This is a genomic window from Pseudomonas syringae, from assembly GCF_021605415.1.
GTDB classification, from domain to species: Bacteria; Pseudomonadota; Gammaproteobacteria; order Pseudomonadales; family Pseudomonadaceae; genus Aquipseudomonas; species Aquipseudomonas syringae_S.
The window spans coordinates 1-57,671 of record NZ_WKEQ01000027.1; the positions used below are offsets into that span (position 1 = coordinate 1).

The 57,671-nt window shown below is 59.2% G+C and carries 46 protein-coding genes, 2 tRNA genes and 2 pseudogenes (1 of these 50 running past the window's edge); 33 read left to right on the forward strand and 17 right to left on the reverse strand.

Annotated elements, in window-relative coordinates; translation table 11 throughout:
- Positions 1–104: 104 nt before the first annotated feature.
- The 3 genes from asd to GIW69_RS18395 are packed head-to-tail and all read right to left on the reverse strand — an operon-like array spanning position 105 to position 3,376.
- Positions 105–965, reverse strand: coding sequence for an archaetidylserine decarboxylase (gene asd, locus GIW69_RS18385; protein ID WP_236484216.1), 861 nt, complete (start codon positions 963–965; stop codon positions 105–107).
- Positions 966–982: 17 nt separating this feature from the next.
- Positions 983–1,798 (reverse strand): rhodanese-like domain-containing protein, encoded by an 816-nt coding sequence (locus tag GIW69_RS18390; protein ID WP_236484217.1) that lies wholly within the window; start codon positions 1,796–1,798, stop codon positions 983–985.
- A gap of 39 nt (positions 1,799–1,837) precedes the next feature.
- The gene (locus tag GIW69_RS18395; protein ID WP_236484218.1) at positions 1,838–3,376 is read right to left on the reverse strand and encodes an HDOD domain-containing protein; all 1,539 of its coding nucleotides are present in this window, start codon (positions 3,374–3,376) and stop codon (positions 1,838–1,840) included.
- Positions 3,377–3,542: 166 nt separating this feature from the next.
- Between GIW69_RS18395 and motA the strand changes: the two genes are divergently transcribed.
- Positions 3,543–4,394 carry a flagellar motor stator protein MotA gene (motA, locus tag GIW69_RS18400; RefSeq protein WP_236484219.1) on the forward strand — a complete coding sequence of 284 codons (852 nt, stop codon included), beginning with the start codon at positions 3,543–3,545 and terminating at the stop codon, positions 4,392–4,394.
- A 3-nt stretch (positions 4,395–4,397) separates the two neighbouring features.
- The gene (motB, locus tag GIW69_RS18405) at positions 4,398–5,444 is read left to right on the forward strand and encodes a flagellar motor protein MotB (protein ID WP_236484220.1); all 1,047 of its coding nucleotides are present in this window, start codon (positions 4,398–4,400) and stop codon (positions 5,442–5,444) included.
- Positions 5,445–5,634: 190 nt separating this feature from the next.
- On the opposite strand, the pseudogene GIW69_RS18410 reads toward motB, so the two are convergent.
- Positions 5,635–5,871, reverse strand: a pseudogene (locus tag GIW69_RS18410) (caspase family protein); the annotation flags it as partial.
- Between the two features lie 173 nt (positions 5,872–6,044).
- Complete coding sequence (gene rsgA, locus GIW69_RS18415) at positions 6,045–7,076, reverse strand: small ribosomal subunit biogenesis GTPase RsgA (RefSeq protein ID WP_236484221.1); 1,032 nt, start codon at positions 7,074–7,076, stop codon at positions 6,045–6,047.
- Positions 7,077–7,183: 107 nt separating this feature from the next.
- On the opposite strand from rsgA, the gene orn reads away from it, so the two are divergent.
- The 3 genes from orn (at position 7,184) to GIW69_RS18430 (ending at position 9,710) form a co-directional block, all read left to right on the forward strand.
- Positions 7,184–7,726 carry an oligoribonuclease gene (gene orn / locus GIW69_RS18420; protein WP_236484222.1) on the forward strand — a complete coding sequence of 181 codons (543 nt, stop codon included), beginning with the start codon at positions 7,184–7,186 and terminating at the stop codon, positions 7,724–7,726.
- A 168-nt stretch (positions 7,727–7,894) separates the two neighbouring features.
- The gene (locus GIW69_RS18425) at positions 7,895–8,506 is read left to right on the forward strand and encodes a trimeric intracellular cation channel family protein (RefSeq protein WP_236484223.1); all 612 of its coding nucleotides are present in this window, start codon (positions 7,895–7,897) and stop codon (positions 8,504–8,506) included.
- A 145-nt stretch (positions 8,507–8,651) separates the two neighbouring features.
- On the forward strand, positions 8,652–9,710 hold the full coding sequence (locus tag GIW69_RS18430; protein ID WP_236484224.1) for a Fic family protein: 1,059 nt from the start codon (positions 8,652–8,654) through the stop codon (positions 9,708–9,710).
- Between the two features lie 20 nt (positions 9,711–9,730).
- On the opposite strand, the gene queG is transcribed toward GIW69_RS18430, so the two are convergent.
- A complete protein-coding gene (queG, locus tag GIW69_RS18435; protein WP_236484225.1) occupies positions 9,731–10,795 on the reverse strand; it encodes a tRNA epoxyqueuosine(34) reductase QueG in 1,065 nt (354 codons plus the stop codon).
- A 63-nt stretch (positions 10,796–10,858) separates the two neighbouring features.
- On the opposite strand from queG, the gene GIW69_RS18440 reads away from it, so the two are divergent.
- The 12 genes from GIW69_RS18440 (at position 10,859) to GIW69_RS18495 (ending at position 25,843) form a co-directional block, all read left to right on the forward strand.
- Positions 10,859–12,358 (forward strand): NAD(P)H-hydrate dehydratase, encoded by a 1,500-nt coding sequence (locus tag GIW69_RS18440; protein WP_236484226.1) that lies wholly within the window; start codon positions 10,859–10,861, stop codon positions 12,356–12,358.
- The gene (gene tsaE, locus GIW69_RS18445; protein ID WP_236484227.1) at positions 12,346–12,816 is read left to right on the forward strand and encodes a tRNA (adenosine(37)-N6)-threonylcarbamoyltransferase complex ATPase subunit type 1 TsaE; all 471 of its coding nucleotides are present in this window, start codon (positions 12,346–12,348) and stop codon (positions 12,814–12,816) included. The genes GIW69_RS18440 and tsaE overlap by 13 nt, the downstream gene beginning before the upstream one ends.
- 30 nt (positions 12,817–12,846) lie before the next feature.
- Positions 12,847–14,247 carry an N-acetylmuramoyl-L-alanine amidase gene (locus tag GIW69_RS18450; protein ID WP_496570934.1) on the forward strand — a complete coding sequence of 467 codons (1,401 nt, stop codon included), beginning with the start codon at positions 12,847–12,849 and terminating at the stop codon, positions 14,245–14,247.
- Positions 14,244–16,151: a DNA mismatch repair endonuclease MutL gene (gene mutL / locus GIW69_RS18455; protein WP_236484228.1), complete on the forward strand. Its 1,908-nt coding sequence runs from the start codon at positions 14,244–14,246 to the stop codon at positions 16,149–16,151. The genes GIW69_RS18450 and mutL overlap by 4 nt, the downstream gene beginning before the upstream one ends.
- Positions 16,151–17,122, forward strand: coding sequence for a tRNA (adenosine(37)-N6)-dimethylallyltransferase MiaA (gene miaA / locus GIW69_RS18460; RefSeq protein WP_236484229.1), 972 nt, complete (start codon positions 16,151–16,153; stop codon positions 17,120–17,122). Before mutL ends, miaA begins: the two co-directional genes overlap by 1 nt.
- 95 nt (positions 17,123–17,217) lie before the next feature.
- Positions 17,218–17,478: an RNA chaperone Hfq gene (hfq, locus tag GIW69_RS18465; RefSeq protein WP_007902656.1), complete on the forward strand. Its 261-nt coding sequence runs from the start codon at positions 17,218–17,220 to the stop codon at positions 17,476–17,478.
- A gap of 12 nt (positions 17,479–17,490) precedes the next feature.
- Entirely contained in the window at positions 17,491–18,792 is a 1,302-nt protein-coding gene (gene hflX / locus GIW69_RS18470; protein WP_236484230.1) for a ribosome rescue GTPase HflX, read from the forward strand.
- A 96-nt stretch (positions 18,793–18,888) separates the two neighbouring features.
- Positions 18,889–20,067 carry an FtsH protease activity modulator HflK gene (hflK, locus tag GIW69_RS18475; protein ID WP_236484231.1) on the forward strand — a complete coding sequence of 393 codons (1,179 nt, stop codon included), beginning with the start codon at positions 18,889–18,891 and terminating at the stop codon, positions 20,065–20,067.
- Positions 20,067–20,936: a protease modulator HflC gene (hflC, locus tag GIW69_RS18480; protein ID WP_236484232.1), complete on the forward strand. Its 870-nt coding sequence runs from the start codon at positions 20,067–20,069 to the stop codon at positions 20,934–20,936. The genes hflK and hflC overlap by 1 nt, the downstream gene beginning before the upstream one ends.
- 300 nt (positions 20,937–21,236) lie before the next feature.
- A complete protein-coding gene (locus GIW69_RS18485; RefSeq protein WP_236484233.1) occupies positions 21,237–22,424 on the forward strand; it encodes an ATP phosphoribosyltransferase regulatory subunit in 1,188 nt (395 codons plus the stop codon).
- A gap of 54 nt (positions 22,425–22,478) precedes the next feature.
- A complete protein-coding gene (locus GIW69_RS18490) occupies positions 22,479–23,768 on the forward strand; it encodes an adenylosuccinate synthase (protein ID WP_236484234.1) in 1,290 nt (429 codons plus the stop codon).
- Positions 23,769–23,908: 140 nt separating this feature from the next.
- Complete coding sequence (locus tag GIW69_RS18495; protein ID WP_236484235.1) at positions 23,909–25,843, forward strand: methyl-accepting chemotaxis protein; 1,935 nt, start codon at positions 23,909–23,911, stop codon at positions 25,841–25,843.
- A gap of 90 nt (positions 25,844–25,933) precedes the next feature.
- On the opposite strand, the gene GIW69_RS18500 is transcribed toward GIW69_RS18495, so the two are convergent.
- The 4 genes from GIW69_RS18500 to GIW69_RS18515 form a co-directional block, all read right to left on the reverse strand.
- Positions 25,934–27,499, reverse strand: a complete 1,566-nt coding sequence (locus GIW69_RS18500) for an ABC transporter permease (protein WP_236484236.1) — start codon at positions 27,497–27,499, stop codon at positions 25,934–25,936.
- Positions 27,499–28,509: an extracellular solute-binding protein gene (locus GIW69_RS18505; RefSeq protein WP_236484237.1), complete on the reverse strand. Its 1,011-nt coding sequence runs from the start codon at positions 28,507–28,509 to the stop codon at positions 27,499–27,501. Before GIW69_RS18505 ends, GIW69_RS18500 begins: the two co-directional genes overlap by 1 nt.
- Positions 28,510–28,790: 281 nt before the next feature.
- A tRNA-Leu gene (locus tag GIW69_RS18510) sits at positions 28,791–28,877 on the reverse strand.
- Between the two features lie 180 nt (positions 28,878–29,057).
- Positions 29,058–29,144 (reverse strand) — tRNA-Leu (locus GIW69_RS18515).
- 226 nt (positions 29,145–29,370) lie between these two features.
- Between GIW69_RS18515 and rnr the strand changes: the two genes are divergently transcribed.
- The 7 genes from rnr (at position 29,371) to dnaB (ending at position 36,564) form a co-directional block, all read left to right on the forward strand.
- On the forward strand, positions 29,371–31,998 hold the full coding sequence (gene rnr / locus GIW69_RS18520) for a ribonuclease R (RefSeq protein WP_236484238.1): 2,628 nt from the start codon (positions 29,371–29,373) through the stop codon (positions 31,996–31,998).
- Positions 31,995–32,762 carry a 23S rRNA (guanosine(2251)-2'-O)-methyltransferase RlmB gene (rlmB, locus tag GIW69_RS18525; protein ID WP_236484239.1) on the forward strand — a complete coding sequence of 256 codons (768 nt, stop codon included), beginning with the start codon at positions 31,995–31,997 and terminating at the stop codon, positions 32,760–32,762. Before rnr ends, rlmB begins: the two co-directional genes overlap by 4 nt.
- Positions 32,763–32,960: 198 nt before the next feature.
- Positions 32,961–33,383 (forward strand): 30S ribosomal protein S6, encoded by a 423-nt coding sequence (gene rpsF / locus GIW69_RS18530; RefSeq protein WP_008048087.1) that lies wholly within the window; start codon positions 32,961–32,963, stop codon positions 33,381–33,383.
- A gap of 28 nt (positions 33,384–33,411) precedes the next feature.
- The gene (gene rpsR / locus GIW69_RS18535) at positions 33,412–33,642 is read left to right on the forward strand and encodes a 30S ribosomal protein S18 (protein ID WP_002551829.1); all 231 of its coding nucleotides are present in this window, start codon (positions 33,412–33,414) and stop codon (positions 33,640–33,642) included.
- A 36-nt stretch (positions 33,643–33,678) separates the two neighbouring features.
- Complete coding sequence (locus tag GIW69_RS18540) at positions 33,679–34,572, forward strand: hypothetical protein (protein ID WP_236484240.1); 894 nt, start codon at positions 33,679–33,681, stop codon at positions 34,570–34,572.
- Between the two features lie 18 nt (positions 34,573–34,590).
- The gene (gene rplI / locus GIW69_RS18545; RefSeq protein WP_003221136.1) at positions 34,591–35,037 is read left to right on the forward strand and encodes a 50S ribosomal protein L9; all 447 of its coding nucleotides are present in this window, start codon (positions 34,591–34,593) and stop codon (positions 35,035–35,037) included.
- Between the two features lie 129 nt (positions 35,038–35,166).
- On the forward strand, positions 35,167–36,564 hold the full coding sequence (gene dnaB, locus GIW69_RS18550) for a replicative DNA helicase (protein WP_236484241.1): 1,398 nt from the start codon (positions 35,167–35,169) through the stop codon (positions 36,562–36,564).
- A gap of 21 nt (positions 36,565–36,585) precedes the next feature.
- Here the strand turns inward: dnaB and GIW69_RS18555 are convergent, their stop codons facing one another.
- Positions 36,586–39,165 carry a hypothetical protein gene (locus GIW69_RS18555; protein ID WP_236484242.1) on the reverse strand — a complete coding sequence of 860 codons (2,580 nt, stop codon included), beginning with the start codon at positions 39,163–39,165 and terminating at the stop codon, positions 36,586–36,588.
- Between the two features lie 232 nt (positions 39,166–39,397).
- Here GIW69_RS18555 and GIW69_RS18560 point away from each other — a divergent pair, with 232 nt between their 5' ends.
- The 4 genes from GIW69_RS18560 to GIW69_RS18575 all read left to right on the forward strand — a co-directional run bounded on the left by GIW69_RS18560 (position 39,398) and on the right by GIW69_RS18575 (position 48,696).
- Entirely contained in the window at positions 39,398–41,701 is a 2,304-nt protein-coding gene (locus tag GIW69_RS18560) for a YgiQ family radical SAM protein (protein WP_236484243.1), read from the forward strand.
- A gap of 254 nt (positions 41,702–41,955) precedes the next feature.
- Complete coding sequence (locus GIW69_RS18565) at positions 41,956–45,231, forward strand: transglutaminase family protein (protein WP_236484244.1); 3,276 nt, start codon at positions 41,956–41,958, stop codon at positions 45,229–45,231.
- Between the two features lie 88 nt (positions 45,232–45,319).
- Positions 45,320–47,806 carry a circularly permuted type 2 ATP-grasp protein gene (locus GIW69_RS18570; protein WP_236484245.1) on the forward strand — a complete coding sequence of 829 codons (2,487 nt, stop codon included), beginning with the start codon at positions 45,320–45,322 and terminating at the stop codon, positions 47,804–47,806.
- Positions 47,806–48,696, forward strand: coding sequence for a transglutaminase-like domain-containing protein (locus tag GIW69_RS18575; RefSeq protein ID WP_236484246.1), 891 nt, complete (start codon positions 47,806–47,808; stop codon positions 48,694–48,696). Before GIW69_RS18570 ends, GIW69_RS18575 begins: the two co-directional genes overlap by 1 nt.
- Positions 48,697–48,808: 112 nt before the next feature.
- On the opposite strand, the gene GIW69_RS18580 is transcribed toward GIW69_RS18575, so the two are convergent.
- Complete coding sequence (locus GIW69_RS18580) at positions 48,809–48,988, reverse strand: hypothetical protein (protein ID WP_236484247.1); 180 nt, start codon at positions 48,986–48,988, stop codon at positions 48,809–48,811.
- Between the two features lie 68 nt (positions 48,989–49,056).
- Positions 49,057–49,644, reverse strand: coding sequence for a cytokinin riboside 5'-monophosphate phosphoribohydrolase (locus tag GIW69_RS18585; RefSeq protein ID WP_236484248.1), 588 nt, complete (start codon positions 49,642–49,644; stop codon positions 49,057–49,059).
- 354 nt (positions 49,645–49,998) lie between these two features.
- Between GIW69_RS18585 and azu the strand changes: the two genes are divergently transcribed.
- Positions 49,999–50,445, forward strand: coding sequence for an azurin (gene azu, locus GIW69_RS18590; protein ID WP_236484249.1), 447 nt, complete (start codon positions 49,999–50,001; stop codon positions 50,443–50,445).
- Positions 50,446–50,547: 102 nt separating this feature from the next.
- On the opposite strand, the gene nadE is transcribed toward azu, so the two are convergent.
- From nadE to GIW69_RS18610, 4 genes and pseudogenes are all read right to left on the reverse strand, one after another.
- On the reverse strand, positions 50,548–51,375 hold the full coding sequence (gene nadE, locus GIW69_RS18595) for an NAD(+) synthase (protein WP_236484250.1): 828 nt from the start codon (positions 51,373–51,375) through the stop codon (positions 50,548–50,550).
- Between the two features lie 4 nt (positions 51,376–51,379).
- On the reverse strand, positions 51,380–52,603 hold the full coding sequence (pncB, locus tag GIW69_RS18600) for a nicotinate phosphoribosyltransferase (protein ID WP_236484251.1): 1,224 nt from the start codon (positions 52,601–52,603) through the stop codon (positions 51,380–51,382).
- Positions 52,604–52,891: 288 nt separating this feature from the next.
- Positions 52,892–53,161 carry a hypothetical protein gene (locus GIW69_RS18605; RefSeq protein ID WP_236484252.1) on the reverse strand — a complete coding sequence of 90 codons (270 nt, stop codon included), beginning with the start codon at positions 53,159–53,161 and terminating at the stop codon, positions 52,892–52,894.
- Between the two features lie 107 nt (positions 53,162–53,268).
- Positions 53,269–53,935, reverse strand: a pseudogene (locus GIW69_RS18610) (alanine:cation symporter family protein); the annotation flags it as partial.
- Positions 53,936–54,431: 496 nt separating this feature from the next.
- On the opposite strand from GIW69_RS18610, the gene GIW69_RS18615 reads away from it, so the two are divergent.
- The 4 genes from GIW69_RS18615 to GIW69_RS18630 form a co-directional block, all read left to right on the forward strand.
- Positions 54,432–54,947, forward strand: a complete 516-nt coding sequence (locus GIW69_RS18615) for a MaoC family dehydratase (RefSeq protein WP_236484253.1) — start codon at positions 54,432–54,434, stop codon at positions 54,945–54,947.
- 109 nt (positions 54,948–55,056) lie between these two features.
- Positions 55,057–56,052 (forward strand): TRAP transporter substrate-binding protein DctP, encoded by a 996-nt coding sequence (gene dctP / locus GIW69_RS18620; RefSeq protein ID WP_236484254.1) that lies wholly within the window; start codon positions 55,057–55,059, stop codon positions 56,050–56,052.
- Positions 56,052–56,615: a TRAP transporter small permease gene (locus GIW69_RS18625; protein ID WP_236484255.1), complete on the forward strand. Its 564-nt coding sequence runs from the start codon at positions 56,052–56,054 to the stop codon at positions 56,613–56,615. Before dctP ends, GIW69_RS18625 begins: the two co-directional genes overlap by 1 nt.
- A 9-nt stretch (positions 56,616–56,624) precedes the next feature.
- Positions 56,625–57,671, forward strand: partial view of a TRAP transporter large permease gene (locus GIW69_RS18630; protein ID WP_236484256.1) — the 5' portion only. The gene runs 225 nt beyond the window's last position; 1,047 of the gene's 1,272 nt are visible here — the first part of the coding sequence; its start codon is at positions 56,625–56,627; its stop codon lies beyond the right edge, outside the window.

Sequence of the window (57,671 nt, forward strand, 5' to 3'; positions counted from 1 at the left end):
AGTCTGGGTCATGCCAAAAACCATAGCAGCAAATGCCACAAATCGCAGTCCCAAACAGACACCCCTGTAGAAGCTGCCTGCAGCACCTCCTACAGGGGATTTTGTCAGGCTTTGGGCAGGCCCAGCCCTTGGCCCATCTGTACTGGCGAACCGGCCACCAGTTCTTCAGCCCATTTCACCTGATCCGGCCCAAACAGAACAACGGCCGTGGAGCCCAGCTTGAAACGACCCAGTTCCGCACCTTTTTCCAGGTGAATCGGCGCACGGGCGGCTTCGTCGTAACGGAAAGTTTTCAGCTCGCGTTTCGGCGGCGTGACCAGGCCGGCCCACACGGTTTCAATCGACGCCACGATCATCGCGCCGACCAGCACGACGGCCATCGGCCCGCGCTCGGTGTCGAAAATGCACGCCACACGCTCGTTGCGCGCGAACAGCTCCGGAACGTTTTCGGCGGTGGTCTGGTTGACCGAGAAAATCCGGCCTGGAATGTAGACCATTTCGCGCAGGGTGCCGGCCAGCGGCATGTGCACGCGGTGGTAGTCCTTCGGCGACAGGTAAATGGTGGCGAAATCGCCGCCCATGAACGGCGCGGCATTCGCGGCGTCGCCACCGAGCAATTCCAGCACACTGAAACTGTGGCCCTTGGCCTGGAACACACGACCGTGTTCGATCGGGCCGAGCTGGCTGACGGCTCCGTCGGCCGGGCTGAGGATCGCGCCCGGGGTTTCGTCGAGCGGACGCGCGCCGTCTTTCAAGGCGCGGGTGAAGAAAGCGTTGAAGTGCTCGTAAGCCGTCACGTCTTCAACCAGCGCCTGGGACATGTCCACCTGATAACGCTTGGCGAACCAGGTGGTGAAGGCATTCTTGAACCAGCGCACGCGGCACTCGGCGACGCAACCGGCCAGGCGCGATAGCAGGTGGTGGGGTAGCAGGTATTGGCTGAGGATAAACAAACGTTCTTTCATGGACTGTCCTTAAAGACTCAAAGCTCGACGGGGGTGTCGGGGTGGTTGCCCCATTCGCCCCAGGAACCGGCGTAGCCTTTGACGCGCGGATAACCGAGCGCCTTGGCCACCAGATAAGTGAAACCGGACCGATGATGGGTCTGGCAGTGGGTAATGATTTCCTTGTCGGGCGTGATGCCCAGTTGCTCAAGGATTTGCGGCATGTCGGTGCGGATGCGCAACTGGCGCGCCTTATCCATGCCCGCCGTCCATTCGAAATTGATTGCGCCGGGAATATGGCCGCCCTTGGCTGCCAGTACCTTTTCACCGGAGTATTCCAGCGGCCCGCGCGCATCCCAGATCGCCAGATCGGCGGCGCCGAGACGGCTTTGCAGGTATTCGCGGGTGGCGGTCGGCGCTTCGTCAAACGTCAGCGCGACCGGGCCACCGACAACGGCCGGCACGTCGGTCGACACCGGCAAACCGGCGTCGAGCCACGACAGCAACCCGCCATCGACGTAGTGATACTTGTCATGGCCGATTACATCGAGCAGCCAGATGAAACGCCCGGCCCAACCGCCACCCTCGTCGTCATAGACCACGTAGACCGCGTCCTTGTGGTGACCGAGTTCACCGAACAGTTTTTCCAGATCCGCTTTCGCCGGCATCAGCCCCGGCGCTGGCGGCTGACCGAGCTGGGTGCGTTTGGGGTCGACAAAGTGCGCGCCGGGGATGTGCCCTTCGGCGTAGCGGGCAGCGCTGGTCAGATCCACCAGAATCAGATCACGGGCGTCGAGGCGCGGGAGCAGGTCAGCCGGCTCGATCACCAGCGCCAAGCCAGAGAAGTCAGACATGTGAGGTCTCCAGAGCACAAAGGGAAGGGATTGTAGCGATCATTGGCCGCGCTGGCTAAAACTGTGCAGAGCCTTCTCGATGCACTGCGCGGTTTTGCCGAAAGCTTGCACGGTCACACCGGAAAACGGCCCGCCGCCCTGATCGGCGACGACGATCATGATCACCCGGCCGTTATTGACCAATGAACGCAAGAACAGATGCTCGCCACGGAACAGCGTGCGCAGATGCGGCGGCAGCAGCGCGGAGAACTGCGCATTGTTGTCCGGTGTGATCCGCACCTGCGCTTGCTGTGTGAGCAGGCGTTGCAACACCGAACTCTGGGCGACCACGAAGTTGAGCGCGGCGGCCTCTTTCGGCAGACCGGCCGTCTGATGCACGCGCAGATTGGCGTGAGTGCGGTCGGCCATCAGGATCATCACCCGGCGCATGCCGCTGGCGGTCAATGCGTCGCGGGCGGCGACCGTCAGGTGCAGGGCGTTGGTGAAGCGACTCGGCTCGGCCAGCAGTTCGGCGCATTGTCGGCGCCACTTCGTCAGATCTTCGGCATTCGGCGCAGCGGCTGGCAACAAACCGGCAGGCAAGCGCCGGGTGCGCGGTGGCCACAACAGCGATACCGCCGGGTGCCAGATGTCCGGCATCGAATGCTGGCGCGCACTGTTGGCGGCCTGTTGATGCAACTGTTGTTGCACCTCATCCATTGGAGTTTGCAGATAAAGGCTGGTCAGGTACTGCCAGCGTTCGCTGTGGGGGCTGTCCCATGCTTGCTGCGCCGAGAGCGCCAGACCGTTGGCGAGCAAAACGGTGTTGGCCGGCTGGTTGAGCCAGCGGCGCAGGGTCGGATCGTCGTCGAGGCGGTTTTGCTGGCGCAGCGGGTGCTCGCTGTCGCGGGCGATGCGCAGCACTTTGACCAGTTCGCGTTGCTCGCCGAGCAGCAATCGATAGCCTTGTTGCACCCAAATCGGCAGGCGCCAGACGTCGACCATCGCTTGGCCGATCTTCAGCAGACGCACACCGAACAGCTCCTTTTCCACGTTCCGCGCCGATTCACCTTTATAGATGACGCGCGCTTCCCACTCTTCGAGCAGCTTGGGGAAGGTCAGCGCGATTGGCCACAACGGTGACAGAAACAACAGGCTGCCCCAATGGATGTCCTGCCACAGCCGCGCCAGGCGACTGGCGAAAAAGCCGTTGGCCTGTTGCGTGGCGTGCTGGCTGATCATTTGCAACTGGCGCAGCGCCTGGGGAATTTGTGCTTGAGGTTCGGCGGGCAGACGGCCGAGCAGCTCTTCGGTGCGCGCCAAGCCAAGTCGGTTGATCGCGATTTCGAGATTTTCCGCAGGCTCAGTCATGCTGCCCTGAGTGTGGCGGTTGGCTTCGCGGATGATGCTCAGGGCCAGTGCCGGGCTGTTTTGCATCAGCTCGGCGATGTCGCGCAGCGAGCTGCGATTGTCGCGGATCGCGCGGCAGACCTGGTCATGGGCTTCTTGCGGAACCGGCAGGCGGACGCTGTCGAGCAGCTTGACCCAGCCCTCGAGCGTGGTCGGTTTTACGGGTGGGACGTTCGTTTCATTAGCCATGTCTGGACGTGATCTTCATTGACTGTAGACGCGCCCGGCATGGGCTAAATTGGCTTTTCGCCTGAACTGGCTATAGTCTGGCGCAGTTTTGCCGATAAGTAGAAGAAGAGATTTTTTAACTTCCGAATATGACCATGAACCCGACTTAGATAAGTACCTTCTCCCTATGGCAAAAATTATCGGCATCATCGTCGTATTCGCGAGCGTGCTCGGCGGATACGTGCTCTCCCACGGCAAAATCGCAGCGCTGATCCAGCCTTTCGAGGTCCTGATCATCGGCGGCGCGGCCCTGGGTGCGTTTCTGCAGGCCAACCCCGGCTATATGACCATGCACGTGCTCAAGAAATCCTTGGGCATGTTCAGTTCGCGTTTCAGCCACACGTTCTATCTCGAAGTGCTTGGCCTGGTGTACGAGATCCTCAACAAGAGCCGCCGCGAAGGCATGATGGCCATTGAGGGCGACATCGAAGATGCCGCTGCGAGCCCGATCTTCGCCAAGTACCCGGCCGTGCTCAAGGACGAACGCATGACCGCGTTCATCTGCGACTATTTGCGCATCATGTCCTCCGGCAACATGGCTCCGCACGAACTCGAAGGTCTGTTCGACATGGAGCTTTACAGCCTCAAGGAAGACCTCGAGCATCCGTCGCATGCCGTTAACGGCATCGCTGACGGCATGCCCGGTTTCGGTATCGTCGCGGCGGTACTCGGTATTGTGGTGACCATGGCGTCTCTGGGCGAAGGTGACCAGGCCTCGATCGGCCTGCACGTGGGCGCGGCACTGGTCGGTACGTTCTTCGGTATTCTCGCGGCGTACGGCTTCTTCGGCCCGCTGGCCAATTCCCTGGCTCACGATGCCAAGGAAGAGCTGAACGTCTACGAAGCCATCAAGGCTTCGCTGGTGGCTTCGGCTTCCGGCATGCCGCCATCGCTGGCCGTGGAATTCGGCCGCAAGGTTCTGTACCCGGCGCACCGTCCGAGCTTCGCCGAGCTGGAACAAGCGGTTCGCGGTCGCTAAGTCATGGAAAATAATCAGCCGATTATTATCAAGCGCGTCAGACGCATCGCCGGTGGGCATCACGGCGGCGCGTGGAAGATCGCGTTTGCCGACTTCGCCACGGCGATGATGGCGTTCTTCCTGGTATTGTGGCTGCTGTCCACCGCGACACCGGAACAGAAGATCGCCATCGCCGGTTACTTCAAGGATCCGGTCGGGTTCTCCGAAAGCGGTACGCCGTACATCATTGACCTGGGCGGCACGCCGACCCTGGCGCCGGAAAATACCCTCAACCCTGAAGTGAAGTCACAACCGCAACCGGACAAGGTCACGGTCGACGCCGAGCAAGTCGAAGGCATGGCCGAAATGGTCGAGAAAGAGCGCCTCGAATTGCTGCTGCAAGAACTGCAGAACAAGGTCGACGAGAACCCGCAGTTGCAAAAATTCAAGGATCAGATCCTCTTCGAAATCACGCCGAACGGTTTGCGCATCCAGATCATGGACGCCGAGAACCGGCCGATGTTCGACTCCGGTTCTGCGCGCCTGAAGCCGTACTTTGAAGACATCCTGCTGGCCATGGCCGACACCATTAAAGCGGTGCCGAACAAGATCAGCATCAGCGGCCACACCGACGCCAAGCCGTACATCGGCAGCGGTGACTACGGCAACTGGGAACTCTCGGCCAACCGCGCCAACGCCGCACGCCGTGCGCTGGTTACCGGCAGCTATCCGGAGTCACAGGTGGCACGGGTGGTGGGTTATGCCTCGTCGGCATTGTTCGACAAGCAAAAACCGTTCAACCCGGTCAACCGTCGTATCGACATCGTCGTGCTGACCAGGAAGGCCCAAAGCGCCATCGAAGGCGCACAAGGCGCCGATGCCGCCAACCCGGACGCGCCTGCACCACAGGACCAGAACGGTGCCGCTCCGGCGACACCGGTCGACCCGAATGCCTTGCCGGCGGATCAGCAACCGGTCGCGCCACACGAGTTGCGCGAGCGGTTGAACCTGTTCGACGACGCGGCTCCAGGGGCTCCAGCGGCCGCGCCACCCCAGGCGCCCAAGCAGTAATAAAAAGCCGACAGTGATTGTCGGCTTTTTTGTGGGCGGTGGATTTGGGTTCTGTTGTGTCCATTCGATGCTTCGCTGACCCCGGCCCGCCAAAAACCTCTGTTATCCCAAAGTAAAGGTGAGGGCCGTCAAGGGCGACGAAATCTTAGAACCCGCGATGAATGCGACTCTTCACCATTGCGTGGAAGCGGGCCTGGGGCAAAAGGCCGGTTAACACGCCGTGTTGCGCGCCTTCCATGGCCGGTTCGTCCTTTTTACATACCGTGAGTATCGTCATGCCTTCATCCACCACGCTGCTTTCGCTGCGTAACGCGCGCACTTCGTCGGCCGAACCGGCCTGGCAGCAATCGAGGATGATTACCTTGTTTTTGATCTTCGTCGCTTTGCTCGCCCACGTGAGGACATCGCTGATGCGGATGCCGTCCCCGAATGTAGGCATTTGCGCCGGGCCTATAAGGCTTGCGCGGCGAAAGAGACGCGTCCTGCAAGTCGCGAGGCGCGGGCCTTTCAGAAAGGTCTTACGTTAAAATTTCGCGAATTTTACAGGACGTGAACCGACAACCGGCAGCCCTTCAGGGAAGGCGCTGCCGGTGTGTTTGTTTAATAACCGCTTTCGGGCAGGCTGGCGATGATCGAGCGGTAGCTGTTCATACGCTGCTGCTGCACGCGGCCATCTTCCAGCGCCTTGAGCAGGGCGCAACCGGGTTCGCGGTCGTGCTTGCAGTCGCGGAAGCGGCACGTGCCGAGCAGATTGTCGAATTCGATGAAACCGGCTTCGACGTCGGCGCGGCTGACATGACCGAGGCCGAATTCGCGGATGCCCGGGGAGTCGATCAGCTCACCGCCGCCCGGGAAATGGAACAGCCGAGCGGTGGTGGTCGTGTGAGTGCCCTGGCCGGACAGTTCGGACAGCGGTCCGACGCGGGTTTCGACTTCCGGCAACAAGCTGTTGACCAGCGACGACTTGCCGACACCGGACTGGCCGACGAACACGCTGATGCGTCCGTCCAGTTGCTTCTGCAGTTCTTCCATGCCGTTGCCGTGGTGCGCCGACACTTCCAGCACCGGATAACCGAGGGTGCGATACACCGCGAGCAAGGCATTCAGCGCCGGGGCGTTCTGCTCGTCGATCAGGTCGAATTTGTTCAGCAGCAGTAACGGGCGAATGCCAGCGTGTTCGGCCGCGACGAGGTAGCGGTCGATCAGGTTGGCGTGAGGCTCGGGCAGCGGGGCGAAGACGATCACGATCATGTCGACGTTGGCGGCAACAGGTTTCAGCTGACCACGGCTGTCCGGGCGGCACAACTCGGTGTTGCGCGGCAATTGCGCAACGATCACGCCGATGCCCTGATTGCCGGCTCTCCATACGACTTGGTCGCCGGTCACCAGTGCTGGCAGGTTGGCGCGCAAGTGGCAGCGGAAAACCTGGCCGGCCAGTTCGCCCTCACGGGCCTCGACTTCGACCTGTACACCGAAGTGAGCGATCACCAGGCCCACTTGTTCCGGGCCCAGGTCGCCGCCCTCCAGGGCTTCGACTGCCGAGGATTCCCGTTTGGCGGCGCGTGCGGCGCGTTCGCCCTGAATCTTTTCGATGCGCCAGTTTTGACGACGATTGAGTTGGCGTTTGGCCATGGGTGTTCCGTCTGAAGAATGCAGCGATTAGGTAAAACGGCCGCGAGTTTAGCACGCCCAACCACTGGCCTAGGCTAAACTGCGCAGCATTGCTCAGGAGCCGAAATATGCAAAACCCGCAGAATCTGATCTGGATTGACCTGGAAATGACCGGTCTTGATCCCGACAACGACGTCATCATCGAAATGGCCACTATTGTCACCGACAGCAACCTCAATACGCTGGCTGAAGGCCCGGTGATCGCCATCCACCACAGCGACGACGTCCTCGCGCGGATGGACGAGTGGAACACCCGCACTCACGGCAACTCAGGTCTGACCCAGCGCGTGCGCGACAGCCGCATCAGCATGGTCGAAGCCGAGGCCGAAACGATCGCCTTCCTGGAAAAATGGGTGCCGAAGGGCAAGTCGCCGATCTGCGGCAACAGCATCTGCCAGGATCGGCGCTTCCTTTATACCCACATGAAATCCCTGGAAAGCTACTTCCACTACCGCAACCTCGACGTCTCGACGCTCAAGGAGCTGGCTGCACGCTGGGCTCCCGAAGTCAAAGACAGCTTCCAGAAGGGCAGCACTCACCTGGCCCTGGACGACATCCGCGAATCCATCGCCGAGCTGCAGCATTACCGCAAGCACTTCATCAAGTTCTGAGTTGACGCGCCCCGAGCAGGAGCTGCCGCAGGCTGCGGCAGTTCCTGCAGAGGATCGGTTTTGTCTGTAACGATCTCGGGTTCAGTCCTGAGAGCGTAACGCTCGCGCGCTCTTTTGGTGCTCTGGCGAACTGAGTAGACTGCGCGCCTTCCTGCAAGGATCGCCACCATGTTGCTGATGCTCTATCTGATCGCCATCACCGCTGAAGCCATGACCGGCGCGTTGTCTGCGGGCCGTCGAGGCATGGACTGGTTTGGCGTGGTGCTGATCGCCTGCATCACGGCGCTGGGCGGTGGATCGGTGCGCGACGTGCTGCTGGGGCATTACCCGCTGACCTGGGTGAAACATCCGGAATATCTGGTGCTGACCTCGGTTGCAGCGATGTTCACCGTGTTCACCGCCCGCTGGATGCGTCACCTGCGCTCGCTGTTTCTGGTGCTCGACGCCGTTGGCCTGGTCGCGTTTACCCTGATCGGCTGCATGACCGCCCTGGAAATGGGCCACGGCATGTTGGTGGCTTCGGTCAGCGGCGTCATCACCGGCGTATTCGGCGGCATCCTGCGCGACATCTTCTGCAATGACATCCCGCTGATCTTTCGCCGTGAGCTTTATGCGAGCGTGTCGTTCGCGGCGGCGTGGTGTTACATGCTTTGCCTGTATCTGAATGTGCCGAGTGAGCAGGCGATTCTGATCACCTTGTTTGGCGGGTTTCTGTTGCGGCTGTTGGCGATTCGTTTTCATTGGGAAATGCCCAAGTTCGTCTACAACGACCAGCCTTGAATTCAGCAATCACCGTCGAAATATCCTGATGTGATTGTTGAATGGTTCAAAGACGCTGAATCGGGGTAAAAAATATTGCCTAATAGGGTTGTAGATTAGCTAATTACCCTATTTGTCATTTTTTACCCCTTATTCAGGTATCCGAATGCGCTCGCTCACTCCTATGTTTCTCAGTGCGTTGCGTTACAACGGCTTGCAGGCGACGACCTTGCGGGCATTAGGAGAATTTCGTGGCAAACAGCAACTATTCGTCACTCAGTCTCCTCAGATTTTGCAGGACTTGAAACAACTCGCAGTTATCGAGTCCACAGAATCTTCCAACCGATTGGAAGGCGTAACCATCACGCCGGCCCGTTTGAAATCCTTGATTAAAGGAAACATTGACCCCAAGAGCCGATCCGAGCAGGAGATCGCGGGCTATCGCGACGCGCTGTCGCTCATTCATGAAACCGCAGGAGCAATGCCATTCTCCGAAGGTGTTCTCAGGCAAATGCACAGCTTGTTGTATCGTTACCTTCCGCAGGATGGGGGCAATTGGAAGGCGACGAACAACGACATCATCGAGCGTCATTCTGATGGATCTTCACGCCTACGCTTTGAGCCGATTGCAGCGCACCTGACTCCAATGGCAGTGTTGGAAACGGTCGAGCGGTATCGTTTGGCGGTAGGCCAAAACCTCGCGGATCCATTGGTGCTAGTGCCTCTTGCCGTACTTGATTTTCTTTGTATCCACCCTTTCTCAGACGGTAACGGTCGCGTCGCTCGCCTGTTGACGTTGCTCCTGCTATATCAGTTTGACTATCGGGTCGGCCGCTTTATAAGTCTTGAACGCATCTTCGAGGAATCAAAAGAGAGCTATTACGAAACGCTAGAGATGAGCTCTCAGGGATGGCACGAAGGTACGCATGATGTTCAACCCTGGATTGATTACTTTTGGGGGGCGTTGCTTCGAGCTTATAAAGAATTTGAAGAGCGGGTAGGCACTATCGATAAGCGTCGGGGAGGAAAAAGCGAACGCGTGAGGGAAGAGGCGCTTAAGCGAAATTTGCCCTTCTCCATCACGGAAATTGAAGAGTCATGCCCCGGTATAAGCCGCGATACCGTGCGCATGGTATTGCGGTCCCTAAAAGCAGAGGGGTTTATTGAATCCACCGGGAAGGGACGCAGCGCGAAATGGAGGAAAGCGAAAGGCTCTGTGTCGTAGTTGAAATTCGATAGCCTGGTTCATCGCTCGGCATGCTGCTTCAGAGCCCATTCGACATGCTCACGCACCAGCTCCGACGGATAATCACGCCGTGATTTGAGGGCTTCCAGTACCGGAATGCTCGAGGGCGCGTTGCCCAGGCCCACCGCCAGATTACGCAGCCAGCGTTCGTAACCGGCGCGGCGCAGAGGCGAGCCTTCGGTGCTGATGAGGAATTTTTCTTCATCCCACAGGAACAGTTCGGCCAGCTCCGCGTTGTCGAGATTGTGCCGGGGTTTGAAGTCGCTTTCGCCGGACGGGCGGGCGAAACGGTTCCATGGGCAGACGATCTGGCAGTCATCGCAACCGAACACGCGATTGCCGATCAGCGGTCGTAAATCCTCAGGGATGGCGTTTTTCAGTTCGATGGTCAGGTAGGAAATACAGCGTCTGGCGTCCAGCACGTACGGGCCGATGAAGGCGTTGGTCGGGCAGATATCGAGGCACGCGGTGCAGCGGCCACAATGTTCGGTGCTGTGCGGATCATCGACAGGTAAGGGCAAATCGACAAACAGTTCGCTGAGAAAGAAATAACTGCCGGCCTTGCGGTTCAACACCAGCGTATTTTTGCCGATCCAGCCCAGTCCCGCTTGCTCGGCAATGGCTTTTTCGAGTACCGGGGCGCTGTCGACGAAGGCGCGGAAACCGAATGGGCCGATCTCGGACTGAATTTTATCGGCCAGTTGTTGCACACGTTTACGGATCAATTTGTGGTAATCGCGGCCCAAGGCATAACGCGACACGTACGCTTTTTCCGGTTGCGCCAGGCGTTTGGCCATTTCGGTATCGCCCGGCAGGTAGTCCATTCGCAGGGAAACGACTCGCAGCGTGCCCGGCACCAGTTCTTCCGGATGCGAGCGTTTGCTGCCATGGGCGCCCATGTAGTCCATTTCGCCATGGTAGCCGGCCTCGAGCCAGCGTTGCAGGTGCTGCTCGTGCTCGGCCAGATTCAGACCGCTGATGCCGACTTGCTGGAAGCCCAGCTCGCGGCCCCAGTCCTTGATGGATTGGGCGAGAGCGGGGAGGTCTGTGGTAATGGCGGACATGAGACGAGAGCAACCGGAACTGAGGTGCGTATAATTCTGCCAGACATCGGAGCCCGAAGACGCATGCCGCAGACTAAAGATGATTTACCCGACGCGCTGTATCTCGCCGAACAGGTGCGCGCACTCGACGCCCGGCTGATCGCCGCTGGCACGCCGGGCTTCGAACTGATGCAGCGCGCGGCTCGGGCAACATGGCGGGCGCTGGTGCGTAAATGGCCGCAAGCGAGTGAACTGACGGTGCTGGCCGGGCACGGCAACAACGCCGGCGATGGTTATCTGATCGCGGTGCTGGCACAGCGTGCCGGGTGGTCAGTGACGGTGCTGGCGGTCGGCGAGCCGCAGCGTTTGCAGGGTGACGCCGCCCGGGCGCATAGCGAGGCGCTGACTGATGGCGTTGCGATCGAAGCTTTTAATGGACACAGTCAACTGCGCGGCGTTCTTGTCGATGCGTTGCTCGGCATCGGCCTGGAAGGCGACGTGCGCGAACCCTATGTCGACGCAATCGAAGCGCTCAACGCCAGTGGTTTGCCGGTGGTCGCGGTGGATATTCCTTCCGGGCTGAGCGCCGACACGGGTAAAAAACTTGGCGTTGCGATCCGCGCGGATCTCACCGTCACCTTCATCGGACTCAAGATCGGGTTGTTCACCGGCGACGCGGCGGATCATGTCGGCGAACTGGTATTTAACGATCTGCAGGCAGCGGCCGACACCTTTACCGGGGTTCCAGTCAGCGTCCGGCGCTTGAATCCGGCCAATCTGCCATATCCGGCCACGCGTGCGCCGACTGCCCACAAAGGCCAGTTCGGCCATGTGTTGTTGATTGGCGGCGACCAAGGTTTTGGCGGTGCCATTTTGCTCAGCACCGAAAGCACGCTGCGCAGCGGCGCCGGCATGGTCTCGCTGGCGACCCGCCCGGAACATGTACCGGCAGCGCTGAGCCGGTTGCCGGAAGTCATGGTGCTGGGTATTTCGTCGGCCAATCAATTGATGGGTTTGCTGGAAAAGGTCTCGGTGCTGGTGGTCGGCCCGGGTCTGGGGCAGGCAAGTTGGGGACGAAGCCTGTTGTCGGCCGCAGCCAATGCGCCGTTGCCGCAGGTCTGGGATGCCGATGCGTTGAATTTACTGGCCAGCGGCGCGGTAGATCTGCCCAAGGAGTGCGTGATCACGCCGCATCCGGGTGAAGCGGCGCGTTTGCTGGGGATCAGTACCACCGACGTGCAGGCCGATCGTCCGGCGGCAGCGTTGGCGTTGAGCAAAAAATATACAGCGGTCGTGGTGCTCAAGGGTTCTGGCAGTCTGGTCGCGCATCCCGATGGCCGTCTGGCTGTGTGTCATCAGGGGCATCCGGCCATGGCAACGGCCGGGCTCGGCGATGTGCTCGCGGGCGTCATCGGCGCATTGCTTGCGCAAAAAATGAACGGTTTCGATGCGGCTTGTCTGGCCGTCTGGCTGCACGCCAATGCCGGATTGCAACAAGGTATTTATGGTCGCGGGCTGGCGGCCAGTGATTTGATTCCAGCCATTCGTCAGTTGTTGGAGGAGCATGCACCGTGTCTGAAGTAACCCTGTACCTGGCCGATGAACAGGCCATGAGCGACTTTGGCGCACGGATCGCCCGCATCACCCAAGGTCGCGGTCTGATTTTTCTCGAAGGCAATTTGGGAATGGGCAAAACCACGTTGTCCCGAGGCATCATTCGCGGGTTGGGGCATGTCGGCGCGGTGAAAAGTCCCACGTTCACACTGGTTGAACCCTACGAGATCGGCGACGTCCGCGCCTTCCATTTCGACCTCTATCGACTGGTCGATCCGGAAGAGCTGGAGTTCCTCGGCATCCGCGACTACTTCGAAGACGATGCGCTTTGCCTGATCGAGTGGCCCGATAAAGGTGCAGGCTTTTTGCCAAAGCCTGACCTGACCATTACCATTAGCCCGCAAGACGGCGGGCGTTCGCTGAAAATTTTGCCTCAGGGCTCGCGTGGCGAGGCCTGGTGTGCCGCTTTGGCATTGGAATTCAACTGAATGATGGGGTTAGGTATGCGCTTTCGCGCGATGGTGGCTGCCGCTGGACTGATATTGATGGCAGTAACCGTCAACGCTGTGGCTGATGCAAAGGTCAACAGCGTGCGCCTCTGGCGGGCGCCGGATAACACGCGCCTGGTGTTCGACCTGACGGGCCCGGTGCAGCACAGCGTGTTCACCCTGACCGCCCCGGATCGTCTGGTGATCGACATCAATGGCGCCACCCTTGGCGCGCCGCTGAACGTCGCCACGGCCAATACGCCGATCACCGCGATGCGTTCGGCGCAACGTACGCCGAGCGATCTGCGGGTGGTCATCGACCTGAAGAAGGCCGTGACGCCGAAAAGCTTCTCGCTGGCGCCCAACGCGCAATACGGCAACCGTCTGGTGGTCGACCTGTTCGATGATCCGGCCGATGCCGCGCCACCGCCGGCACCGACGCCTTCGGTCGCCACGCTTCCCGCCGTACCGGTAACGCCGACCAAGCCAGAGATCAAACTGCCGCCAGCCCCGGCCGGCAAGCGCGACATCATTGTTGTGATTGACGCAGGTCACGGTGGTGAAGACCCCGGCGCCTCCGGTTCTCGCGGTCAGCGCGAAAAAGACGTGGTGCTGCAGATCGCCCGCGAATTGCAGCGTCAGGTCAACGGCATGAAAGGCTTCCGCGCCGAACTCACCCGTACCGGCGACTATTTCATCCCTTTGCGCGGCCGTACCGAAATCGCCCGCAAGAAGGGCGCCGACCTGTTCGTTTCGATTCACGCCGACGCCGCACCGTCCACCGCCGCATTCGGTGCCTCGGTGTTCGCCTTGTCAGACCGTGGCGCCACCTCCGAGACCGCCCGTTGGCTGGCTGACAGCGAAAACCGTTCCGACCTGATCGGCGGTGCCGGCAACGTCAGTCTCGACGACAAGGACAGGATGCTCGCCGGCGTGTTGCTTGACCTGTCGATGACCGCCTCGCTGACCTCCAGCCTCAACGTCGGCCAGAAAGTCCTCAGCAACATCGGTCGGGTGACGCCGCTGCATAAACAGCGTGTGGAACAGGCCGGGTTCATGGTGCTGAAGTCCCCGGACATCCCGTCGATCCTCGTTGAAACCGGATTCATCTCCAACGCCAACGAGGCGTCCAAGCTCGCTGCTTCCAGTCACCAGCAGGCGCTGGCGCGTTCGATCAGCAGTGGCGTGCGGCAGTTTTTCCAGCAGAACCCGCCGCCGGGCACTTACATTGCGTGGTTGCGTGATTCGGGCAAAATTGCTCAAGGTCCGCGGGATCATCGGGTCAATCCGGGCGAATCGTTGGCGATGATCGCTGTGCGTTATCAGGTTTCGGTCGCCGCCCTGCGTGCCGTAAATAATTTGAAAAGCGATGACCTCAAGGCCGGGCAACACCTGACCATTCCAGGCACCGAACTGGCGTCGAAAGAATGAACGAGGTGTTGAACACTGCGCGCATCGAACTGCTCAGCCCGCGGCTAGCGAACCAGATTGCCGCCGGTGAGGTGGTCGAACGCCCGGCTTCGGTGATCAAGGAGTTGCTGGAAAACAGCCTCGACTCCGGCGCCAAGCGTATCGATGTCGACGTGGAGCAGGGCGGCGTCAAGCTGTTGCGGGTGCGCGATGATGGGCGCGGAATTGCCGCCGAAGACCTGCCGCTGGCCCTGGCGCGTCACGCCACTAGCAAGATTCGTAATCTCGAAGACCTTGAGCAGGTGATGAGCCTTGGTTTCCGGGGCGAGGCACTGGCGTCGATCAGCTCTGTGGCCCGCCTGACTCTGACGTCGCGCACGCGCGATGCCGAGCAGGCCTGGCAAGTCGAGACAGAAGGCCGCGACATGGCACCCCGGGTCCAGCCGGCGGCACACCCGGTGGGCACGTCGGTGGAAGTGCGCGACCTGTTCTTCAACACCCCGGCGCGACGCAAATTTCTCAAGACAGAAAAAACCGAATTCGATCACCTGCAAGAAGTGATCAAGCGTTTGGCGCTGGCACGTTTCGACGTGGCATTCCACCTGCGCCACAACGGCAAAACCATCCTCAGCCTGCACGAAGCCAACGACGACGCGGCCCGCGCCCGGCGTGTGGCGGCGATTTGCGGCTCGGGCTTTCTTGAGCAGGCGCTGCCTATCGAGATCGAGCGTAACGGCCTGCACTTGTGGGGCTGGGTCGGTCTGCCGACGTTCAACCGCAGCCAGGCGGACTTGCAGTATTTCTTCGTGAACGGCCGTGCGGTGCGCGACAAACTGGTCGCCCACGCCGTGCGCCAGGCTTATCGCGACGTGCTGTTCAACGGTCGGCACCCGACGTTTGCACTGTTTTTCGAAGTCGATCCGGCGGCGGTGGACGTCAACGTTCACCCGACCAAACATGAAGTGCGCTTCCGTGACGGGCGCATGGTGCATGACTTCCTTTACGGCACGTTGCACCGGGCGTTGGGCGACGTGCGTCCGGAAGATCAGCTTGCCGGCGCGGTCACCACCGCCATCGTCCGTCCATCCGGGCTCGATGCAGGTGAGTTCGGCCCGCAAGGCGAAATGCGTCTGGCGGCCAACGCCTTGCTTGAACAGCCGCAAGCGCAACCGGCGTTCAATACAACCTCCGGCGCCAGCACGGGCGGCGGTTATCAATATCAGTACACGCCGCGCCCGCAATCGGCGGTGCCTGCGGGTGAGGCGCAAGCGGCGTATCGAGAGTTTTTCGCGCCGCTGCCGCAAGCCAATGCCAATGCGCTGCCGGCCGGGCAGGAAGACATTCCGCCACTGGGCTACGCGCTGGCACAGCTCAAAGGCATCTACATCCTTTCGGAAAACGCCCAAGGCCTGGTGCTGGTGGACATGCACGCCGCTCACGAGCGGATCATGTACGAGCGGCTGAAGATTGCCATGGCCAGCGAAGGCCTGAGTGGCCAGCCGTTGTTGGTGCCGGAATCCCTGGCCGTCAGTCAGCGCGAGGCCGATTGCGCCGAGGAGCACGCAGCCTGGTTCCAGCGGCTGGGCTTCGAATTGCAGCGCCTGGGCCCGGAAACCCTGGCGATCCGTCAGATTCCGGCCTTGCTCAAACAGGCCGAAGCCAATCGACTGGTGGGCGACGTCCTGTCTGACTTGATGGAATACGGCACCAGCGACCGCATTCAGGCGCACCTGAACGAACTGCTTGGCACCATGGCCTGCCACGGCGCGATCCGCGCCAATCGACGTCTGGCCCTGCCGGAAATGAACGGCCTTCTGCGCGACATGGAAAGCACCGAGCGCAGCGGTCAATGCAACCATGGCCGGCCGACCTGGACCCAACTGGGCCTGGACGATCTGGACAAACTGTTTCTGCGCGGTCGTTGATGAGTCAGCTCCCTCCAGCGATTTTCCTGATGGGCCCGACCGCTGCGGGCAAGACCGACCTGGCCATCGAACTGACCAAAGTGCTGCCGTGCGAGCTGATCAGCGTCGATTCGGCGCTGGTCTATCGCGGCATGGACATCGGCACCGCCAAGCCGTCTAGAGCGTTGCTGGCCGAATACCCTCATCGGTTGATCGATATTCTCGATCCCGTCGAGGCCTATTCGGCAGCGGATTTCCGTCGTGATGCGCTTGAGGCAATGGCCGATATCACCGCGCGGGGAAAAATTCCGCTGCTGGTGGGCGGCACAATGCTCTATTACAAGGCTTTGGTCGAAGGTCTGGCGGACATGCCAGCGGCAGATCCGGAGGTTCGCGCGCAGATCGAAGAAGAGGCTGCACGCCTTGGCTGGCAAGCCTTGCACGAACAATTGGCGGTCATCGATCCGGTATCGGCGGCGCGGATTCATCCGAACGATCCGCAGCGCTTGAGTCGGGCACTGGAAGTTTATCGCGTCAGCGGTCACAGCATGACCGACCTGCGCTTGCAACAATCTGCGCAAAGTACCGAAGCAGCCGCTTCTGGACGTCAACAATTGCCCTATACTGTCGCGAACCTGGCCATTGCTCCGGCAAACCGCCAAGTGCTGCATGAACGAATTAAACAAAGATTCACGATCATGTTGGAACAGGGATTCATCGATGAGGTCGTAGCCCTGCGTAAAAGAAGTGACCTGCATGCCGGGTTGCCGTCTATACGTGCAGTAGGCTATCGCCAAGTCTGGGACTACCTGGATGGCAAACTGACGTCAGCCGAGATGCAGGAGCGCGGCATTATTGCCACGCGCCAGTTGGCGAAGCGCCAGTTCACCTGGCTGCGCAGCTGGACTGACTTGCATTGGCTCGACAGCCTGGATTGCGACAATCTGCCACGCGCCTTGAAATACCTGGGGACCATCTCCATATTGAGCTGAGTCCTTGCAATTGCCGTCTATCCTTGGGGGTGTGACGGCCAAAGCCATCTGTTTACCCATATTTTTATTATTGAATCCTTAAAGGAGTGCGGCACATGTCAAAAGGGCATTCGCTACAAGACCCTTACCTGAATACTTTACGTAAAGAGAAAGTTGGGGTTTCCATCTATCTGGTCAACGGTATCAAACTGCAAGGCACGATCGAGTCGTTCGACCAGTTCGTCATCCTGCTGAAAAACACCGTCAGCCAAATGGTTTACAAACACGCTATCTCTACAGTGGTGCCGGTTCGTCCAATTCGTCTGCCTAGCGCAACCGAATCCGAAGCAGGTGACGCTGAGCCAGGTAACGCCTGATAGGAGTCTCCTTTGTTCTTTGAGCGCCACGGTGGTGGTGAACGAGTCATCCTCGTTCACTTGGATGGACAGGACCCTGAGGCGCGCGAAGATCCGCAGGAGTTTCAGGAGTTGGCGAATTCGGCGGGCGCCGAGACCGTTGCGTTTTTTAACGTGCCGCGTCATCGGCCAACCGCCAAGTTCCTGATTGGCAGTGGCAAGGTCGAGGAATTGCGCGACCTGGTCAAAGCCGAAGAAGCCGATCTGGTGATTTTCAATCACATCCTCACGCCCAGTCAGGAGCGTAACCTCGAACGTGTTTTCGAGTGTCGCGTGATCGACCGTACGGGTCTGATTCTCGATATTTTCGCCCAGCGCGCACGTACCCATGAAGGCAAGCTCCAGGTAGAACTGGCCCAGCTTGATCACATGAGCACGCGGCTGGTTCGTGGCTGGACTCACCTGGAGCGTCAGGGTGGCGGCATCGGTATGCGTGGCCCGGGTGAAACCCAGCTGGAAACCGACCGCCGTTTGCTGCGGGTTCGCCTGCGCCAGATCAAGGGCCGGCTGGAAAAAGTGCGCAGCCAGCGCGAGCAGTCGCGCCGTGGCCGATCCCGTGCGGATATTCCTACCGTGTCCCTGGTGGGCTATACCAACGCCGGTAAGTCCACGCTCTTCAATAACGTGACGAAGTCCGACGTGTATGCGGCTGACCAGTTGTTCGCCACACTTGATCCGACCCTGCGCCGTCTGGAGCTCGACGACCTGGGGCCGATTGTGCTGGCCGATACGGTAGGTTTCATTCGCCACTTGCCCCACAAGCTGGTCGAGGCATTTCGGTCTACGCTCGAAGAATCGAGCAACTCCGACCTGCTATTGCACGTGATCGATGCCGCCGAGCCGGATCGCATGTTGCAGATCGAACAGGTGATGGTGGTGCTGGGCGAGATTGGTGCGCAGGACTTGCCGATCCTTGAGGTCTATAACAAACTCGATTTGCTTGAAGGCGTTGAGCCGCAAATCCAGCGCGACGAAAACGGCAAGCCCCAGCGGGTCTGGCTGTCGGCGCGTGATGGCTCGGGTCTTGAGTTGCTTGAGCAAGCCATTGCCGAATTACTGGGCAGTGATTTGTTCATCGGTACCCTGCGTTTGCCGCAACGTTTCGCAAGGCTGCGTGCGCAGTTTTTCGAGCTCGGAGCGGTACAGAAAGAAGAGCACGACGAAGAAGGCATCTGTTTGCTGGCCGTTCGTTTGCCCCGGGTCGAGCTGAATCGACTGGTAAGCCGCGAGGGATTGCAGCCGATGGAATTCATCGAGCAACACACTTTGCAATAAAAGCCTGACAAAGCGGTTGTGCCGCAACGGCAGGCATTCTGTAGCATTGGTCGGCGCGCCGTGGGTGCGTCTTTGCTTTATCAGATGGAGAGCGCTATGGCTTGGAATGAGCCGGGTGGCAACTCGAACAATCAGGATCCTTGGGGTGGCAAGCGCCGCAATAATGGCGACCGCAAGGGGCCACCGGATCTCGACGAGGCCTTCCGCAAGCTGCAGGAAAGCCTGAATGGGTTGTTCGGTGGTGGAAAGAAACGTGGTGGTGACGACGGCGGTGGTTCGGGCAGGAGTGGCGGCTTTGGCGGTCTGCTCGGCATCGGCCTCGTTGTGCTGGCGGCCGTCTGGCTGTACAGCGCGGTCTATGTGGTGGACGAGCAGGAGCAGGCCGTGGTGCTGCGCTTCGGCAAGTACTACGAGACTGTCGGCCCGGGCCTGAACATCTATTTCCCGCCGATCGACAAGAAGTACATGGAAAACGTCACGCGTGAGCGTGCCTACACCAAGCAGGGCCAGATGCTGACCGAAGACGAGAACATCGTCGAAGTGCCATTGACCGTGCAGTACAAGATCAGCAACCTGCAGGATTTCGTGCTGAACGTCGATCAGCCGGAAATCAGCCTGCAGCATGCGACCGACAGTGCCTTGCGCCACGTGGTGGGTTCGACCGCCATGGATCAGGTGCTGACCGAAGGTCGTGAGCTGATGGCCAGCGAAATCAAGGAGCGTCTGCAACGCTTCCTCGATACGTATCGCACCGGTATCACCGTTACTCAGGTCAACGTACAGAACGCGGCAGCCCCGCGTGAAGTGCAGGAAGCCTTTGACGACGTGATCCGCGCCCGTGAAGACGAGCAGCGTTCGCGCAACCAGGCTGAAACCTACGCCAACGGCGTGGTGCCGGAAGCCCGTGGTCAGGCCCAGCGTATCCTCGAAGATGCCAACGGCTACCGTGACGAAACCGTCTCGCGCGCCAAGGGTGAGGCTGACCGCTTCACCAAGCTGGTCGCCGAGTACCGCAAGGCACCGGAAGTCACCCGCGAGCGTCTGTACCTGGACACCATGCAGGAAGTCTTCAGCAATACCAGCAAGGTTCTCGTGACCGGCAACAAGAACGGCCAGAGCAATCTGCTGTACCTGCCGCTGGACAAAATGGTTGAAAGTGGTCGCAGCACCAGCGCGCCAGTGAGCGGCAGTGCGGCATCCACCAGCAATGAAGCAAATGCGCGTGCCGCAGCTGATCTGCAGCAACAGCAGGCACGTACCAGGGAGAGTCGCTGATGAGCAATAAATCGCTGATCGCCCTTATTGTCGGCGTTGTCGTGGCGATCGCTGCCTGGAACTGCTTCTACATCGTGGCTCAGACCGAGCGTGCGGTGTTGCTGCAGTTCGGTCGCGTGGTTCAGGCCGATGTTCAGCCGGGTCTGCATGTGAAAGTGCCTTACGTCAACCAGGTGCGCAAGTTCGACGCTCGCCTGATGACACTGGATGCACCGACGCAGCGTTTCCTGACCCTGGAAAAGAAAGCCGTGATGGTCGACGCCTTCGCCAAATGGCGCGTCAAAGATGCCGAGCGTTTCTACACCGCAACGTCTGGTCTCAAGCAGATCGCCGACGAGCGTCTGTCCCGTCGTCTCGAATCGGGCCTGCGTGACCAGTTCGGTAAGCGCACCTTGCACGAAGTCGTGTCTGGTGAGCGTGACGCGTTGATGGCTGACATCACCGCTTCGCTGAACTCGATGGCGGAAAAAGAGCTGGGTATCGAAGTCGTCGATGTTCGGGTCAAGGCCATCGATCTGCCGAAAGAAGTGAACCGCAGCGTGTTCGAACGTATGAGTACCGAGCGTGAGCGTGAAGCTCGCGAGCACCGCGCTAAGGGTAACGAGCTGGCTGAAGGCATCCGTGCCGATGCCGATCGTCAACGCCGCGTGTTGCTGGCTGAAGCCTATCGTGAATCCGAAGAGGTTCGCGGTGACGGTGATGCACAGGCCGCTGCGATCTACTCCAAGGCCTACGGTCAGGATCAGGAGTTCTATGGTTTCTACCGTAGCCTGCGCGCCTACCGTGAAAGCTTCGCGAACAAATCCGACGTCATGGTGCTAGACCCAAGCAGCGACTTCTTCCGTTACCTGGAAAAAGCCAAGCCTTGATACGACGTTGACCTGAATCACTCCGCCTGGCGGCTAATGCCTCGGGCGGGGTGATCCTTTCGGAAAACGTGTGTATGATGCGGCAGCCGGGAAATTCCCGGCTTTTTTGCGTCTGCACGTTTGATTGCTGTTTATGCTGCAGAACATCGGGTTGAATGACCCGGCAGTTTTTCGAGGAAAGTGATTGGCGAAGCCGGTAAAAGGCTTTTCGCTCCGTTGTTCATGCGCGGACCATTCATTTTCTGCTTCACTCAAGGCTCGCCCGGAGGGCTGGCCGCCCGGATCAAAGGGGAAGGCGTAATGGCGACGGTAGACCGCTGGCTGCTGCCAGATGGTATCGAAGAAGTCCTGCCACCAGAGGCGGCGCGCATTGAAGTTGCGCGTCGTCAGGTGCTGGATCTGTTCCAGAGCTGGGGTTACGAGTTTGTCGTGACTCCCCATATCGAGTACCTGGAATCCCTGCTGACCGGCGCGGGCCAGGATTTGGATCTGCGTACCTTCAAGGTCATCGACCCGCAATCGGGCCGGCAGATGGGGTTCCGTGCCGACATCACGCCGCAAGTGGCGCGCATCGATGCGCACACCCTGCGCCGCGAAGGCCCGAGCCGTTTGTGCTACGCCGGCAGCGTGTTGCACGCTCAACCGCGTGCCTTGTCGTCCTCCCGCAGTCCGATCCAGTTGGGCGCCGAGTTGTATGGCGACGCCAGTCCGACCAGCGACGTTGAAGTCATCAGCCTGATGCTGGCCATGCTGCAACTGGCCGATGTGCCGGACGTGCACATGGATCTTGGGCACGTCGGCATCTACCGCGGCCTGGCCCAGGCGGCCGGTCTGTCGGGCGAAGTCGAGCAACAGCTGTTCGATGCGTTGCAACGCAAGGCTATCGACGAGGTCATTACCCTGACCGAAGGCCTGCCGACCGATCTGTCCGGCATGCTGCGTGCGCTGGTTGATTTGTGCGGTGGCCGTGAAGTGTTGAGCGCTGCCCGCGAGCGCCTGGCCAATGCGCCGGCGCCGGTATTGGCGGCACTGGAAGACTTGCTGGCGATTGCCGAGCGTCTGTCCGCGCGTTTCCCGCAGCTGCCGTTGTATTTTGATCTGGGCGAGCTGCGCGGTTACCACTATCACACCGGTGTGGTGTTCGCGGTATTCGTCCCGGGTGTTGGCCAGTCCATCGCCCAGGGTGGCCGCTACGACGACATCGGCGCCGACTTCGGTCGCGCCCGTCCGGCCACGGGCTTCTCCACCGATTTGAAAACCCTGGTGACCCTGGGGCGTGCTGACATCGAGCTACCGTCTGGCGGTATCTGGATGCCTGACAGTACGGATGCGGCACTCTGGCAGCAGGTTTGCCAGTTGCGCAGTGAGGGTCAGCGTGTCGTCCAGGCATTGCCCGGACAACCTTTGGCCGCCGCCCGTGATGCGGACTGCGACCGGCAATTGATTCAGCAGAACGGGCTTTGGCAGGTTTCGCCACTGGCTTCTTGAGTTTTCCTGCCGGCCATCGCCGGCACCAAGTTTGCGCGAATGAGGACAAGTGTTATGGGTAAGAATGTCGTAGTCCTGGGCACCCAATGGGGTGATGAGGGCAAAGGCAAGATCGTTGATCTGCTGACCGAACATGCTGCCGCCGTAGTGCGCTACCAGGGTGGCCACAACGCAGGTCACACGCTGGTGATCGACGGCGAGAAAACCGTTCTGCACCTGATCCCCTCGGGCGTGCTGCGCGAAGGCGTGCAGTGCCTGATCGGCAACGGCGTGGTGGTTGCACCGGACGCTCTGCTGCGTGAGATCACCAAGCTGGAAGAGAAAGGCGTACCGGTGCGCGAGCGCCTGCGTATCAGCCCGTCCTGCCCGCTGATCCTGTCCTTCCACGTAGCGCTGGATCAGGCCCGTGAAAAGGCCCGTGGCGAGCTGAAGATCGGCACCACCGGTCGCGGCATCGGCCCGGCTTACGAAGACAAGGTTGCACGTCGTGGCCTGCGTGTGGGCGACCTGCTCAACATGCCGCGCTTTGAAGACAAGCTGCGTGAATTGGTGGAATACCACAACTTCATGCTGGTGGGTTACTACAAAGAGCCGGCCATTGACTACGACAAAACCCTGGCCGAGTGCAAAGAATACGCTGAGCTGCTCAAGCCACTGATGCTGGACGTGACTGCCGAGCTGCACGACCTGCGTCGCGCCGGCAAAGACATCATGTTCGAAGGCGCCCAAGGTTCGTTGCTGGACATCGACCACGGCACGTACCCATACGTGACCAGTTCCAACACCACCGCTGGCGGCGTTGCGACCGGTTCGGGTGTCGGCCCGATGTTCCTGGACTACATCCTGGGCATCACCAAGGCTTACACCACTCGCGTAGGCTCGGGTCCATTCCCGACCGAGCTGTTCGACGAAGTCGGCGCGCACCTGGCCAAACAGGGTCACGAGTTCGGCGCCACTACCGGCCGCGCCCGTCGTTGCGGCTGGTTCGACGCCGTTATCCTGCGTCGCGCTATCGATGTGAACAGCATCTCGGGCATCTGCCTGACCAAGCTGGACGTGCTCGACGGTCTGGAAACCATCAACATCTGCGTCGGTTACAAAGATGCAGAAGGTAATGATGTTGCCCCGACTGATGCAGACAGCTACGTGGGCCTGCAGCCAGTGTACGAAGAAGTGCCGGGCTGGACCGAATCGACCGTGGGTGCCAAGACCCTGGAAGAGTTGCCAGCTAACGCCCGTGCCTACATCAAACGCGTTGAAATGCTGATCGGTGCGCCGATCGACATTATTTCGACGGGCCCGGATCGCAACGAAACCATCGTTCTGCGTCATCCGTTTGCCTGATAAGTCGTTGATGTAAAAACACAAAGGCCCCTTAATCGGGGCCTTTGTCGTTTATGCCTGTTGGACGGCATGACCTTTGCTGTGAATCTGTCTACAAGAGTGCCATCAAATTAATGGCGCTAGAAGTCGAGGTATTCACAGTGTCGGCCGTTCTCTCGCTGTTACAAAGCCGTTTGTTGCGCCCAGTGTTCGTTACCCTCGGTATCGCTCTTTTGGTGCAAGTGCTCGTGGCCGTTGCCCTTACCCGGAGCACGGTGACCGCGCTGGAAGCTGATCTGGGTGCGCGCCTCGGCGTCGACAGCCAGAAGCTTTCCGGCGAACTGGAGCAGGCGGGGCGTGAAGTCACGTCGAGCCTGGACAAGTTATCCGCCAGTACTCGCCAACGCCTCACCGCCGGTTTATCCACACGTCTGAAGGACGAGCAGACGCAACTGCGTGGGACGTTGGAAAAAAGCCTGAAAGACTCGGCCAACGACATGGCCCAGTTGCTCGCATCCGTCGCGCCTCGCGCCATGTGGGACAGCGATGTGCCGACTTTGTCCGAGTTCGCTCGCCGGGCCCAGCGCAATCCCAATGTCTTGTTCGTGGTGTATGACGACGCCACCGGCCAGCATTTGACGCGCTATCTCAATCGCGAAAACCCGATTAACAAGGCCTTGCTCGAAAAAGGCCAGGGTGAGCGTGCGCTCGACAAGGTGCTTGATGCGGCGAAGAACGATCCGTCGGTCTACTACCTCGAAGCGTCGATCAACCCTAACGGTGTAGAAATCGGCAAGGTGTTGATGGGCGTCTCCACTGCCTCGGTGGAGACCGATCTGGCCGCGCTCGATCAGCGCTTCTCGGCGCTGATTGCCAGCAGCGATCAATTGGTCGGTGACAGCCTCAAGGGGGCGGCAGCGGATAGCGCCACGGCCATGCGCGCGCGGTTGCAATCGGCGCAAGCCACCGCCGAAGAGATGAAAGCCAATACCACCGGCACTGTTCAAGACGCCGCGGCGACATTGCGGTGGCGCATCGGCATGGGCCTGGCGTTGGTCGGTGCCGGCGTGCTCCTGTTGCTCGCTGTGGTGTTGGGGCATCGCGTGGTTAATCGTTTAAAAATGCTCAACGCCGCGATGGACGATCTCGCGGCGGGCGAAGGCGATTTGACCAAGCGCGTGCAGATCAACAGCAACGATGAGATTGGCGACATGGCGTCGGCGGTCAACCGGTTTGTAGATAAGTTGCAGCCGATCGTTCGTGAGGCGGGCGATGTGGCGCAACGAACCGGTCTGGAAATCGGTGCGATGACCTTGCGCAATGCCGGTGCGGATGCGGCGGCGGGAATGCAGCGTGATGAAGTGGCCGAAAGTCTTCGCGCACTCTCGCAAATGGCCGACGAGGCACAATCGGAAAGCCATGCGATGCAGGCTGCGCTGAAGCAAGTGGTGGACATTCGCCAGGCCACTGACGAAAACACCCGCACCTCGGCGAAGGTCGGCGGTTTGATCGAAGCGCTGGCGGGGCAGGTCGATACCGGCTCCAAGGTAATCGAGCGGCTGGCTCGGCAAAGTGAACAGATTGAGGTCGTGCTCACTGTCATCCACGGCATTGCTGAACAGACCAACTTGCTGGCACTCAATGCCGCCATCGAAGCGGCGCGTGCTGGCGAAACCGGTCGCGGTTTTGCCGTGGTGGCGGATGAAGTGCGCGCGCTGGCGAGCAAGACGCAAAGCTCCACCGGCGATATTCAGGCGCACATCGTTGCCCTGCAGCAAGGTGCACGCGAGGCTGTAGAAGCGATCGGTCAGGCCGGGCGTCAGGCCAGCGAAGGTTTGCTGGTGTTGCGCGACAGTGCACGGTTGCAGCAATCAGTACAGGCATCCGTTGAACAAGTGCATGCGGCGATTGGTCTGGCGACTCAGGCGGCGGCGCATCAGGCGCAAGGTGCGCAGGCAGTGCGCGGGCGGGTCGAGACGATTCACGCTCAGGCCGAGAAAGCGGCGCAGGCGGTGGTGGCGACCACGGCCAGCGGCAAAGTGCTGGATGGGCTGGCGGCGCAGTTGAAGGCGAGCCTGGGCCAGTTCAGGGCTTGAAGCTGTTCTGGCGGGCTGCTTCACGAGCAGGCTCGCTTCCACGTTGGAATGCCTTTCCCTGTGGGAGCGAGCCTGCTCGCGAAGGCGGCATCAGCGGCTCAAATACATCCGCGTCGTCAGCAGATAAACCGGCAACCCCGACACCACAATCAACAACGCTGCATATGGCGCCGCCGCCGCAAACTCGACATTCGCGGTGTGCGCCCACACTTCGGTCGCCAACGTGTTGAGCCCGGTCGGGCTCAACAGTAAAGTCGCCGTCAATTCCTTCATTGCATCCAGGAACACCAGCGCAAACGCTGCGCCCAGCGCCGGAAAAATGATCGGCAGGGTCACCCGGCAAAACGCGCTGAACGACGAGGCGCCCAGCGTGCGTGCCGCCTCTTCCAGTTGCGGTGCAGCCTTGTTCAGTGCCGTGCGGATCGGCGCCTGCGCCAGTGGCAGAAACAGCAGGGCATAGGCGATCAACAGCAGTGCCGACGTCTGATACAGCGCCGGCACGTAATGCAGGGCGAAATACACCAGCGTCAGGGCGATGACCAGTCCCGGCAGCGCGTGCAATAGATATGGCAAGCGCTCGGCCCAGATTGCCAATTGCCCCTTGTAACGCACCACCAGCAAGCCGACCGGTACGGCCAGCGCCAGGCACAACGCTGCGCCGCCCAGCGAAAGCGCAAGCGACGAAAGCAATGCTTCGGTGATCGCGGCGACCGGAAACGCTGCCGACGATCCCACCGCCAACCAATAACCGAGCATGCCCAGCGGAATACCGCTGCCAATGATCGCCAGCAGCAGGCAATACACCTGACCGGCCGCCGTCCATTTCCCGAGCTTCACTTGCTCGGCGCGCCGTGCGGCGCCCTGGCCAATTCGCACGTGACGGCCCTTGCCACGCGCGCGCAATTCCAGCCACAACAACATCAGGCACAGTGCAAGCAGCACCGCCGACAGCATTGCCGCGTTGGCGTTGCTGAATTCGAGTTCGAATTGCTGATAGATCGCGGTGGTAAAGGTTTGCAGGCCGATGATCGACAATGCGCCGAATTCCACCAGCATGTGTAAGGCAATCAGCAGAGAGCCGGCCAGCAGCGAGGGCCAGAGCAAGGGCAGGGTGACGCGAAAGAACACGCCCCAACGATTCTGTCCAAGTGTGCGGGCGGATTCTTCGAGGGAAGGATCAAGGTTGCGCAGGGTGGCGGCAACCGGCAAAAAAATCAGCGGGTATTTCGACAGGCTCATCACCAGAATCGCACCGCCGAGGCCTTCGAACTGTGCGCTCAACGACACCCAGGTGAAGCTGCTGACAAACGCTGGCACCGCGAAGGGCAGGCACAGAATCACGCCCCATAGACGGCGCCCAGGCAAATTGCTGCGCTCCAGCAGCCAGGCCAGCGACAGGCCGACCACGCCGCAGGTCAGTGTCACGCCGACCATCAACGCCAACGTATTGCGCAGCAAGCCAAAGACATAAGGTCGCCACAATAAGTGCAGCGCCTCCGCCCATCCGGCCTGCCAGGCTTTCAGTCCGACGTAGGCCAGCGGCAACAGGCTCAACACCACCAGCAGCAATACCGGCAGCAGCAACCAGATTGACGGCCGCTTGCGCCGTGGCACGTAACCCCCGCGCGAGGCGGGGGCGGATAACGATGGGGTCATCAGTTCAGGCCAACTTCACGTTCCAGTTCCAGCGCTTCTTCGGCATTACCCAGGTCGGCTGGCGTGACGTTCGGTGCTTGCAACTCGCTGAACGGCTTGAGGCCGCGATCCGATTCCATGCCTTTATGCAGTGGGTATTCAGCGGTGGTTTGAGTGATCACACGCTGACCTTCTTCGCTGGCCATGTAGGCGAGGAATTGCTGGGCCTCTTTCGGATGCTTGCTCGATTTCAGCACGGCAGCGCTGGAAACCGTGATCAGCCCGCCGACGTCACCGCCGGTGAAATAATGCAGTTTCGAGTCGAGCTTGCCTTTCTCTCGTTCCAGGGCGAACCAGTAGTAATTGTTAACCAGCACCGTGGCGACTTCGCCGTTTTCTACGGCTTTGAGTGCGACCATGTTGTTGCTGTAGGTCTTGCCGAAAGCGCGCAGGCCGGTCAGCCACTCTTCGGCGGCGTCGCGGCCGTGCACCTTGATGATCGCGACAGCTTGTTCCTGGAACGCACCGCTGGTCGGCACGAAGCCGACTTTGCCTTGCCATTGCGGGTCAGAAAATTCCATCACTGATTTCGGCAGGTCTTTTTCGTCGATCAGTTTCGGGTTGTAGGCGACGACGCGAACGCGCGCAGTCACGCCGATCCAGGTGCCATTGCTGGCGACGTATTCCTTCGGCAGTACGGCGAGGGTGGCGTCATCGGCCTTGGCCAGCAGGCCTTGCTCGCCGAGTTTGTTCAGCGGCGGGGATTCTTCGGTGTAGATCACGTCGGCAGGTGAGCGGTCGCCTTCTTCGACGATCTGGCTGGCGAGCTGATTGCTGCTGCCCTTGCGCACATTGACGTGGATGCCGGTCTTGGCTTCGAACGCCTTGGCGATCGCGTCACCGACTTCCTTGTGTTGGCCGTTGTAGAGCGTCAGGGAAACCGTGTCGGCAGCCTGGGTGAGGGGAGTGGCGAGTGCCAGGCCGAGGAGGGTAAAGGTCAGACCTCGGCGCAGGGTATTTCGAAACATCATTCGCAGGGTTCCTCACTGTCGCATTGTAAAAACTTGCAACAATGATAAACGATATTGTTTCTCAGGTGCGCTCCGCGCCGTTACGTCGGACTGCCATTGCGGTTGAAAAATGCCTTTATAGGAGCTGCCGCAGGCTGCGATCTTTTGACGTTGATTTGCAAGATCAAAAGATCACAGTCTGTGGCAGCTCCCATGGGATGTGCATTTCCAAAGGGCAGAAACGCAAAAACCCGCTTTCGCGGGTTTTTGTGAAACTCAAGGCCGTAACCTCGAATTTGAATTGGTGCCCAGAAGAAGACTCGAACTTCCACGACCGTAAGGTCACCAGCACCTGAAGCTGGCGTGTCTACCAATTTCACCATCTGGGCAATCATCGCGAGCGTTGCCGCTGTTGATGTGGCGCACTATACGGAGCGCTTTTTGATCTGTAAACCCCTGATTTAATTTTAATAAACCGGTTTTAACAAATCGATTTCTTAGAATGCAAAAACCCGCTTTCGCGGGTTTTTGTGTGAGCCTTGAAACTGATCTAGTCTCAAACTCGAAATTGGTGCCCAGGAGAAGACTCGAACTTCCACGACCGTAAGGTCACCAGCACCTGAAGCTGGCGTGTCTACCAATTTCACCACCTGGGCATCATCGACTGCGCGTGTACGTCGTCGATGGCGCGCACTATACGGAGCACCTTTTTAACTGTAAACCCCCGGCATCAAAAAAAGCGGTTTTTTTTACCGGTGGTGTTGAAAACGACTTCGCGACGGCGTTACAAAGCTTGAGTTACGCCTTCTATAGTCTGAAATTTCCCGTTTCATGGCGCCTATGCCAAACTAACCCGCATATAGACAAGGTGAAAACTCTCTAATGGCCGATTGGCAGTCCCTCGATCCCGAGGCCGCTCGTGAAGCGGAAAAATACGAAAACCCTATTCCAAGCCGCGAACTGATCCTTCAGCACCTTGCTGATCGGGGTTCGCCCGCTGCCCGCGAGCAACTGGTCGAAGAGTTTGGTCTGACCACGGAAGACCAGATCGAAGCCCTGCGCCGCCGTCTGCGCGCCATGGAGCGCGATGCTCAGCTTATTTACACACGTCGTGGCACCTATGCGCCCGTCGACAAGCTCGACCTGATCCTTGGTCGCATCAGCGGCCACCGGGATGGCTTTGGCTTCCTGGTGCCGGATGACGGTTCCGACGACCTGTTCATGAGCCCGGCGCAAATGCGTCTGGTGTTCGATGGCGACCGCGCTTTGGCGCGCGTTTCCGGTCTGGATCGTCGCGGTCGTCGCGAAGGCGTCATCGTTGAAGTCGTGTCCCGTGCCCATGAAACCATCGTGGGTCGTTACTACGAAGAGGGTGGCGTCGGTTTTGTCCTTCCGGACAATCCGAAGATCCAGCAGGAAGTGCTGGTCACTCCGGGCCGCAACGCCAACGCCCAGATCGGTCAATTCGTGGAAGTGAAGATCACGCACTGGCCAACCTCGCGCTTCCAGCCGCAGGGTGATGTTGTCGAAATCGTCGGCAACTACATGGCCCCGGGCATGGAAATCGACGTTGCCCTGCGCACCTACGATATTCCGCACGTGTGGCCGGAAGCTGTTCTCAAAGAAGCCGCCAAGCTCAAGCCGGAAGTCGAAGAGAAGGACAAAGAGAAGCGTATTGACCTGCGGCATCTGCCGTTCGTCACCATCGATGGCGAAGACGCCCGCGACTTCGACGATGCGGTCTACTGCGAAGCCAAGCCAGGCAAGCTGCGCCTGTTCTCCGGCGGCTGGAAGTTGTACGTGGCGATTGCCGACGTTTCCAGCTACGTGAAAATCGGTTCGGCGCTGGACAACGAAGCCCAGGTGCGCGGCAACTCGGTGTACTTCCCTGAGCGCGTGATTCCGATGTTGCCTGAGCAACTGTCCAACGGACTGTGCTCGTTGAACCCGCAGGTCGATCGTCTGGCCATGGTTTGCGAGATGACCATCTCCAAATCCGGCGAAATGACTGACTATTGCTTCTACGAAGCGGTGATCCATTCCCATGCTCGTCTGACGTACAACAAAGTCAGCGCGATGCTGGAAACGCCGAAAGCCACCGAAGCGCGCAAGCTGCGTGGCGAATACACGGACGTCGTGCCGCACCTCAAGCAGCTTTATGCGCTTTACAAGGTTTTGCTGGCTGCGCGTCATGTGCGTGGCGCGATCGATTTCGAAACGCAGGAAACCCGGATCATCTTCGGTACCGAGCGTAAAATCGCCGAGATCCGTCCGACGACCCGCAACGACGCGCACAAACTGATCGAGGAGTGCATGCTGGCGGCCAACGTGGCCACCGCTGAATTCCTGAAAAAGCATGAAATCCCTGCGTTGTATCGCGTTCACGCCGGCCCGCCGCCAGAGCGTCTGGAAAAGCTGCGCGCCTTCCTTGGCGAACTCGGCCTGTCCCTGCACAAAGGCAAGGACGGCCCGTCGCCGAAGGACTACCAGGCACTGCTGGCGAGCATCAAGGATCGTCCGGATTTCCACTTGATCCAGACCGTGATGCTGCGCTCGCTGAGCCAGGCGGTGTACAGCGCCGAAAACGACGGCCACTTCGGCCTGAATTACGAAGCCTATACCCACTTCACTTCGCCGATTCGGCGTTACCCGGACTTGCTCACGCACCGGGCAATCCGCAGCGTGATCCATTCGAAGCAAGATACCCCGCACGTTCGCCGTGCCGGTGCGATGACCATTCCCAAGGCGCGCATTTATCCATACGACGAGCCCGCGCTGGAACAGCTCGGCGAGCAGTGCTCGATGAGCGAGCGCCGTGCCGACGAAGCCACGCGCGACGTGGTGAACTGGCTCAAGTGCGAGTTTATGAAAGACCGCGTGGGCGAGTCGTTCCCGGGCGTGATCACGGCCGTGACCGGTTTTGGTCTGTTTGTTGAGCTGACCGACATCTACGTCGAAGGCCTGGTGCATGTCACCGCGCTGCCGGGTGACTACTACCACTTCGATCCTGTGCATCACCGCTTGGCGGGCGAGCGCACCGGTCGCAGCTTCCGTCTGGGCGACACCGTTGAAGTGCGGGTCATGCGCGTCGATCTCGACGAGCGCAAGATCGATTTCGAGATGGCCGAAAAAACCATCAGCGCACCGATTGGCCGCAAAAAACGTGGCGCCGAGACAGCCGCTCCGGTCGGCAAGGGCAAAACAGCAGCTGAGCCTGCGCCGGCTAAAACTGCCGGTCGCCGCCCTGCGAAGGAAAAAGCTGCCGAGGCTTATCGCCCGAGCGACGCCGTGGCGAAAAACGCCGAGTTGCGTAAAAGCCGCGAAATGAAAAAAGCCCTGCTGTCGGACGCCAAAAACGGTGGCAAAGCGGGAGCCGGGGGAAAGACCGGACGGTCGGCGCCTGACGCCGGCAAGCCAGCCAAGCCAAGCAAGCACCGTAAAGGCCCGCCGAAAGCGGGTTCCGCGCCAGCCAAAGCCGGTGGCGCGCGTAAACCAAAGGCCAAGTCATGAGTCAGTTGGAAAAGATCTACGGTGTGCACGCCGTAGAAGCATTGCTGCGTCATCACCCGAAACGCGTCAAGCAGATCTGGCTGGCCGAAGGGCGTAACGATCCGCGTGTGCAGACCTTGGTCGAGCTGGCCAACGAAAATCGCGTGCAGATCGGCCAAGCCGAGCGCCGCGAGATGGACGCCTGGGTTGAAGGCGTTCACCAGGGCGTGGTGGCGGAGGTCAGTCCTAGCCAGGTCTGGGGCGAAGCGATGCTCGACGAGTTGCTCGACCGCACCGAAGGCGCGCCGTTGCTGCTGGTGCTCGACGGCGTGACCGATCCACACAACCTTGGCGCTTGCCTGCGTTCGGCGGATGCTGCTGGCGCATTGGCTGTGATCGTGCCGAAGGACAAGTCGGCAACGCTGACCCCGGTGGTGCGTAAGGTGGCCTGCGGCGCGGCGGAAGTGATTCCGTTGGTGGCAGTGACCAACCTCGCACGCACCCTGGAAAAACTTCAGCAGCGCGGTCTGTGGGTTGTTGGCACGGCGGGCGAGGCGGAGGTGAGCATTTATGATCAGGACCTCACCGGCCCGACCATCCTGATCATGGGTGCCGAAGGTAAAGGCATGCGTCGCCTGACCCGCGAGCATTGCGACTATCTGGTGCATTTGCCGATGGCCGGTAGCGTCAGCAGCCTGAACGTCTCGGTGGCGACAGGCGTCTGCCTGTTCGAGGCCCAGCGCCAGCGCGGTGCCAAGAAGGCAGCCGCTTCGCGGAAGTCATAAGTTTCGAGCTGCAAGTTAAAAGCAAGGTGTTGACCACTTGTAGCTTGCAGCTTGCAGCTTCCCCCCTGCTCCTCTACTATTGCGCCCCTTGCTGTGACGGCAGGCACCTATGTGCCCATCGCCAGCGAGTCCATAAGTGTCATTCACTCCTTGTCTGACCGTTTTTGAGCGGCAGGCTACAACCCGTAAGGAGCATTCATGCGTCATTACGAAATCATCTTTTTGGTCCACCCGGATCAAAGCGAGCAAGTCGGCGGCATGGTTGAGCGTTACACCAAGCTGATCGAAGAAGACGGCGGCAAAATCCACCGTCTGGAAGATTGGGGCCGTCGTCAACTGGCCTACGCAATCAACAATGTTCACAAGGCTCACTACGTGATGCTGAACGTTGAATGCACTGGCAAGGCCCTGGCCGAGCTGGAAGACAACTTCCGCTACAACGATGCAGTGATCCGTAACCTGGTCATCCGTCGCGACGAAGCCGTTACCGGCCAGTCCGAGATGCTCAAGGCTGAAGAAAACCGCAGTGAGCGCCGTGAGCGTCGCGACCGTCCTGAGCACGAAGGCGCCGAAAGCGCTGATAGTGATGACAGCGACAACAGCGATAACGCTGACGAGTAATCCACGGACCTTTTAAGGAGCCTATCAAATGGCACGTTTCTTCCGTCGTCGTAAATTCTGCCGCTTCACCGCTGAAGACGTGAAAGAGATCGATTACAAAGATCTCAACACTCTGAAAGCCTACGTATCCGAGACCGGCAAAATCGTTCCAAGCCGCATCACCGGTACCAAAGCTCGTTATCAGCGTCAGCTGGCCACCGCTATCAAGCGCGCCCGCTTCCTGGCCCTGCTGGCCTACACCGACAGCCACGGCCGCTGAGACCGGGCAGTCGACAAGTAGCAAAGGATTGAAGACATGCGTGCCTTAGCTGAGTTCATCATGCGCGGCCGCATGCAGGCCATTCTCGTAGTGGCCGGGTGTGCAACATTGCCGTTGTTGTATTGGTTGGGTGCTGCCGCCGCAAGCCTTGTGCTTCTGCGGCGCGGATTGACGGACGCCCTCGGCGTTCTGTCCCTGGGACTGCTGCCGGCATTGGTCTGGTGGTTGTATGCCGATGACCCACGGGCACTTCTGGTGTTGCTGGGGTCTTCGGGGCTTGCGCTGGTGTTGCGCGCAAGCGAGTCCTGGGTTCGCACGCTGCTGGTCAGCGTGGCGGCGGGACTGGTGTTTTCAGTGGTGCTCGGGGCAGCTTTTGCGCCCCAGATCGAGATGCTGGCGCAGGCCTTGATAAAGGTCATGCCGTCGCTCCTCGGTGATGCCTACCAGCAGTTGTCGGTAGACGAGCAAGCGCGTTTCGCGTCCCTGATAGCACCGGTGCTGACCGGCCTGATTGCGGCTTTGTTGCAGATCGTCAGCGTGCTGAGCCTGATTGTCGGGCGTTACTGGCAGGCGCTGTTGTACAACCCGGGTGGTTTTGGTCGCGAGTTTCGCGCCATCCGGATCCCGCTTGGTCCAGCGATGTTGCTGCTGGCGTTGATGCTTCTGGCTCCCAATCTGGGTGCGCAGATGGCCATGTTGACGCCGTTGTGCAGCGTACCGCTGGTGTTCGCCGGACTTGCCTTGATTCACGGGCTGGTCGGGCAGAAGCGACTGGCCGGTTTCTGGCTGGTGGGGTTGTACGTCACGCTGTTGCTGTTCATGCAGCTGATCTATCCGTTGCTCGTGGTTCTGGCCATGGTCGACAGCCTGATTGATTTTCGCGGTCGTCACGTGTCGAAAGACGCCGATAACGCGAACGGTGAAGGTTAAAAGTTAGAGGATTTCCACATGCAACTGATCCTTCTGGAAAAAATCGCCAACCTGGGCAACCTGGGCGACAAAGTAAACGTTAAGGCCGGTTACGGCCGTAACTACCTGCTGCCTTTCGGCAAAGCTACCGCTGCGACCGCTGCCAATCTGGCTGCGTTCGAAGAGCGTCGTGCTGAGCTGGAAAAAGCTGCCGCAGACCGTAAAGCATCGGCTGAAAGCCGCGCTGCCCAACTGGCCGAGCTGGAAGTGACCATCACTGCCACCGCTGGCGACGAAGGCAAGCTGTTCGGTTCGATCGGTACTCACGACATCGCTGACGCACTGACCGCCTCCGGCGTTGAAGTGCAGAAGAGCGAAGTTCGTCTGCCGAACGGCACCATCCGCAACGTGGGTGAATTCGACGTGGCCGTGCACCTGCACGCCGAAGTTGAAGCCACCGTGCGCGTTGTCGTGGTAGCAGCTTAAGCAACACCTGATCGGCTGGCGGCTTGTCCGTCAGGCGGTTAACATCGGGCACGATCCTGTTTACAGGTCGTGCCCTTTGTCTTTCTGTAATCCCCGTTTTTCAACCGAGTTTTCCAAAACCAAGTGGCCATGAACGAAATCTCCGCACCCGAGCAATACGATCTGCAAACTGCCTCCCTTAAGGTTCCGCCGCATTCCATCGAGGCCGAACAGGCCGTGCTCGGTGGTCTGATGCTGGATAACAACGCCTGGGAACGCGTGCTCGATCAAGTCTCCGACGGCGATTTCTATCGACATGACCACCGTCTGATTTTCCGTGCGATCGCCAAACTGGCCGATCAGAACATGCCGATCGACGTCGTGACCCTGTCCGAGCAACTGGACAAGGAAGGTCAGACCTCGCAAGTCGGCGGTCTCGGCTATCTGGGCGAGCTGGCGAAAAACACGCCGTCCGTCGCCAACATCAAGGCCTATGCGCAAATCGTCCGCGAGCGGGCCACGCTGCGCCAGTTGATCGGTATCAGCACCGAAATTGCCGACAGCGCCTTCAATCCGGAAGGTCGTACCGCCGCCGAGATCCTCGACGAAGCCGAGCGGCAAATCTTCCAGATCGCTGAGGCCCGGCCGAAAACCGGTGGCCCGGTGGGCGTCAACGATCTGCTGACCAAAGCCATCGACCGTATCGACACCCTGTTCAACACCGACAACGCCATCACCGGTTTGTCCACGGGCTATACCGACCTCGATGAGAAAACCAGCGGTCTGCAACCGTCCGACCTGATCATCGTCGCCGGCCGTCCATCGATGGGTAAAACCACCTTCGCGATGAACCTCGTGGAAAACGCCGTACTGCGCAGCGAAAAAGCGGTACTGGTGTACTCCCTCGAGATGCCAGGCGAATCGTTGATCATGCGTATGCTGTCTTCGCTGGGTCGCATCGACCAGACCAAGGTGCGTTCCGGCCAGTTGGAAGACGACGATTGGCCACGCCTGACGTCGGCGGTCAACCTGCTCAACGACCGCAAGTTGTTCATTGATGACACCGCCGGCATCAGCCCGTCGGAAATGCGTGCGCGCACCCGGCGTCTGGTGCGCGAGCACGGTGAAGTCGGACTGATCATGATCGACTACCTGCAGCTAATGCAGATTCCCGGTTCCAGCGGTGACAACCGAACCAACGAAATTTCCGAAATCTCGCGATCTCTAAAGGCGCTGGCCAAGGAATTCAACTGCCCGGTGGTGGCGCTGTCCCAGCTCAACCGCTCCCTGGAACAACGCCCGAACAAGCGCCCGGTAAACTCCGACTTGCGTGAATCCGGAGCGATCGAGCAGGACGCCGACGTCATCATGTTTGTTTACCGGGACGAGGTGTATCACCCGGAGACCGAACACAAGGGCATCGCCGAAATCATCATCGGCAAGCAGCGGAACGGCCCGATCGGCTTCATTCGCTTGGCGTTCATCGGCAAATACACTCGCTTCGAAAACCTCGCGCCGGGCAGTTACAACTTCGACGACGACGAGTGATGTCAGCCATAGGCCGTTCGATCACTGCGCTTGATCGAACAGCTTCTGCGCAATCTTCGGGCTGATTACCACTCGCCAGATCTTCTGGTGAGGCCGGCCGGCCAGTTCCTCCTGCTGCTGAAACTCGGCGCCCAGTCTGCTCTGTGCCAGCGTTTTCATGTTCGCGCCCTTAATGGCGTAGTCGAGGGCGGGACGGTCTTTTCTGTCGTAGTGAAAATGCGCTTCCCATAACGGCGAATTATCGACCCGATCGTTGATTGAATAGACGTCCAGAAACGACTTTTTCTTGCCCTTGCCTTTGAGCTCTCGATCGATGGTTTTGATCACGTTCAGCTCTTGATGATCCAGCAAGTAATTCAGGCGCAACGCGTCGAGCACGTCCTTGTTCTTGTACATGCGCAGCAGGATGCTCTGGCCTTCGCTGTTCATCCGGTCAGCGGCCGTTTTCAGCTTCTGAATCAGTTGAGCGATGTCGACGTCACTGGCTGTCCCCTCGGTGTTTTCCAGGCGTTTCGCCTGCTGGCTGAGCAAATCCGCCTTCGCGCTGAGAAACTCAAGAATGTTCGCGGCAGGCGAGCCCGCAGCTTCATCATGACGGGCCTGATCAACTTGTGCGTCCACCTCGGCCAGACGATTGTTTGCTTCGCTGATCAGCTGTGCTCGCGACAACAGCGGTGGGCTTGCGGATACCGGTTGCCATTCGCCCTGGCGTTTCTCATAGCGCTGCGGGGGCTGACCGGGTTTGAAAGGATCGTCGATCTTAACCGTGACACTGCCATCCGCCGCGGTTTCCTTTTCTCCGACCAGCATTTTGTACGTGCCGTGCTGACGGACACGGAAGACTTTTCTCGGCGCTGCCGGAGTATTGGAGTCGCTTGGCTGAGGGGGTATGAAATCGAAATCGATGTCCTGGTCATGGCTTGGCAGTTCAGCGTTACTGGCGAATGCGTGATAGATATCGCTGAGTTTCCTTTCAATCTTCAACTCAAACGCGTCGATGACATTTAGCATGCCGCGGATGTATTCGGCTTTGGCCGGAGCGCCGTTGGAAAGCATCAGTTCGAACTGGCTTTTCTCTACGGTTATTTGCTCCAGCGCCATGCGCAGAATCCCGGGCCTCGACTCTGGAGAAACGTTCTTCAGATCCCTGACGAAAAACTCCAGCGCGGCAAACGTCTGAAGGCCGACGTCAGGCAAGATGTCCGGGGCATCCGAATACAGGCGCAGATAGAAATTGAACAGGCTGCGGTTGACCGAGTCGGCGTTGGGTACTCCAGCATTCAACTCCTCGAACTCGGAATCCGAATCACGAAACTTTTTTTTCATCTGCTCCATGACGCCTTGACGTTCTTCAAGGATTTTCAGTTTCTTGTTCAAGTGATCGATACTTTTCTTGCAGGTCTCGGGCGTTATCGTTTGCAGGGTTGGCAATACCCGGCGATCCATGACAAGGAGCAGCTTGTTGAAATTCAGAATCCGGTCTCTGAACTGGGCATGCAGTTCTTCCTTGTATAAGCCACCGGATTTCAACACACCAATCCATTCCTTGCCTTTGACATAGGCCTGGTTGTATTCGGTCAACATATTGATGTGCTTGCGAACGTGGACTTCAATCGCGACCAGCGCAGCTGTTTCGGTGGCGCTGCCCCGCTCCAGGCCGGCCAGATCACGCCACATTCTGGTAAAACTGGCATCGGACGCAACTAAGGCGTCGTAAGCATTCTTCAGCGGGACATATCGCTGCATCAGCAAGTGCTGGGTGGCGTTTCGATGCATGCCTCCCGGCAGGCCTAGAGGCAAGGAAAACCACTGATTATCGGTATTTCGGGTAATCGCCCAGGACTCACCCGGCCGACTGGCGTGGTAAATATTGTCGGTGTCTGCAGCCACGGGATCTTTCCCGTTGACGATGCGCCAGACGTTTTGCGTGGGCGAGGATGCATCGCGATCGAGCAATACCTGAAAGGCCTGGTGTTCTATGACCGCATACAGTTTTCCCTGAAATCGATGCAGCCCGTCAGCACCGGGATCGACGCCGGTGAAATCCAGATCGACACGCAAGTTTCGCAGTCGCCTGAGGTTCAGTGGCCACGTGAGGGTTCCGGCCTCTTCCAGTGCAACCCAGCGTTTGCTGTTCGGATCCCTCACAAGGATCGGCCCGGAGGGTTTCAATTCGCTGGAAAGCTTCGCCCGGTACAACCCGATCTCGCGATCCAGTCCGACCTGGAGAACGCCGTCGACGCCATCGACGAACAACCGGCCTTTGAACATTCTCAAGCCTGCTGCATCCGCAGCGGGCAGTCTGGCGGTGGATAAAACCCGGTATTGATCCAGTGACCGTCGTGCAGGTGCGGATCCGCTCACGAAATGGGGAAGCGTTTCGCGGATCACAATGGTCGGTGCGGTTGTTATGGCATCAAGATTTACGTCTGCAAATGTCTTTTCGGGAGCGTTTGGCCACCGTGTACTTGAGGGCGCCGTGAGCCCCGAAACGATTCGAGGCGCGGTATCGGTGCGAGTCGGGGCGCCATTAGTGGAGCGAGGCGGGGGCGTGTGTATTTCGACGGGGGTGGTGCCTTTGAGCGGTGGTTTGACGGGCATGATATTCATCCTTGAATAGCCTGTTGCCGTAACAGCCTTTGATCGGCCGATGACGGATCTGTTTGAAATCATCGATCCCGCTTCTTGCGAAATCGAAAGATGTCGCTTGTTTTCGGCAGAGAAGGAGGCGGGCTCGCGCAATAAAGAGAAACCGACCATTGCCGTCGGAATTGGTCAAAATTTGTGCTATATTCCGCGCCCGCGATTTTTCATCTCTACACCGGTCATCGACATGCAAACAGCCAAGCCGTTATTTGACTATCCAAAATATTGGGCCGAATGTTTCGGGCCAGCGCCATTCCTGCCGATGAGCAGGGAGGAGATGGATCAGCTCGGCTGGGATTCGTGCGACATCATCATCGTCACCGGTGATGCGTACGTCGATCACCCATCGTTCGGCATGGCGATCATCGGCCGGCTGCTGGAGTCCCAGGGCTTCCGCGTCGGGATCATTGCCCAGCCGAACTGGCAGTCCAAAGACGATTTCATGAAGCTCGGCGAGCCGAACCTGTTCTTCGGTGTCGCGGCCGGCAACATGGACTCGATGATCAACCGCTACACCGCCGACAAGAAAATCCGCTCCGATGACGCGTACACGCCTGGTGGCATGGCCGGCAAGCGTCCGGATCGCGCGAGCCTGGTTTACAGCCAGCGCTGCAAGGAAGCCTACAAGCACGTGCCAATCGTGCTCGGCGGCATCGAAGCTTCGCTGCGCCGCATTGCTCACTACGATTACTGGCAGGATCGCGTGCGTAACTCGATCCTGATCGATGCCAGCGCCGACATTCTGCTGTACGGCAACGCCGAACGCGCCATTGTCGAAGTCGCCCAGCGTCTGTCCTACGGTCACAAAATCGAAGACATCACCGATGTGCGCGGCACCGCGTTCATTCGTCGTGACACGCCGCAGGGCTGGTACGAAGTCGACTCCACGCGCATCGACCGTCCGGGCAAGATCGACAAGATCATCAACCCGTACGTGAATACCCAGGACACCCAGGCCTGCGCCATCGAGCAGGAAAAGGGGCCGGTCGAAGATCCGGGCGAGGCCAAGGTCGTGCAGATTTTGGCCAGTCCGAAGATGACCCGCGACAAGACCGTGATTCGTCTGCCGTCGGTTGAAAAAGTCCGTAACGACGCCGTTCTGTATGCCCACGCCAACCGCGTGTTGCACCTGGAAACCAACCCGGGCAATGCCCGCGCGCTCGTGCAGAAGCATGGCGAAGTCGACGTCTGGTTCAACCCGCCGCCGATTCCGATGACCACCGATGAAATGGACTACGTGTTTGGCATGCCTTACGCACGGGTTCCGCATCCAGCGTATGGCAAGGAGAAGATTCCGGCCTACGACATGATCCGTTTCTCGGTGAACATCATGCGCGGCTGTTTCGGTGGCTGCACGTTCTGCTCGATCACCGAGCACGAAGGCCGGATCATCCAGAACCGTTCGGAAGAGTCGATCATTCGTGAAATCGAAGAGATCCGCGACAAGGTGCCAGGCTTCACCGGCGTCATTTCCGACCTCGGCGGACCGACCGCGAACATGTATCGCATCGCCTGCAAGACCCCGGAAATCGAATCCGCCTGCCGCAAGCCGTCCTGTGTGTTCCCGGGCATCTGCCCGAACCTGAACACCGATCACTCGTCGCTGATTCAGCTGTACCGCAGCGCCCGCGCGTTGCCGGGCGTGAAAAAGATTCTGATTGCCTCCGGCCTGCGTTACGACCTGGCGGTCGAGTCGCCGGAATACGTCAAGGAGCTGGTGACCCACCACGTCGGCGGTTACCTGAAGATCGCCCCGGAACACACCGAGGAAGGTCCGCTCAACCAGATGATGAAACCGGGCATCGGCAGCTATGACAAGTTCAAGCGCATGTTCGAGAAGTACACCAAGGAAGCGGGCAAAGAGCAGTATCTGATTCCGTACTTCATCGCCGCCCACCCGGGCACCACCGACGAAGACATGATGAATCTGGCGCTGTGGCTCAAGGGCAACGGTTTCCGTGCCGACCAGGTCCAGGCGTTTTATCCGTCGCCGATGGCTACCGCGACCGCGATGTACCACTCGGGCAAGAACCCGCTGCGCAAGGTCACGTACAAGAGCGACGGCGTCACCATCGTCAAGAGCGAAGACCAGCGTCGTTTGCACAAGGCGTTCCTGCGCTATCACGACCCGAAAGGCTGGCCGATGCTGCGCGAAGCACTGGTGCGCATGGGCCGTAGCGATCTGATCGGCTCGGGCAAGGATCAACTGATCCCGGCACATCAGCCGTCCACCGACAGCTACCAGAGTGCTCGTCGCAAGAACTCGACGCCGGCCGGCAGCCATAAAGTGGCCAAGGAAAAGACCACCAAGATCCTCACCCAGCACACGGGGCTGCCACCTCGCGCCAGCGACGGCGGCAATCCGTGGGACAAGCGCGAACAAGCCAAGGCAGCGGCGTTCGCCCGCAACCAGCAAGCGGCCAAGGAGCGCAAGGACGCCGCCAAGGGCAAAGGGCCGAAGCCGGCTCGCAAACCCGTCGTGCCCCGCTAAGCGCTGCTGGATAAGAACAACACGCCAACCCTCGGGTTGGCGTTTTTTTTTTTGCGACTGCTCGTTCCCATGCAGAGCGTGGGAACGAGCAGCGCGGGCTGCAACATTTACGTGCAACTCCGTCCAACCATTTCTGCGCATTGCCCGATTTTGGTGCTGTACTGCCTTGAGCATTCCGGGAAAGCGCTCCTGCACCTGCATGGCATAAGTCTTGCGCGCTTTCGAATACGCTCTAGGCTCGCAGGAGGCACGCCGTGTCGATTCATGTCGCATTGCATCACGTCACGCATTACCGCTACGACCGCGCCGTCGAGCTTGGCCCACAAATTGTGCGGTTGCGCCCGGCCGCCCACAGTCGCACGCGGATCCTGTCCTATGCGCTGAAAATCTCCCCCGAGCAGCATTTCATCAATTGGCAGCAGGATCCCCAGGGCAATTACCTGGCGCGACTGGTGTTCCCGGAGAAAACCGAGGAACTGCGGATCGAAGTCGACCTGCTGGCGGAGATGGCGGTGTTCAACCCGTTCGACTTTTTCCTTGAGCCCTACGCCGAGAAAATCCCGTTCAACTATGCCGCCGATGAGCAAAAAGAGCTGGCGCCGTACCTCGAAACCCTGCCGCTGACGCCGAGATTCCAGGCCTATCTGGACGGTATCGACCGCACGCCGCTGCCAGCCGTGGACTTTCTGGTTGCGCTTAATCAGCGCCTGAGCGATGACATCGGTTATCTGATCCGTATGGAGCCGGGTGTGCAAACCCCGGAACACACCCTCGAACACGCCTCCGGCTCCTGCCGCGATTCGGCGTGGCTGCTGGTGCAGCTGCTGCGTAATCTCGGCTTGGCGGCGCGGTTCGTTTCCGGCTACCTGATTCAACTCACCGCCGACGTGAAAAGCCTCGACGGCCCGTCCGGCACTGAGGTGGACTTCACTGATCTGCACGCTTGGTGCGAGGTTTATTTGCCCGGCGCGGGCTGGATCGGCCTCGACGCGACCTCCGGGCTGTTCGCCGGTGAAGGGCATATTCCGTTGGCCTGTAGTCCCGATCCATCCTCGGCGGCACCGATCAGTGGCTTGGTTGAACCTTGCGAGTGCGAATTCAGCCACGAAATGTCGGTCGAGCGGATTTGGGAGGCACCGCGGGTCACCAAGCCCTACACCGAGGAACAATGGCTGGCGATTCAAACGCTGGGTCGGCAGATCGATGCCGATCTGTTGGAGGGCGACGTGCGCCTGACCATGGGCGGTGAACCGACCTTCGTGTCCATCGATGATCCCGACGGCGCCGAATGGAACACCGCCGCGCTGGGGCCGGACAAACGCGAACTTTCCGCCGAACTGTTCCAGCGCATGCGCCAGCGTTATGCGCCTGACGGTCTGGTGCATTTTGGCCAGGGCAAGTGGTATCCCGGCGAGCAACTGCCGCGCTGGTCGCTCAACTGTTACTGGCGGCGCGACGGCGTGCCGATCTGGCACAACAACGCCTTGATTGCCGATGAGCAACAGGACTACGGCGCTGACGGCGCGCTGGCCGGGCGCTTTCTCGCCAGCGTCGCCGAACGCCTGAAACTGCCGGCGCGCTTTGTCTTTCCGGCCTTTGAGGACAATTTCTATTACCTCTGGCGCGAGGGCGCGTTGCCGAGCAATGTCAGCGCCGAAGATTCACGCCTGGAAGAACCGCTTGAGCGCGCGCGGTTGCGCAAAGTGTTCAGCCAGGGGCTGGATAAAGTCATCGGCCAAGTACTGCCGCTGGCCCGTACGGCCAAGGGCGATCAATGGCAGAGCGGGCGCTGGTATCTGCGTGACGAGCACTGTCGGTTAGTGCCGGGGGACTCGCCGCTGGGCTATCGGCTGCCCCTGGGTTCGCAACCGTGGGTGAAAGCCGCCGAGTATCCGTTTATTCACCCACAGGATCCGAATCAGGACTTCGCCGAGCTGCCTGACACGGCGCAACTTGGCAGTCACGGTGACTCTGCCGCGCCGGAAGAGCGCGCGCCAGAGATCGACGAATCCGCCGACTGGCTGACCCGCACCGCGTTCTGCGCCGAAGCGCGGGAAGGGCGTTTGTATCTGTTCATGCCGCCGCTGGAGCGCGTCGAGGATTATCTGGAACTGGTGGCGGCCATCGAAGCCACCGCTGAAGAACTGCATTGCCCGGTGCTGCTGGAAGGCTATGAACCGCCGAGCGATCCGCGCTTGAGCAATTTCCGCATCACGCCCGATCCGGGGGTGATTGAAGTCAACGTGCAACCGTCCTCGACCTGGGACGAACTGGTTGAGCGCACGGAGTTTCTCTACGATCAGGCGCGACAAAACCGACTGACCACCGAGAAATTTCTGATCGATGGGCGGCACACCGGCACCGGCGGCGGTAATCATTTTGTACTCGGTGGCGCGACGCCGGCTGACTCACCGTTTTTGCGGCGTCCCGACCTGCTGCGCAGTCTGATCAGTTACTGGCACAACCATCCATCGTTGTCCTATCTGTTTTCCGGATTGTTCGTTGGCCCGACATCCCAGGCGCCACGTGTCGACGAGGCGCGTAACGACGCCTTGTATGAGCTGGAAATCGCCTTTGCACAAATGCCGGAGCCGGGCGAGGAATGTGCGCCATGGCTGGTCGATCGGTTGTTGCGTAACCTGCTGATTGATGTCACCGGCAATACCCATCGCGCCGAATTCTGCATCGACAAGCTGTATTCGCCGGACGGTACCACCGGGCGCCTCGGCCTGCTGGAGTTGCGCGCCTTTGAAATGCCGCCCCACGCACGCATGAGCCTTGTACAACAATTGCTGCTGCGGGCACTGGTGGCGCGGTTCTGGCGTGAGCCCTATGCGCCAGCGAAACTGGCGCGCTGGGGCACTGAGCTGCATGACCGTTTCATGCTGCCGCACTTTATCGAGCAGGATTTTGCCGACGTCATTGTTGAACTCAACGCGGCCGGTTATCCGCTGCGGGCCGAGTGGTTCGCCGCGCATCTGGAGTTCCGTTTTCCCAAGGTCGGTGACTACGCGGTCAACGGTGTCGAGCTGGAGTTGCGCCAGGCGCTTGAGCCTTGGCATGTGCTGGGCGAGGAGGGAGCGGTTGGCGGCACGGTGCGTTATGTCGATTCATCGCTGGAGCGTTTGCAGGTCAAGCTTACCGGGCTGGCACCGCAGCGTTATTTACTGACATGCAATGGCATTGCGGTGCCACTGCAACCGACCGGGCGGGTGGGGGAGTATGTTGCCGGCGTGCGGTTTCGCGCCTGGCAACCGGCCAACTGCCTGCAACCGACCATCCCGGTGCACGCGCCGCTGGTGTTCGACTTGCTGGATACGTGGATGGCGCGCTCGCTGGGTGGTTGCCAGTACCACGTCGCGCATCCCGGCGGGCGCAACTACGAAACCTTGCCGGTCAATGCCAACGAGGCCGAAAGTCGGCGCATGGCGCGGTTTTTCCGAGTCGGACACACGCCGGGGAAACTTCCTATACCTCAAGTCGAAACGAATGACGAACTGCCGATGACTCTCGATTTACGACGCTTCTAAACCGTACACGACGCTCGGATTTTTCCGATATCCGGGCGTCATGTGCCTGCGTTAGTCTGACTGTTCTTTGCTGTCTGCCGAGCTTTCCATGCCTGACCTGTTAGACCGCTACCCGCTGACGGCGGGCACTTATCACGAACTGCTCGACGACAGTGGCGCAGTGCGCCCGCATTGGCGACGGCTATTCGATCAATTGCAGCGCAGCACCCCGGCTCAGCTGGTGCAGCGTCAGGCACTGCTGGCTCGGCAGATTCAGGAAAACGGTGTCACCTATAACGTCTACGCCGACCCCAAGGGGGCGGATCGTCCGTGGGAACTGGATCTGTTGCCCCACGTGATCGCGGCAGACGAGTGGCAGCAACTCTCGGCGGGGATTGCCCAGCGCGCACGACTGCTCAACGCGGTGCTGGCGGATCTGTACGGTCCGCAACGGCTGATTGCCGAAGGCCTGTTGCCGGCGGAGCTGGTATTCGGGCACAACAATTTTCTCTGGCCCTGTCAGGGTATTTCACCGCCCGACGGGGTTTTTCTGCATCTGTACGCCGTGGATTTGGCGCGCACCCCGGACGGTCGCTGGTGGGTCACGGCAGATCGCACCCAGGCACCGTCAGGCGCCGGTTATGCGCTGGAAAACCGCACCATCGTGTCCCGGGCGTTTCCCGAGTTGTACCGCGACCTGAAAGTGCAGCATCTGGCCGGTTTTTTTCGCACCTTGCAGGAAACCCTGGCCCGTCAGGCCCCCAGCGATGAGGAAGCGCCGCTGATCGTGCTGCTGACGCCCGGACGTTTCAACGAGAGCTATTTCGAACACCTTTATCTGGCGCGTCAGCTCGGCTATCCGCTGGTCGAAGGCAGTGACCTGACGGTGCGTGATGCCACGGTCTATTTGAAAACCCTGAGCGGACTGCGGCGGGTACACGCAATCATGCGGCGCCTCGACGATGACTTTTGCGATCCGCTGGAGTTGCGCACCGACTCGGCGCTGGGCGTCCCGGGTTTGCTCGAAGCGGTGCGACAGGGTCGAGTACTGGTGGCCAATGCGCTGGGCAGCGGCGTGCTGGAGTCGCCGGGACTTCTCGGGTTTCTGCCGGGGATCAATCAATACCTGTTCAATGAAGAACTGATCCTGCCGTCGATTGCGACCTGGTGGTGCGGCGAAGCGCCGGTACTGGCTCAGGCGCTGGAAAAACTCCCGGAACTGCTGATCAAACCGGCCTTTCCTTCGCAAAGCTTCGCACCGGTTTTTGGTCGGGACTTAGATCAAACACAGCGCCAGGCGCTGGCCGCACGCATGCAGGCACGACCTTACGCCTATGTCGCGCAGGAACTCGCGCAGTTGTCACAAGCGCCAGTCTGGCAAGCGGAAGACGGCCAGTTGCAACCTCGCGCCATCGGCATGCGGGTCTATGCGGTGGCGGGTCATGACGGTTATCGCGTGCTCCCTGGTGGACTGACGCGAGTGGCCGCTGATGCTGACGCCGAAGTGGTGTCAATGCAGCGTGGCGGGGCGAGCAAAGACACTTGGGCGCTCGGCGATCGACCACCCAGCGGCGAACAGTGGAAAACTCAGCGCAATATCGGCGTGCATGACCTGGTGCGACGCGATCCGTACCTGCCATCGCGTGTAGTGGAAAACCTGTTCTGGTTTGGTCGTTATTGCGAGCGCTGTGATGACAGCGCGCGACTTTTGCGGATCATGCTCGCGCGCTATGTCGATGGCGATGATCCGCAAGCCCTGCAAGCGGCGGTCGAGCTTGGCGAACGACTGATGTTGTTGCCTGAAGAAGGCGAATTGCCGGAGCGTCTGCTGGCGGCGTTGCTCGGTGAAGACTGGTCGTTCAGCCTGCGCTCCAACTTGCAACGCTTGCAATGGGCGGCTTCGCAAGTGCGCGGCAAACTGTCCCGGGAAAACTGGCAGGCATTGGTGGAGCTGCAGCGTGAAGCCGCCGAACTGGACACCGACGAACCGGATTTCGGCGAGTTGCTCGATTTCCTCAATCGCTTGGTGATGTCCCTGGCGGCGCTGTCCGGATTTGCCTTGGATGACATGACCCGTGACGAAGGCTGGCGCTTCCTGATGATCGGCCGGCGCATCGAACGCCTGCAGTTTCTCAGCAGCAGCCTGGCGGGATTTCTGCGCGGTGCCGGGGCATTCGATCAGGCCGGGCTGGAGTGGCTGCTTGAATTGGGCAACAGCAGCATCACCTATCGCTCGCGTTATTTGGCGGTCGCGCAATTGATCCCGGTGCTCGACCTGTTGCTGCTGGACGAACAGAACCCCCATGCGGTGTTGTTCCAGTTGAAACTGGTCACCCGAACGCTCAAGCGTCTTAACGACGATTTTGGCGTGCCAAGAGAGCCGGGGCTGCCGCAACTGGTCGAGCGACTGGCGCGGTTTGATCTCGGTTGCCTGGAGAATCCGCTGTTCGGCGAGGCCAGTGTTCGCGCCGCGCTGGAGGGATTGGCTGATTTGCTGCAGGCGATTGCCGATGTCAGCGGGCAGGTGTCGGATCGTCTTGCCTTGCGCCATTTTGCCCATGTCGATGACGTCAGCCAGCGCACGGTGTCCGTCTGATGAGTGCTCACTATCAAATCCTTCACGACACCTGCTATCGCTACGACAGCCCGGTTTCCCTTGCTCAACAACTGGCGCACCTGTGGCCGCGTGAATGCGCCTGGCAACGTTGCAGTGAGCAGAGTTTGCAGATCAGTCCGCCACCGACGTCGCGCCGTGACGAACTGGACGTGTTCGGCAATCCGGTGACCCGGTTGGCGTTCGAGCGGCCCCACGATGAATTGCAGGTCAATGCACGGCTGACGGTGGAAGTGCTGTCGCGGCCGGTGGCGGATTTCAATCTGTCCCCGGCGTGGGAGTCGACCCGCCAGGCGTTGACCTACAGCAGTCAGCGGTTGTCTGCCGAAATGCTGGACGCTTGCCGTTATCGTTTTGAGTCACCGTACGTGCATCTCAAGCGCGACTTTGTTGAGTTTGCCGAAAGCTGTTTCCCGGCGGGGCGGCCAATGTTGCTGGGGGTGCAGGCGTTGATGGAAAAGATCCACGGCGAGTTCACATTCGATGCCGAAGCGACCCAGGTGGCGACGCCGTTGGTGGAAGTGCTGGAGCGGCGGCGCGGTGTCTGTCAGGACTTTGCGCATCTGATGCTGGCGTGCGTGCGCTCCCGGGGGTTGGCGGCGCGATACATCAGTGGCTATCTGCTGACCCAGCCGCCACCGGGGCAGCCACGGCTGATCGGCGCCGACGCGTCCCATGCCTGGGTGTCGGTGTTCTGTCCGGTACTGGGTTGGGTGGATTTCGATCCGACGAACAATGTGCAGCCGGCGCTGGAGCACATCACCTTGGCCTGGGGCCGGGATTTTTCCGATGTGTCGCCGTTGCGAGGGGTGATTCTGGGAGGCGGGAGTCATGATCCCGAAGTGAGCGTCACCGTGATGCCATTAAAATAATGCGATCCAGTGTAGGCGTGAGCTTGCTCGCGATAGCGGTCGTTCAGTCGACAGTGACGCTGAATGGTAAACCGCATTCACGAGCAGGCTCGCTCCTACAGGGGATGGCGAATCAAGCGTCCGGCGCTTTCTCTTCCGGTGCATCAACATCATCTGCTTCAGCCACTTCACCCTCAGGGTTCAGTGCCGTTTCTTCAGCCATTTGCTTCTTGCGCTGAAGCTTTTCCTCTTTCTTTTGCTCCTTGGCCAGGTCTCGTTGACGTTTGGCGAAAGAATAATTGGGTTTGGCCATGGGCGATCCTCTAGGGTCGAAGGTGAAGTTGAGCGGCGCGTATTCTGCCTTGTATCGGTGCCGGGCGGTTAGCCGGGATTTTGCTCGATCCACTTTGGCATCACGGTCGGCTCCCAACGATTGAGGGCATCCAGCAGGTTTTGCGGCGATTCGCTCACTTGCAGCATGTCACGGTGTGGTACACGAACGAAGCCTTCGCCGACGATGTGATCGAGAAATGCGGTGAGTTTGCTGTAGAAACCGTTCACTTCCATCAGGCCCAGCGGCTTGCCGTGGTAACCGAGTTGGCCCCATGTCCAGACTTCGAACAGTTCCTCCAGCGTGCCGAGGCCACCGGGCAGGGCGATGAATGCATCGCTGAGTTCAGCCATCCGCGCCTTGCGTGCGTGCATGCCGTCCACGACTTCGAGACGGGTCAGGTGTTTGTGACCGATTTCCTTGTCCATCAGACTCTGCGGGATGATGCCGATCACGTCTCCACCGGCCTCCAGCGCGGCGTCGGCCACGATACCCATCAGCCCCACGGCGCCACCGCCATACACCAGGGTCAACTTTCGTTCGGCCAATGCCCGTCCGAGGGCGACGGCGGCTGCGGTGTAGGCCGGGTCAGTGCCGGCACTGGCACCGCAAAATACACAAACGGATCTTAACGACATGCCTTGCCCCTGGGTCGATCAGGCCCACAGAGTAAAGGCAGGCAGGCCTCGCTCCAAGCGCTAAACGTCGCGGCGCGGTGTTTCATAACTGCCGCTGGCGCCGCTGGCGCCGCAGGCATAAGCGGCAAGCAAACTGCACAGCAGACTGTTGAGAGACATGGGGGGGACGCTCCAATGATTGACGATGCGCCGATCATAAGCTCGGGCTAGACATCTGGCCGGTTGAATGTTTCGATGAGCGTCATAGCCTGAAAGTTGTATACAATTTTTGATGCAAGTCATAGGAACTTGCGAAGATTTCAGGCAGTCTTTCAACCATTCGTGTTTTTGTTAACCCTGCCTTGGAGATTCACCATGTTTTCCAAAGTTGTTGCGGTATCCCTGCTGGCCCTGGCGAGCAGCCAATTGATGGCTGCCGAGTGCAAAACCACCGTTGATTCTACTGACCAGATGTCCTTCAACACCAAGGACATCGTGATCGACAAGAGCTGCAAGACGTTCACCGTCGAACTGACCCACTCCGGCAACCTGCCGAAGAACGTCATGGGCCACAACCTGGTGATCAGCAAAGAAGCTGACATGCAGCCGATCGCCACCGACGGCCTGGCAGCCGGCATCGACAAGAGCTACCTGAAGGACGGTGATGCGCGCATCATCGCCCACACCAAAATCATCGGCGCCAAGGAAACCGACTCGGTGACCTTCGATGTATCCAAACTCGACGCAGCTGAAAAATACGGTTTCTTCTGCTCGTTCCCGGGCCACATCTCGATGATGAAAGGCACCGTGACCCTGAAGTAATCAGGCACACCGCGAAGAGGCCATCAGCGTGAATACATCTGTTGGCCAGAGAAAAGCCCGCTGGGGATCATTCCTCAGCGGGCTTTTTCATTCAACGATCCATCAAGGGGCGAACGGCATTTCGCGTTTGTGCCGGGTCTTTTGGTAGGTGGACACGATGATCTTGACGGCCTCTTCGCGTACCGGCTCACCGTGCAGGAAGGCATCGATCTCGGCATAGGTCACACCGTGTGACGCTTCATCCGGTTTGCCCGGGGACAGGTCTTCGAGGTCGGCCGTGGGGATTTTTTCCACCAGCGATTCCGGCGCGCCGAAGCTGCGCGCAATCGCGCGAACCTGGTTTTTCACCAGGCCGCTGAGCGGAGCCAGGTCGCAAGCGCCGTCGCCGAATTTGGTGAAGAAGCCCATCACCGCTTCCGCCGCGTGGTCGGTGCCGATCACCAAGCCCTGCGCCGCACCGGCGATGGTGTATTGGGCAATCATGCGCATCCGCGCCTTGGTGTTGCCGAGGACGAAATCCACCGACGCCGCCGGTTTGCCTTCGAACGCTGCGACTTCAGTGGCCAGCGCTTTCACCGCCGGACCAATATTGACCGTGTGACGTTCATCCGGGGCGATAAAATCCACGCAAGCCTGAGCATCGTGCTCATCGAACTGGGTCTGGTACGGCAGGCGCACGGCGATGAACTTGTAGCCGTCGTCGCCGGTGCGCTCGCGCAATTCGCGGATTGCCCGTTGCGCCAGCAGTCCGGCAGTCAGGGAATCGACACCGCCGCTGATGCCCAGCACCAGCGTCTTGAGCCCGGAATTGACCAGGCAATCCTGGATAAAGGTGCTGCGTCGGGCGACTTCCGCTTCGAGGGCTTTATCGTCGGCGAACGGCGGCTGCACCTTCAGCTGTTCAGCAATCTCACGCTGTACGGCTTCCATGAATTCACTCCTTGCTAGATAGACTGGAAACGGCAGGAACCTTGAAAACGTGTCGCAAATAGGCGACGAAATTCGGATCTTTGCAGTGGGTCTTGCCGGGCTCATCGGAGATCTTTGCCACCGGTTCACCATTGCACGCGGTCATTTTAAGCACGATGCTCATCGGTTCGACACCCGGGATATCGCACGTCAGGTTGGTGCCAATGCCGAAGCTCACATTGATCCGACCGCGCAGTGCCCGGAATATTTCCAACGATTTGGGCAGGGTCAGACTGTCGGAGAACACCAGGGTCTTGCTCATCGGGTCGATGCCGAGCTTGTGATAATGGGCGATGCATTTTTCCGCCCACAGCACCGGATCCCCGGAATCGTGGCGCAAGCCGTCGAACAGCTTGGCGAAAAACAGATCGAAATCGCCAAGGAAAGCGTCGGTGGTAATGCAATCGGTCAGGGCAATCCCCAGCAGCCCACGGTATTCACGCACCCAGCAGTCGAGGGCGGCGATCTGGCTGTCGATCAGGCGCGGGCCGAGTTGCTGGTGGGCCATGATCCATTCGTGGGCCATGGTGCCCAACGGCTTCATGTCCATCTCGCGGGAAAGGTGCACATTGCTGGTGCCAACGAAACGCCCGGGGAAATCATGCTTGAGCACGTTTACCACTTCTTCCTGCACGCGGTAGGAAAACCGTCGACGCGTGCCGAAATCGGCAACCTGCAGCTCGGACAACTCCTCCGGCGAGGCATTGGCGCTCAGCCAGTCGAACTTGCGATAAAGCTGCTCCCGCGCCTGTTCAAGCACGGTGTCGCGGTAGCGGTATCGGTTGCGCACTTCACTGACCAGCGCCAGCAGCGGCACTTCGAACAGAATCACGTGCAGCCACGGCCCGCGCAGGCGGATGAACAACTCGCCGTTTTCGATACCCGTGTGTAGATAACGCAGATTGAAGCGAAACAGGCCAAGAAAGCGCAGGAAATCCGGCTTCATGAAGCTGATACGTTCGAGAAAACTCAACTGATCGGCACTCAGGCTCAGTTCTGCCAGGCGCTCGATCTGGAAGCGGATTTCTGCCAGATACGGGCGCAGATCCTCGCTGTTACGGCAACGGAACTCCCATTCGACTTCGACGTTGGGGTAGTTGTGCAGCACCGCCTGCATCATCGTCAGTTTGTAGAAGTCGGTGTCGAGCAGGTTCTGCACGATGCGATCGGCAAACACGCTCTCGCTCATAACGGGGTCTCCAGACGCGGAATCAATCGATGGCGCTAGTGGCGCATATTCGGGCCGAGAATTACCAGCGGTTTTTTCTTCTACTTCGACCCCTTTGGTTGCCGCGAGACTTTACGTGACGAGGTTTTATTGGAGTTTCGGTTGTAGCAAATTCCTCGATGGCGACCTGAATCACCATTTCCAGGCGAGCCCAGCTTTCCATAATCGGCAAGTAACGAGTGGCGGGGAATTAGGCCTGTCTGAATCGCTTTAATCATTGCCGCTTTTAGTGCTTCATGAGGTATATCGTTAGCCATTGATTGCCGCTCCTTTGAAGTTAATCTGTTCCAGTGTGTCGACGCCATCTTGCAGTAATACATAAATTGGAAGAATTACGTGATAAAGGTCTGAGTCGTTAGTGTGTGTCATCGTTACCGATGTCAACGCTTCCAGCAGACCAGTGGCTGCACGTATCCTGAAGTAGGCATCTTTGAATAGTTGTTTTGATGGAACTTGCGAGTCTATGTAAAAAGTTGAATGACTGGTTGCGTTGGCTTTCAGAGGGCGATAGCGATTCATTGAGTTACTCCATATTGAATTTCAAATGCAGGAGTCTAAAAAGTTCTGAAGGGTTAAGGGGGCAGTTGAGTCATCAATGGATCGTGATGACTCAGCACATGCAGACTTTAATCCGGTTTCAGGACGTCTCTGTCGATAGCTCTAGTGTGATTCGTCGTGCCATTGTTGCGCGGTGGCCAAGCCAGAGGATCCAGATCCAGGTCGAGAAATTTCCTTGAGTCGAATACCGGTCTTTTGACTCCTGCGCGCCGCTGCTTTTCGTAATCATCCAGTACGCACAGGCAAACATTGAACAGTGAAGCCATCGCAATAAGATTGACCAGTGCCAGTAAGGTCATGGTTATATCAGCGAATGCAAGTACCGTGGAAAGATCCTCCACGGATCCCCAGAAAATTAGAGCCAGTACAAGTGCCCGATAGATATACAACGATTTTCGAGGCGCCCCAACGATAAAGCGCAAGCTGTTTTCGCCCAAATAATAGTTGTAGAGCATGGCGGTAAAAACGAAAAGTGCGAGTATCACGCTGATGAATGACCGCCCCCAATCACCCGCCACCGCCGCCAGTGAATTCTGTGTGAGTGCAATTCCATCACCTTCAAATCCAGGCGTATAAAATCCTGACAGCAGAATGATTAGCGCAGTACAGGTGCAAATGACAACGTGTCGATGAAGACACTCAAGGGTTGGACGACCCCTTGTTCAATTGGTTGATCGATTGCCGCAACCGAACCTACTTTGGAGCGCTACCCAATCCAGCCTCATTGGAAAACAGAATATTCAAGATCTGGAGGACTCTACGGTTTTTCCCCACCGTCAGCTTTGGGTCGATATCGGCCTTTCATGATAGGTAGAAATCAGCCAAAAGCGGGTGTTTGGCAATTTAGTGAGCCGATTATTGTTGGCGCTGCTTGGATACTGACCCACCCGCGGCTAGCCATCTTAAAAAACAAAATAATCGACGCTCAAAGCGTTTCGCTCTCCTCCCACGGTCGGCATTTCTGTCGCCTCTCGCGCATCGCAGCCGTCCAGCATAGGAAGATAGTCATTCCGACGAGCGGTCGTATATAGCCTAACTGGTTGAAAAACAGCATGTTGATTTTTCTGGCCACCAGAATTTCCGATGCATGCTTCAAGCATTGCGGCCAAGGCGCTTGGCAGCGACTATTTTTATTATTACTGTGTTGTCCGGACAACATGACAACACGCCAGCTTCTCATTGGACGCCGATACCTCAGGTCTGTTCAAGAACAAAAATAAGGAGTTCCTGCATGAGCGTTAAACAGATTGGTGAGCAGCGGTACCGCGGTCAGATTGGCCGCTATTTCGAAGACTTCGAGATTGGCGATATCTACGAGCACCGTCCGGGTCGCACTATCACGGAGACTGACAACATCCAGTTTTCCCTGTTGACGATGAACCTGCATCCCATGCATTGCGATGCGGCTTACGCGGCCAAAAGCGAGTTTGGCAAGCCATTGGTCAACAGCGGCCTGACCGTGGCGATCGTCCTGGGTATGACGGTACCTGACGTGAGTGGCAAAGCCATCGCTAACCTGGGCTGGACCGACATCAAGCTGACCGCGCCTGTTTTTCCTGGCGACACCATCTACGCCGCCTCCGAAGTGCTTAACAAGCGTGAGTCCAAGTCACGCCCCAACCAGGGAATCATCACCGTTAAAACAATCGGTACCAAAGCCGATGGCACGCAGTTCATGAGCTTCGAGCGCAACGTGCTCATCCAGAAGCGTGAAGGCAACACGCTGGACGAGGCGGCCGGTTACTGAGTTGTATCGCCCCCGTTTACGGGGGCTGCAGAGCAGCCACGATCTGCTCTGCACCTATTACGTCTGATCCAGATAATTCCTCAACAAAAACAAATACGAGGAAACACCCATGATCAAGTTGAAACACTTAATCGTTGCAACCTTTACCTCTTGCGCTCTGGCCGCTCTCGCCGTGCCGCTTCAGGCCGCTGAATTGGTGCTGCCAAACGAGGTCGCTGCAAGCCACTGGAAGACTGGGTACATGAACGAGTTCGCCACCCTGGTGGACAAGCGCACCAGTGGCAGCCTGGATGTAAAGGTTTTCCCGTCATCCCAGCTTTACAACGATCAGGACGCCCTTGCAGCGCTCGGCACTGGCGCGGTGCAAATGGTCTGGCCCGTCTCGGTGCGCATCGAAACCATCGATCCGCGCCTAGGTGCAATTAACCTCCCGTTCACACTCACCGACAAGCTGATGAACAATCAGTGCTATGCCAAAGGCATTACCGAGCTGATGTCGTCTTATGTCGAACCGCGCAAGCTTAAGATCCTCGGACTGCTGCGGGCCGCAGACCTGTTTTTCATCATGAGCAAACGTGATGTCAAGCAAATGTCGGACTTTAAGGGCGCCAAGATTCGGGTGATTGGCGGGCGGGTCTTCCTCGACACCATTCGTGGCTTGGGTGCGAGCCCGATATCGATGGCCGCATCTGAGATGAGTACCGCATTGGGGCAGGGTGCCATTGACGGCGTCTTCACTTCGGCGGGCGGTTGGGCCGAGATGATCGGCCAGACTGGCAAACACGCCTTCTACGTGCCCAATTTCTCGCTGACCACCTATGCAGTGGTGGTAGATAAAATCTGGTTTGACGAGCTGAGCAAGACCGAGCAGGACGCGATCACCAGCAGCATGCAAGAAATCACTGCCAAGCAATGGAAGGAGGTGGTGGTAGAGGATCAGAAGCTGATCGACAAGATGGTTGCCGGCGGTGCGACCTTCACTCAGGCGACTGCGCAGCAATCCGGGGCCTATGAGGCGCTTGCAGCGAAGAACAAGAAAATCTTCTCGAGCGAACATCCAGATGTCTTGCCGGCAATGGACGCCATCGAGAAGAGGTGCCTGTGATGTCTGTCCAGATGACTTCTGAATCGCTGCGGGAGACGTCCAAAGCGAGACGCAGTTTGTGGTTACTGTTCGAGCGCAAAGTACTGCTCAACGTGGCCACGGCGATGTTTCTCCTTTCGACCGCAATCATGCTGTTCGAGGGCATCTCCCGGGCAGCGTTCGACAGCAGCGCGTTCTGGGCTGAGGAAAGCGTGCGTTACCTGATGGTGTGGTCGTTTTTCCTGACGCTTGGGGTTAGCGGGAACGCGGGCAACCACATCCGCACCGACCTGCTGCTGGAGCGTCTGGGGCCGCGCGCGCGATCGGTGTGCCATGTGGCTTCCAGCCTGGTCGGCATCACGTTTTGCGCTCTGCTGTTCTTCGCTTCGCTGCCACAGGTTCATCGCTACTACACGATGGGCATGATGACCGAGTCCAACCTCGATTTGCCGTTGTGGTTTCTGTTCCTTGTCATGCCGATTGGTGCCCTGCTGTTTCTCGCCTACTACCTGCGTTGTCTGGTCATTGCCCTAAAAGGCAAGGATCCGTTTGGCAACGGACAAATCACCGGCTCACAGCTCTAGGAGACTACCATGCTGATGTTTATCGCTCTGCTGGTGATGTTGGCGTTCCTTGCCATTGGTACTCACGTTGCGGTCGCCCTGGGGCTGGTCACCACGGGTCTGATCCTGTTCGTGGCGGGAGTGCCAACCACTGTTATCGCGCAGACCGCGTTCAAGTCGGTCAATAGCTATCCATTGATGGCCATTCCGATGTTCGTTTTGGCTGGCAACCTAATGATGCGCGGCAACATCGCCGAGTTGCTGATCCAGTTGGTCGGTAGTGTTGTGCAAGCCGTGCGTGGTGGTCTGGCATTGACCGCGATGATCGCAAGCGTGTTTTTCGCCGCTGTTTCCGGCTCAAGTGTCGGCTCTGCAGCTGCCATCGGGGCGTCCACCGTGGGTGGGCTGACGAAGGAGAATTACCCTCCGCGTTTTTCCGCTGCCATTGTTGCCGTAGGTGGCACCCTGGGGCTGATGATCCCGCCATCACTGGGGTTCATCTTGATCGGCTCCATCGTCGGTTTGCCGGTAGACAAACTGTTTATCGCAGGCGTATTGCCGGGGTTGATGGAGGCTTGCCTGCTGATGGCGGCCGTGGTGTTTTTCTCTCGTCGCAATAACTATGGCGCAAAGGCCAAGGTTGCCGACTGGGCAGGTTTCGGCCGCCGTCTGCCGGGTGCTGGCGCGGCGCTGATGATGCCGGTGCTGATTCTCGGCAGCATCTACACCGGCTATTTGACGCCTACGGAAGTATCGGCTTTCGCTGCCGCGTATGCAGCCATTCTTTGCCTGTGGGTTTACCGCAGCGTGACCTTGGGCGGAGTTTGGGATGTGGCGCGTGATTCGCTGCTGCAAACCACCATGATTTTCGCTGTGGTCATGGGCGGCAGTCTGGTGGGCTTCGCCTTGGCCCGCATGGGTGTATCTGCCAGCCTGGTGTCGGCAGTCAGCGCCATAGAACTCAGTCCATGGCAGTTCCTGATTCTGGCCAACATCGTACTGCTGATGCTCGGCATGTTTCTCGATGGCATCGCGTTGATCGTGCTAACCGCACCGTTGCTTTTCCCTATCGCGACT

What these genes read in the sequence shown, in the direction of transcription:
- asd (WP_236484216.1), bottom strand. Translation starts at nt 965, where the DNA reads ATGAAAGAACGTTTGTTTATCCTCAGCCAATACCTGCTACCCCACCAC.
- GIW69_RS18390 (WP_236484217.1), bottom strand. Translation starts at nt 1,798, where the DNA reads ATGTCTGACTTCTCTGGCTTGGCGCTGGTGATCGAGCCGGCTGACCTG.
- GIW69_RS18395 (WP_236484218.1), bottom strand. Translation starts at nt 3,376, where the DNA reads ATGGCTAATGAAACGAACGTCCCACCCGTAAAACCGACCACGCTCGAG.
- motA (WP_236484219.1), top strand. Translation starts at nt 3,543, where the DNA reads ATGGCAAAAATTATCGGCATCATCGTCGTATTCGCGAGCGTGCTCGGC.
- motB (WP_236484220.1), top strand. Translation starts at nt 4,398, where the DNA reads ATGGAAAATAATCAGCCGATTATTATCAAGCGCGTCAGACGCATCGCC.
- rsgA (WP_236484221.1), bottom strand. Translation starts at nt 7,076, where the DNA reads ATGGCCAAACGCCAACTCAATCGTCGTCAAAACTGGCGCATCGAAAAG.
- orn (WP_236484222.1), top strand. Translation starts at nt 7,184, where the DNA reads ATGCAAAACCCGCAGAATCTGATCTGGATTGACCTGGAAATGACCGGT.
- GIW69_RS18425 (WP_236484223.1), top strand. Translation starts at nt 7,895, where the DNA reads ATGTTGCTGATGCTCTATCTGATCGCCATCACCGCTGAAGCCATGACC.
- GIW69_RS18430 (WP_236484224.1), top strand. Translation starts at nt 8,652, where the DNA reads ATGCGCTCGCTCACTCCTATGTTTCTCAGTGCGTTGCGTTACAACGGC.
- queG (WP_236484225.1), bottom strand. Translation starts at nt 10,795, where the DNA reads ATGTCCGCCATTACCACAGACCTCCCCGCTCTCGCCCAATCCATCAAG.
- GIW69_RS18440 (WP_236484226.1), top strand. Translation starts at nt 10,859, where the DNA reads ATGCCGCAGACTAAAGATGATTTACCCGACGCGCTGTATCTCGCCGAA.
- GIW69_RS18450 (WP_496570934.1), top strand. Translation starts at nt 12,847, where the DNA reads ATGGTGGCTGCCGCTGGACTGATATTGATGGCAGTAACCGTCAACGCT.
- mutL (WP_236484228.1), top strand. Translation starts at nt 14,244, where the DNA reads ATGAACGAGGTGTTGAACACTGCGCGCATCGAACTGCTCAGCCCGCGG.
- miaA (WP_236484229.1), top strand. Translation starts at nt 16,151, where the DNA reads ATGAGTCAGCTCCCTCCAGCGATTTTCCTGATGGGCCCGACCGCTGCG.
- hfq (WP_007902656.1), top strand. Translation starts at nt 17,218, where the DNA reads ATGTCAAAAGGGCATTCGCTACAAGACCCTTACCTGAATACTTTACGT.
- hflK (WP_236484231.1), top strand. Translation starts at nt 18,889, where the DNA reads ATGGCTTGGAATGAGCCGGGTGGCAACTCGAACAATCAGGATCCTTGG.
- hflC (WP_236484232.1), top strand. Translation starts at nt 20,067, where the DNA reads ATGAGCAATAAATCGCTGATCGCCCTTATTGTCGGCGTTGTCGTGGCG.
- GIW69_RS18485 (WP_236484233.1), top strand. Translation starts at nt 21,237, where the DNA reads ATGGCGACGGTAGACCGCTGGCTGCTGCCAGATGGTATCGAAGAAGTC.
- GIW69_RS18490 (WP_236484234.1), top strand. Translation starts at nt 22,479, where the DNA reads ATGGGTAAGAATGTCGTAGTCCTGGGCACCCAATGGGGTGATGAGGGC.
- GIW69_RS18500 (WP_236484236.1), bottom strand. Translation starts at nt 27,499, where the DNA reads ATGACCCCATCGTTATCCGCCCCCGCCTCGCGCGGGGGTTACGTGCCA.
- GIW69_RS18505 (WP_236484237.1), bottom strand. Translation starts at nt 28,509, where the DNA reads ATGATGTTTCGAAATACCCTGCGCCGAGGTCTGACCTTTACCCTCCTC.
- rnr (WP_236484238.1), top strand. Translation starts at nt 29,371, where the DNA reads ATGGCCGATTGGCAGTCCCTCGATCCCGAGGCCGCTCGTGAAGCGGAA.
- rlmB (WP_236484239.1), top strand. Translation starts at nt 31,995, where the DNA reads ATGAGTCAGTTGGAAAAGATCTACGGTGTGCACGCCGTAGAAGCATTG.
- rpsF (WP_008048087.1), top strand. Translation starts at nt 32,961, where the DNA reads ATGCGTCATTACGAAATCATCTTTTTGGTCCACCCGGATCAAAGCGAG.
- rpsR (WP_002551829.1), top strand. Translation starts at nt 33,412, where the DNA reads ATGGCACGTTTCTTCCGTCGTCGTAAATTCTGCCGCTTCACCGCTGAA.
- GIW69_RS18540 (WP_236484240.1), top strand. Translation starts at nt 33,679, where the DNA reads ATGCGTGCCTTAGCTGAGTTCATCATGCGCGGCCGCATGCAGGCCATT.
- rplI (WP_003221136.1), top strand. Translation starts at nt 34,591, where the DNA reads ATGCAACTGATCCTTCTGGAAAAAATCGCCAACCTGGGCAACCTGGGC.
- dnaB (WP_236484241.1), top strand. Translation starts at nt 35,167, where the DNA reads ATGAACGAAATCTCCGCACCCGAGCAATACGATCTGCAAACTGCCTCC.
- GIW69_RS18555 (WP_236484242.1), bottom strand. Translation starts at nt 39,165, where the DNA reads ATGCCCGTCAAACCACCGCTCAAAGGCACCACCCCCGTCGAAATACAC.
- GIW69_RS18560 (WP_236484243.1), top strand. Translation starts at nt 39,398, where the DNA reads ATGCAAACAGCCAAGCCGTTATTTGACTATCCAAAATATTGGGCCGAA.
- GIW69_RS18570 (WP_236484245.1), top strand. Translation starts at nt 45,320, where the DNA reads ATGCCTGACCTGTTAGACCGCTACCCGCTGACGGCGGGCACTTATCAC.
- GIW69_RS18575 (WP_236484246.1), top strand. Translation starts at nt 47,806, where the DNA reads ATGAGTGCTCACTATCAAATCCTTCACGACACCTGCTATCGCTACGAC.
- GIW69_RS18580 (WP_236484247.1), bottom strand. Translation starts at nt 48,988, where the DNA reads ATGGCCAAACCCAATTATTCTTTCGCCAAACGTCAACGAGACCTGGCC.
- GIW69_RS18585 (WP_236484248.1), bottom strand. Translation starts at nt 49,644, where the DNA reads ATGTCGTTAAGATCCGTTTGTGTATTTTGCGGTGCCAGTGCCGGCACT.
- azu (WP_236484249.1), top strand. Translation starts at nt 49,999, where the DNA reads ATGTTTTCCAAAGTTGTTGCGGTATCCCTGCTGGCCCTGGCGAGCAGC.
- nadE (WP_236484250.1), bottom strand. Translation starts at nt 51,375, where the DNA reads ATGGAAGCCGTACAGCGTGAGATTGCTGAACAGCTGAAGGTGCAGCCG.
- pncB (WP_236484251.1), bottom strand. Translation starts at nt 52,603, where the DNA reads ATGAGCGAGAGCGTGTTTGCCGATCGCATCGTGCAGAACCTGCTCGAC.
- GIW69_RS18605 (WP_236484252.1), bottom strand. Translation starts at nt 53,161, where the DNA reads ATGAATCGCTATCGCCCTCTGAAAGCCAACGCAACCAGTCATTCAACT.
- GIW69_RS18615 (WP_236484253.1), top strand. Translation starts at nt 54,432, where the DNA reads ATGAGCGTTAAACAGATTGGTGAGCAGCGGTACCGCGGTCAGATTGGC.
- dctP (WP_236484254.1), top strand. Translation starts at nt 55,057, where the DNA reads ATGATCAAGTTGAAACACTTAATCGTTGCAACCTTTACCTCTTGCGCT.
- GIW69_RS18625 (WP_236484255.1), top strand. Translation starts at nt 56,052, where the DNA reads ATGTCTGTCCAGATGACTTCTGAATCGCTGCGGGAGACGTCCAAAGCG.